Source organism: Paenibacillus sp. YSY-4.3, assembly GCF_054767475.1.
The window spans coordinates 574,804-632,474 of record NZ_BAABMC010000003.1; the positions used below are offsets into that span (position 1 = coordinate 574,804).

General features: G+C 50.6%; 54 protein-coding genes and 1 other annotated feature (2 of these 55 only partly in view). Of the genes, 4 read left to right on the top strand and 50 right to left on the bottom strand.

The genetic code is table 11. From position 1 onward, the window contains the following. The 8 genes from carB to lspA form a co-directional block, all read right to left on the bottom strand. Positions 1-178: the 5' portion of a carbamoyl-phosphate synthase large subunit gene (carB, locus tag ACYUJT_RS13470; protein ID WP_460322849.1), read on the bottom strand. The gene continues 3,035 nt to the left of window position 1, outside the view; 178 of the gene's 3,213 nt are visible here — the first part of the coding sequence; the start codon lies at positions 176-178; its stop codon lies off the left edge, out of view. Position 179: 1 nt separating this feature from the next. Further along, on the bottom strand, positions 180-1,316 hold the full coding sequence (carA, locus tag ACYUJT_RS13475; protein ID WP_460322852.1) for a glutamine-hydrolyzing carbamoyl-phosphate synthase small subunit: 1,137 nt from the start codon (positions 1,314-1,316) through the stop codon (positions 180-182). An 86-nt stretch (positions 1,317-1,402) separates the two neighbouring features. Further along, positions 1,403-2,686 (bottom strand): dihydroorotase, encoded by a 1,284-nt coding sequence (locus ACYUJT_RS13480; protein ID WP_460322854.1) that lies wholly within the window; start codon positions 2,684-2,686, stop codon positions 1,403-1,405. Positions 2,687-2,767: 81 nt separating this feature from the next. Then, complete coding sequence (locus ACYUJT_RS13485; RefSeq protein ID WP_460322856.1) at positions 2,768-3,682, bottom strand: aspartate carbamoyltransferase catalytic subunit; 915 nt, start codon at positions 3,680-3,682, stop codon at positions 2,768-2,770. A gap of 1 nt (position 3,683) precedes the next feature. Beyond that, positions 3,684-4,229, bottom strand: coding sequence for a bifunctional pyr operon transcriptional regulator/uracil phosphoribosyltransferase PyrR (pyrR, locus tag ACYUJT_RS13490; protein WP_460322858.1), 546 nt, complete (start codon positions 4,227-4,229; stop codon positions 3,684-3,686). A gap of 406 nt (positions 4,230-4,635) precedes the next feature. Beyond that, positions 4,636-5,904, bottom strand: coding sequence for an LL-diaminopimelate aminotransferase (locus tag ACYUJT_RS13495; protein WP_460322860.1), 1,269 nt, complete (start codon positions 5,902-5,904; stop codon positions 4,636-4,638). Between the two features lie 208 nt (positions 5,905-6,112). Continuing rightward, positions 6,113-7,018 carry an RluA family pseudouridine synthase gene (locus ACYUJT_RS13500; protein WP_460323317.1) on the bottom strand — a complete coding sequence of 302 codons (906 nt, stop codon included), beginning with the start codon at positions 7,016-7,018 and terminating at the stop codon, positions 6,113-6,115. 38 nt (positions 7,019-7,056) lie between these two features. Then, positions 7,057-7,554, bottom strand: a complete 498-nt coding sequence (lspA, locus tag ACYUJT_RS13505) for a signal peptidase II (protein ID WP_460322862.1) — start codon at positions 7,552-7,554, stop codon at positions 7,057-7,059. A gap of 209 nt (positions 7,555-7,763) precedes the next feature. Between lspA and ACYUJT_RS13510 the strand changes: the two genes are divergently transcribed. Continuing rightward, on the top strand, positions 7,764-8,501 hold the full coding sequence (locus tag ACYUJT_RS13510; RefSeq protein WP_460322864.1) for a TraR/DksA C4-type zinc finger protein: 738 nt from the start codon (positions 7,764-7,766) through the stop codon (positions 8,499-8,501). A gap of 17 nt (positions 8,502-8,518) precedes the next feature. On the opposite strand, the gene ACYUJT_RS13515 is transcribed toward ACYUJT_RS13510, so the two are convergent. From ACYUJT_RS13515 to ACYUJT_RS13700, 38 genes are all read right to left on the bottom strand, one after another. Next, a complete protein-coding gene (locus ACYUJT_RS13515; RefSeq protein WP_460323319.1) occupies positions 8,519-8,815 on the bottom strand; it encodes a DUF5665 domain-containing protein in 297 nt (98 codons plus the stop codon). 209 nt (positions 8,816-9,024) lie between these two features. Next, the gene (gene ileS, locus ACYUJT_RS13520) at positions 9,025-12,120 is read right to left on the bottom strand and encodes an isoleucine--tRNA ligase (protein WP_460322867.1); all 3,096 of its coding nucleotides are present in this window, start codon (positions 12,118-12,120) and stop codon (positions 9,025-9,027) included. A gap of 92 nt (positions 12,121-12,212) precedes the next feature. After that, positions 12,213-12,493 (bottom strand) — a binding site (T-box leader). Between the two features lie 66 nt (positions 12,494-12,559). Continuing rightward, positions 12,560-13,078 carry a DivIVA domain-containing protein gene (locus tag ACYUJT_RS13525; RefSeq protein ID WP_460322869.1) on the bottom strand — a complete coding sequence of 173 codons (519 nt, stop codon included), beginning with the start codon at positions 13,076-13,078 and terminating at the stop codon, positions 12,560-12,562. Between the two features lie 142 nt (positions 13,079-13,220). Next, positions 13,221-14,003: a YlmH family RNA-binding protein gene (locus ACYUJT_RS13530; protein ID WP_460322871.1), complete on the bottom strand. Its 783-nt coding sequence runs from the start codon at positions 14,001-14,003 to the stop codon at positions 13,221-13,223. Between the two features lie 9 nt (positions 14,004-14,012). After that, complete coding sequence (locus tag ACYUJT_RS13535) at positions 14,013-14,285, bottom strand: YggT family protein (protein ID WP_460322874.1); 273 nt, start codon at positions 14,283-14,285, stop codon at positions 14,013-14,015. A 7-nt stretch (positions 14,286-14,292) separates the two neighbouring features. After that, the gene (locus tag ACYUJT_RS13540; RefSeq protein ID WP_460322876.1) at positions 14,293-14,745 is read right to left on the bottom strand and encodes a cell division protein SepF; all 453 of its coding nucleotides are present in this window, start codon (positions 14,743-14,745) and stop codon (positions 14,293-14,295) included. Further along, positions 14,745-15,437, bottom strand: coding sequence for a YggS family pyridoxal phosphate-dependent enzyme (locus ACYUJT_RS13545; protein ID WP_460322878.1), 693 nt, complete (start codon positions 15,435-15,437; stop codon positions 14,745-14,747). The genes ACYUJT_RS13540 and ACYUJT_RS13545 overlap by 1 nt, the downstream gene beginning before the upstream one ends. A gap of 8 nt (positions 15,438-15,445) precedes the next feature. Further along, complete coding sequence (gene pgeF, locus ACYUJT_RS13550; protein WP_460322880.1) at positions 15,446-16,294, bottom strand: peptidoglycan editing factor PgeF; 849 nt, start codon at positions 16,292-16,294, stop codon at positions 15,446-15,448. 106 nt (positions 16,295-16,400) lie between these two features. After that, positions 16,401-16,709, bottom strand: coding sequence for a YlmC/YmxH family sporulation protein (locus tag ACYUJT_RS13555; protein WP_460322883.1), 309 nt, complete (start codon positions 16,707-16,709; stop codon positions 16,401-16,403). Positions 16,710-16,854: 145 nt separating this feature from the next. Beyond that, entirely contained in the window at positions 16,855-17,637 is a 783-nt protein-coding gene (sigG, locus tag ACYUJT_RS13560; RefSeq protein ID WP_460322885.1) for an RNA polymerase sporulation sigma factor SigG, read from the bottom strand. Between the two features lie 79 nt (positions 17,638-17,716). After that, complete coding sequence (gene sigE / locus ACYUJT_RS13565) at positions 17,717-18,439, bottom strand: RNA polymerase sporulation sigma factor SigE (RefSeq protein ID WP_460322887.1); 723 nt, start codon at positions 18,437-18,439, stop codon at positions 17,717-17,719. 16 nt (positions 18,440-18,455) lie between these two features. Next, the gene (spoIIGA, locus tag ACYUJT_RS13570) at positions 18,456-19,421 is read right to left on the bottom strand and encodes a sigma-E processing peptidase SpoIIGA (RefSeq protein WP_460322890.1); all 966 of its coding nucleotides are present in this window, start codon (positions 19,419-19,421) and stop codon (positions 18,456-18,458) included. A gap of 218 nt (positions 19,422-19,639) precedes the next feature. Next, complete coding sequence (ftsZ, locus tag ACYUJT_RS13575) at positions 19,640-20,752, bottom strand: cell division protein FtsZ (protein ID WP_460322892.1); 1,113 nt, start codon at positions 20,750-20,752, stop codon at positions 19,640-19,642. Positions 20,753-20,802: 50 nt separating this feature from the next. Beyond that, positions 20,803-22,056: a cell division protein FtsA gene (gene ftsA / locus ACYUJT_RS13580; RefSeq protein WP_460322894.1), complete on the bottom strand. Its 1,254-nt coding sequence runs from the start codon at positions 22,054-22,056 to the stop codon at positions 20,803-20,805. A 245-nt stretch (positions 22,057-22,301) separates the two neighbouring features. Then, a complete protein-coding gene (locus ACYUJT_RS13585; protein ID WP_460322897.1) occupies positions 22,302-23,057 on the bottom strand; it encodes a cell division protein FtsQ/DivIB in 756 nt (251 codons plus the stop codon). 72 nt (positions 23,058-23,129) lie between these two features. Continuing rightward, positions 23,130-24,410 (bottom strand): UDP-N-acetylglucosamine 1-carboxyvinyltransferase, encoded by a 1,281-nt coding sequence (gene murA / locus ACYUJT_RS13590; RefSeq protein WP_460322899.1) that lies wholly within the window; start codon positions 24,408-24,410, stop codon positions 23,130-23,132. A 16-nt stretch (positions 24,411-24,426) separates the two neighbouring features. After that, positions 24,427-25,332 carry a UDP-N-acetylmuramate dehydrogenase gene (gene murB, locus ACYUJT_RS13595; protein WP_460322901.1) on the bottom strand — a complete coding sequence of 302 codons (906 nt, stop codon included), beginning with the start codon at positions 25,330-25,332 and terminating at the stop codon, positions 24,427-24,429. A gap of 217 nt (positions 25,333-25,549) precedes the next feature. Next, positions 25,550-26,668, bottom strand: coding sequence for an undecaprenyldiphospho-muramoylpentapeptide beta-N-acetylglucosaminyltransferase (murG, locus tag ACYUJT_RS13600; RefSeq protein ID WP_460322904.1), 1,119 nt, complete (start codon positions 26,666-26,668; stop codon positions 25,550-25,552). 6 nt (positions 26,669-26,674) lie between these two features. Then, positions 26,675-27,772, bottom strand: a complete 1,098-nt coding sequence (gene spoVE / locus ACYUJT_RS13605; RefSeq protein WP_460322906.1) for a stage V sporulation protein E — start codon at positions 27,770-27,772, stop codon at positions 26,675-26,677. Positions 27,773-27,821: 49 nt separating this feature from the next. After that, positions 27,822-29,246 carry a UDP-N-acetylmuramoyl-L-alanine--D-glutamate ligase gene (murD, locus tag ACYUJT_RS13610; RefSeq protein ID WP_460322909.1) on the bottom strand — a complete coding sequence of 475 codons (1,425 nt, stop codon included), beginning with the start codon at positions 29,244-29,246 and terminating at the stop codon, positions 27,822-27,824. A gap of 4 nt (positions 29,247-29,250) precedes the next feature. Beyond that, complete coding sequence (gene mraY / locus ACYUJT_RS13615) at positions 29,251-30,216, bottom strand: phospho-N-acetylmuramoyl-pentapeptide-transferase (RefSeq protein WP_460322912.1); 966 nt, start codon at positions 30,214-30,216, stop codon at positions 29,251-29,253. 26 nt (positions 30,217-30,242) lie between these two features. Further along, positions 30,243-31,640, bottom strand: a complete 1,398-nt coding sequence (locus ACYUJT_RS13620) for a UDP-N-acetylmuramoyl-tripeptide--D-alanyl-D-alanine ligase (RefSeq protein ID WP_460323321.1) — start codon at positions 31,638-31,640, stop codon at positions 30,243-30,245. After that, positions 31,640-33,130, bottom strand: a complete 1,491-nt coding sequence (locus tag ACYUJT_RS13625) for a UDP-N-acetylmuramoyl-L-alanyl-D-glutamate--2,6-diaminopimelate ligase (protein WP_460323323.1) — start codon at positions 33,128-33,130, stop codon at positions 31,640-31,642. Before ACYUJT_RS13625 ends, ACYUJT_RS13620 begins: the two co-directional genes overlap by 1 nt. An 87-nt stretch (positions 33,131-33,217) precedes the next feature. Then, positions 33,218-35,167 (bottom strand): stage V sporulation protein D, encoded by a 1,950-nt coding sequence (locus ACYUJT_RS13630; RefSeq protein ID WP_460322915.1) that lies wholly within the window; start codon positions 35,165-35,167, stop codon positions 33,218-33,220. Between the two features lie 81 nt (positions 35,168-35,248). Beyond that, positions 35,249-37,495: a penicillin-binding transpeptidase domain-containing protein gene (locus ACYUJT_RS13635; protein WP_460322917.1), complete on the bottom strand. Its 2,247-nt coding sequence runs from the start codon at positions 37,493-37,495 to the stop codon at positions 35,249-35,251. Between the two features lie 21 nt (positions 37,496-37,516). Beyond that, the gene (locus ACYUJT_RS13640; protein ID WP_460322920.1) at positions 37,517-37,924 is read right to left on the bottom strand and encodes a hypothetical protein; all 408 of its coding nucleotides are present in this window, start codon (positions 37,922-37,924) and stop codon (positions 37,517-37,519) included. A gap of 43 nt (positions 37,925-37,967) precedes the next feature. Then, entirely contained in the window at positions 37,968-38,921 is a 954-nt protein-coding gene (gene rsmH / locus ACYUJT_RS13645; RefSeq protein WP_460322923.1) for a 16S rRNA (cytosine(1402)-N(4))-methyltransferase RsmH, read from the bottom strand. Between the two features lie 20 nt (positions 38,922-38,941). Continuing rightward, a complete protein-coding gene (gene mraZ / locus ACYUJT_RS13650; protein WP_460322925.1) occupies positions 38,942-39,379 on the bottom strand; it encodes a division/cell wall cluster transcriptional repressor MraZ in 438 nt (145 codons plus the stop codon). A gap of 301 nt (positions 39,380-39,680) precedes the next feature. Next, positions 39,681-40,949 (bottom strand): adenosylhomocysteinase, encoded by a 1,269-nt coding sequence (locus ACYUJT_RS13655; RefSeq protein ID WP_460322927.1) that lies wholly within the window; start codon positions 40,947-40,949, stop codon positions 39,681-39,683. A 53-nt stretch (positions 40,950-41,002) separates the two neighbouring features. Then, a complete protein-coding gene (gene bshC / locus ACYUJT_RS13660) occupies positions 41,003-42,640 on the bottom strand; it encodes a bacillithiol biosynthesis cysteine-adding enzyme BshC (RefSeq protein WP_460322930.1) in 1,638 nt (545 codons plus the stop codon). A gap of 148 nt (positions 42,641-42,788) precedes the next feature. After that, positions 42,789-43,724: an ABC transporter ATP-binding protein gene (locus tag ACYUJT_RS13665; RefSeq protein WP_460322932.1), complete on the bottom strand. Its 936-nt coding sequence runs from the start codon at positions 43,722-43,724 to the stop codon at positions 42,789-42,791. Further along, on the bottom strand, positions 43,721-44,716 hold the full coding sequence (locus tag ACYUJT_RS13670; protein WP_460322935.1) for an ABC transporter ATP-binding protein: 996 nt from the start codon (positions 44,714-44,716) through the stop codon (positions 43,721-43,723). The genes ACYUJT_RS13665 and ACYUJT_RS13670 overlap by 4 nt, the downstream gene beginning before the upstream one ends. An 11-nt stretch (positions 44,717-44,727) precedes the next feature. Further along, entirely contained in the window at positions 44,728-45,678 is a 951-nt protein-coding gene (locus ACYUJT_RS13675; protein WP_460322938.1) for an ABC transporter permease, read from the bottom strand. Positions 45,679-45,681: 3 nt separating this feature from the next. Further along, complete coding sequence (locus tag ACYUJT_RS13680) at positions 45,682-46,614, bottom strand: ABC transporter permease (protein WP_460322940.1); 933 nt, start codon at positions 46,612-46,614, stop codon at positions 45,682-45,684. A 179-nt stretch (positions 46,615-46,793) separates the two neighbouring features. Beyond that, positions 46,794-48,494, bottom strand: coding sequence for a peptide ABC transporter substrate-binding protein (locus tag ACYUJT_RS13685; RefSeq protein ID WP_460322942.1), 1,701 nt, complete (start codon positions 48,492-48,494; stop codon positions 46,794-46,796). A 229-nt stretch (positions 48,495-48,723) separates the two neighbouring features. After that, the gene (locus ACYUJT_RS13690) at positions 48,724-49,107 is read right to left on the bottom strand and encodes a DUF3397 domain-containing protein (protein WP_460322944.1); all 384 of its coding nucleotides are present in this window, start codon (positions 49,105-49,107) and stop codon (positions 48,724-48,726) included. 68 nt (positions 49,108-49,175) lie between these two features. Then, positions 49,176-50,132, bottom strand: a complete 957-nt coding sequence (locus ACYUJT_RS13695) for a ketopantoate reductase family protein (RefSeq protein ID WP_460322947.1) — start codon at positions 50,130-50,132, stop codon at positions 49,176-49,178. A 113-nt stretch (positions 50,133-50,245) separates the two neighbouring features. Continuing rightward, on the bottom strand, positions 50,246-50,899 hold the full coding sequence (locus ACYUJT_RS13700) for an RsfA family transcriptional regulator (RefSeq protein WP_460322949.1): 654 nt from the start codon (positions 50,897-50,899) through the stop codon (positions 50,246-50,248). A gap of 348 nt (positions 50,900-51,247) precedes the next feature. Between ACYUJT_RS13700 and ACYUJT_RS13705 the strand changes: the two genes are divergently transcribed. Both ACYUJT_RS13705 and ACYUJT_RS13710 read left to right on the top strand, forming a co-directional pair. Continuing rightward, the gene (locus tag ACYUJT_RS13705) at positions 51,248-51,484 is read left to right on the top strand and encodes a DUF2626 family protein (protein WP_110932156.1); all 237 of its coding nucleotides are present in this window, start codon (positions 51,248-51,250) and stop codon (positions 51,482-51,484) included. Positions 51,485-51,631: 147 nt separating this feature from the next. Further along, positions 51,632-52,723 (top strand): coiled-coil domain-containing protein, encoded by a 1,092-nt coding sequence (locus ACYUJT_RS13710; protein ID WP_460322951.1) that lies wholly within the window; start codon positions 51,632-51,634, stop codon positions 52,721-52,723. A gap of 18 nt (positions 52,724-52,741) precedes the next feature. On the opposite strand, the gene ACYUJT_RS13715 is transcribed toward ACYUJT_RS13710, so the two are convergent. Together ACYUJT_RS13715 and ACYUJT_RS13720 are read right to left on the bottom strand one after the other, a co-directional pair. Continuing rightward, positions 52,742-54,016: a sugar ABC transporter substrate-binding protein gene (locus tag ACYUJT_RS13715; RefSeq protein WP_460322954.1), complete on the bottom strand. Its 1,275-nt coding sequence runs from the start codon at positions 54,014-54,016 to the stop codon at positions 52,742-52,744. Positions 54,017-54,177: 161 nt separating this feature from the next. Further along, a complete protein-coding gene (locus ACYUJT_RS13720) occupies positions 54,178-55,509 on the bottom strand; it encodes a PhoH family protein (RefSeq protein WP_460322957.1) in 1,332 nt (443 codons plus the stop codon). A gap of 109 nt (positions 55,510-55,618) precedes the next feature. Here ACYUJT_RS13720 and ACYUJT_RS13725 point away from each other — a divergent pair, with 109 nt between their 5' ends. Beyond that, on the top strand, positions 55,619-56,275 hold the full coding sequence (locus ACYUJT_RS13725; protein ID WP_460322960.1) for a YhcN/YlaJ family sporulation lipoprotein: 657 nt from the start codon (positions 55,619-55,621) through the stop codon (positions 56,273-56,275). 55 nt (positions 56,276-56,330) lie between these two features. Here ACYUJT_RS13725 and ACYUJT_RS13730 read toward each other — a convergent pair whose 3' ends face one another. Beyond that, a complete protein-coding gene (locus ACYUJT_RS13730; RefSeq protein WP_460322962.1) occupies positions 56,331-56,783 on the bottom strand; it encodes a pyridoxamine 5'-phosphate oxidase family protein in 453 nt (150 codons plus the stop codon). Between the two features lie 70 nt (positions 56,784-56,853). Beyond that, positions 56,854-57,671, bottom strand: partial view of an LCP family protein gene (locus ACYUJT_RS13735; protein WP_460322964.1) — the 3' portion only. 271 nt of this gene lie beyond the right edge of the window; only the last 818 of its 1,089 coding nucleotides appear in the window; its start codon lies off the right edge, out of view; it ends in the stop codon at positions 56,854-56,856.

Consider the following 57,671-nt stretch of genomic DNA (forward strand, 5'->3'; position numbering starts at 1 on the left):
TATTCGTGTCGGTCATTATCGTCGCAGGGTTGCTGTTGATAAGGACAACTTCCACGCCTTCTTCCTTCAAGGCTTGGCATGCCTGGGTACCGGCGTAGTCGAATTCGGCCGCTTGACCGATTACGATTGGACCGGAGCCAATGACGAGAATCTTCTTGAGGTCTTTATTGATTGGCATATTAAAGCTCTCCCTTCGCAGCGGCCATAATTTCAGCCTGACGTGATTTTTGCGGATTATTCTGCTTGTGCTCTCTGATCATATCCAGGAACTGGTCAAACAAATAGTTGTTGTCCTGAGGACCTGGCGATGCTTCCGGGTGATATTGCACCGAGAATGCCGGATATTTCTTATGTCTGACGCCTTCGATTGTTTTGTCGTTGTTATTGATGTGCGTGATTTCCAGATCTGTACCGGCAATCGAGGATTCCTTCACCGCGTAGCCGTGGTTCTGAGAGGTAATGTAGCATCTTCCCGTAGCCAGCTCCTTAACCGGATGATTACCGCCGCGATGGCCGAATTTCAGCTTCTCCGTATCTGCCCCGCAGGCCAGGGACAGCAATTGATGCCCTAGGCAAATGCCGAAGATTGGATATTCGCCGAGCAGTTCAGCGATCATTTTCGCGGCATGAGGCACGTCCTTTGGATCGCCAGGGCCGTTGGACAGCTGAATGCCGTCCGGATTAAGCCGGCGAATCTCCTCCGCAGTCGTATCATGCGGCACGATGACCACATCACAGCCGCGCTTGTTCAACTGACGCAGGATTCCGTTCTTCGCCCCGAAATCGACGAGCACGATCCGCTCCTTCGTTCCTGGATTATGGTATAGGAACTTTGTCGATGTGCTGGCCACCTGATTGTGCAGCTCTTCCACGCTGACATCTGTCATCATAGCTTTCAGTTCCTCTACCGATTTGGCAGAAGTCGTGATGATTCCCTTCATTGTGCCGTTCTGGCGAATCTTTCTCGTCAGCATGCGTGTATCGATATCTGAAATTCCAGGAATGCCGTGCTCCTTTAGCAAGTCACCCAGACTGTATTCAGCGCGCCAATTGCTCGGAATCGGCTCGTAGCGGCGTACCACGAGTCCATGAATGGCAGGAACGAGCGATTCGAAATCGTCCCTGGAAATACCGTAGTTGCCGATAAGCGGATAAGTCATCGTCACGATTTGCCCGTAGTAAGAAGGATCGGATACAACTTCCTGATAACCTGTAACTCCCGTATTAAAAACGACCTCACCCGTGAATTCGCCCTCTGCACCAAATGACTTTCCGGTAAACAGCGTGCCGTCCTCCAATAACAATCTTGCCTGCATTTCCCCGCACTCCTTTATGCTCGACTTTGGTATCTATAAATAACTGTATCTATTAATAAATTCAGTATATATATCGTATTGATGAATTATTGCTCCTGCCAGACTACTTTGCCATTAACGATGGTCGTTACGGGCCAGCCTTTGAGCTTCCAACCGCCAAAAGGAGTATTGCGTCCCTTCGAAGCGAACGTCTCCGGATTAACTTCCTGTTCCTTATCGAGATCCACGATCGTCAAATCCGCAGGAGCTCCCTGGTCCAGTCTTCCGGCGGACAACCCAAATACCCGGGCCGGATCAGCCGTCATTCGCTGAACGAGCAGGGACAGATCCCATTTCCCGGTCAAGACGAACTTGGTATACAGAAGCGGAAAAGCCGTCTCGAAGCCGACGATGCCAAACGGCGCCAACTGCATTCCCTTGGCTTTCTCCTCTTCGCTGTGCGGGGCATGGTCCGTTACGATCATGTCGATCGTGCCGTCCTCCAGCGCTTGAATACAAGCTTCGACATCCCGCTGGGAACGAAGCGGCGGATTCATTTTCCAGTTGGCATCAAGGCCCGGAATATCCGTCTCCGCCAGCAGCAGGTGATGCGGACATACCTCCGCCGTCACGCGGATGCCGATCTCCTTCGCTTGTCTGATCAAGCGGATCGATTGCTCCGTACTGACATGGCACACATGGTAATGTACGCCCGTCGCTTCTGCAAGGAGAATGTCGCGTCCCACGTGTATCGCCTCGGACTCGTTCGGGATGCCTTTCAAGCCGTGACGCTTCGCGAACTCCCCTTCATTGACAGGAGCCCCTTCCACCAGCGAGTTATCCTCGCAATGGGCGATAATCGGCATGCCCAGCGACTGGGCGAGGGCCATGGCGTCCTTCATCATTTGCGCGCTTTGCACGCCGACCCCATCGTCCGTGAAGCCAATGGCTCCAGCAGCCTTCAGCGCCGCAAAGTCCGTCAGCTCGCGGCCAAGCTCGCTTTTCGTAATCGCCGCGTAAGGCAGGACGTTGACCAATCCCGCTTCCTCAGCTTTGCTCTTCACCAGCTCGATCGTTTCCGGGGTGTCGATGACCGGGCGCGTGTTCGGCATGCAAGCGATCGTCGTAAAGCCGCCTTTGGCTGCCGATCTAGAACCCGTTTCGATCGTTTCTTTATGTTCATACCCCGGCTCGCGCAAGTGAACGTGCATGTCGATGAAGCCCGGCGTTACCAGCTTGCCTCCCGCATCAATCGCCTGATCCGCGCTCCCTGATCCTTCGCTTCCCGCCTCCGTAAGCTTCTCAATCACTCCGTCGCGGATATATATATCCTTCAGCTGAAGCTGACCGTTTCCGTCCAGTACATTGGCATTCGTAATCTTGAGTAGCATAACTTACCTCCGCTCATTGAGTTGCTATATTCCGTGCTAGGTTATCTGTTCAAATTAAGCTTCTTCACCGTGCAAATGAGGTTAGTGCTTCATCGCCCGTTCCAAAACCGCCATCCGAATCGGGACCCCGTTCTCCATTTGCTTGAAAATGCGGGATTGGTGATGCTCCACGACAATGTCGTCGATCTCTACGTTCCGGTTCACTGGTGCAGGATGCATGATAATTGCGTGAGGGGAGAGGTTCCGTGCCCGCTCCTCCGTCATTCCGTAGTTCACCCGGTACTCTACCGCCGAGCTCATGAATCCTCCTTCATGGCGCTCCAACTGCACGCGAAGCATCATTACCACGTCACTGCTCATCGCCTCGTCGATAGACACGTAAGAAGCATGGCGTTCGAGGTCCGGCGCCTTCATGCTGTCCGGTGCGCAGAATTTCACCTGCGCTCCTAATTTCTGCAGCGCCCACAAATTCGAGCGGGCTACCCGACTGTGCTTGATATCGCCGATGATGGATACCTTGAGTCCTTTCAGTTCGCCAAAATGTTTTCTCATCGTATATACGTCGAGCAGCGCTTGGGTCGGATGCTCATTGTTGCCGTCCCCGGCATTGATGAGTGGAATCGATACTTTCTCGGCGATTTCCTCGAGAACCCCAATCGGCTTGAGACGGATAACTCCGGCATCGATGCCCATTGACTCCAGCGTACGAACTGTATCGTAAATCGATTCACCTTTCTCTACGCTAGATGACGCCGCCGTGAAATTCATTACTTCCGCGCCTAGGCGCTTCTCGGCCATTTCGAAGGAAAAACGCGTCCGGGTGCTGTTCTCAAAAAACATGTTGGAGATGAAACGATCCTTCAAAATCGGAACTACCTTCTCCTTTTGGCTGTCCCAGTGAGCGGCACGATCAAGAAGCCAGTTAATTTCGGCAGTGCTCAAATGCTTCAATCCCAGCAGGCTGCGCTCTTTCAATGCGGAAGCTGTCATCGCCATATCAATTCTCCTCCCGATGGTGCATAATCCGAACCATGTCGCTGCCGTCGATTTCTTGAAGCATAACTTCAATCTCTTCGGACTTGGAGGTTGGAACGTTCTTGCCGATGTAATCCGGCCGGATCGGAAGCTCCCGGTGCCCGCGGTCGGCAAGCACGGCAAGCTGAATGTTCTCCGGACGCCCGCAATCCATGATCGCGTCCATCGCTGCGCGGATCGTGCGTCCCGTGTAAAGAACATCATCGAACAAAATTACTTTCTTGCCATGAACCGGCAGACTGAAGGAATTGACGTTCGTTCCTTCCGCTGTCTTGTTCCGGTCATCCCGGTAGAAGGTCACATCCAACTCACCCCACGGGATGCTTGCCCCTTCGATTTCTTCCAGACGTTCGGCAAGCCGTTTCGCCAGAAAAACACCCCGCGTTTTGATGCCTGCAAGTACGCATCCCTCAATCCCTTTGTTTCGCTCCAATATTTCGTGCGCAATTCTGGTTAATGCCCGCCGAATCGCTGTCTCATCCATAATGACATGTGTCTCAATGCTCATGGGTATTGGCCTCCTAAGATGATAAATTCACCTGGTTCCGTGATAGCGCACAAAAAAACTCCTTGCCTGATACAGGCAAGGAGTCGTTAGCCACAGTAAATGACCATGACTATCATGCGGGTTAGTATTGTGAGATACCCGCACAAAAAAGCGCAGGTCTCCCCATACAACCCATTCACGTTACCTTGCCAGCCTCACGGGACTGAATTAAAGGTGCTATTGATTTAAGAGAATTATGACAGATAGCACCTTATCTTGTCAAGAAGGCAACCTAGGAAAAAATAGGATGAAAATTCTGGATCGGGAGGATTGATGGATGAATGGCCTTACAGAGCCCATAACCAAGAATGTTATTAATAATTATACATAATCATTAATAATTATACAACACTTTATACATTCGACTTTAAAATACGAAACGAATGCTTTCGAGACGCCGTTTGATTTCAGCGATGACTCTTTCCTCCTCCTCCACACCTTCAGCTGCAAACGTCACCGAGAAGCGCACAAAGGCACCAGCATCATCCCATGGTACTGTCGAAATCAACTTGCGGCGAATCAAATACTGCGAGAACTCCTCCGCTGATCCAAAAGCTTCTCCGCCTGCTATTCCCTTAGGTGCCTTTACGTATAGAAAAAAAGAACCCTGCGGCTTCCTCGCCTTAAAGCCGAGATCATTCAGCGCGCTCACGAGCAGTTCATGCCGCCTTAAATATTTAGCTGCGATTGCTTCCGTCAGTTCCGGCTTGGACAAAGCATAGGCCGCCGCCTTCTGAATCGCAATAAACTGTCCCGAATCGCAGTTGTCCTTCACGTCGCTGAACGCTTTGACGATCAGCGGATTCCCCGCGACGAAGCCGATGCGCCAGCCTGTCATATTATACGACTTGGATAAAGAGTGCAGCTCCACGCCGACGTCTTTGGCCCCCGGCACGGCTAGGAAGCTGAGCGGCTTCTGCCCGTCATACGTCAGTGCTGCATAGGGGGCATCATGAATGACGATGACGTTGTATTTTTTCGCCCAGCAGACAACTTCGGCAAAAAAATCGACACTCGCGCAAGCACCCGTCGGATTATTCGGATAATTCAAATAGAGCAGCTTCGCTTGCTGGGCAATCTTTTCAGGAATTGCCGCAAGATCGGGCAGGAAGCCATTCTCCTCTGTAAGCGATACGTTATATACTTCCCCGCCCAAATATTTTGTATGAGTTCCCAGCACCGGATACCCCGGAACCGTCATGATCGCCAAATCGCCCGGATTGATGAAGCAGTACGGAAGCATCGCCAGCGCCGGCTTGGAGCCTATCGAATGCACGATTTCCGCTGCCGGATCGATGTCCTGCACGCCGAATACGTCCCATAAATATCGCGCTGCGGCTTCCTTGAACTCGGCTATGCCATTATCGGCATACCCCCTGTTCTCCGGCTTCGCCGCCTCTGCCGCCAATCTCGCCACGATGGTTCCATCGGCCATCTCATCCGGTTCGCCTACGCCCAGATCAATCAGTTCCATATCGGGGAACTCTGCTCTGGCTGCGGCTTTGGCCCGTTTGATTTTCTCGAATTTATAGATCGCTGTATCCTTTCCGTAATCCGCACCGCCGATTCTTTCCGCGAACTGCCGCTGAATAAAAGTTTCTTTGCCCGGTTTCGAATTTATTGTTTTTACCGTCATAGTTATCCATCCCCTTCATCCGTCTGTCGTTATATGATGCTTGATACCCGCAGGCCATGGAATGGATAAATCAGGTTATCCTTTGCATTTTTCACCGGAACTGCAAACCAGAACGCAAAAAACACCTTCTGACTTATCGGTCACGCAAGCCCGATCTCTAGTCAGAAGGTGTTAACGTATTGATTATGTTCAGCCGCAAACAGCAAATTTAGCGGGTTCGCAGCGAATGAAGCAAATCTTCCATATCCGCAGGAAGCGGAGCCGTAAATTCCTTGTACTCGGCAGTGGAAGGATGTACAAAACCAAGAACCGCGGCATGCAGCGCTTGTCCGTTGAATTTTAAGCCTTTGCTTTTCCCGTACATCGGATCGCCTACCAGCGGATGACCGATAAACTTCATGTGCACACGGATTTGATGAGTCCTTCCGGTCTCCAGCTTCAACTCCATCAGCGTATAATCCCCGAACCGCTCCATCACGTGAAAATGGGTCACCGCATGCTTGCTGTTGCGATCGATGACGGTGTACATTTTGCGGTCGTGAGGGTCACGTCCAATCGGAGCGTCCACCGTCCCCTGATCATGGCTCAGATTGCCGTGAACCAGCGCCAAGTATCTCCGTGTCACCGAATGCTCCTTCAGTTGAGCTGCCAGCGAAGCATGGGACTTATCGTTCTTCGCTGCCATGATCAGCCCCGACGTGTCCTTGTCGATCCGATGGACAATCCCCGGACGCAGCTCGCCATTAATGCCCGACAAATCCTTGCAGTGCGCCATCAGCGCATTGACAAGCGTGCCGGAAGAATGCCCGGGAGCAGGATGGACGACCATGCCCCGTGGTTTATTGACCACAATGACATCGCTGTCCTCATAGTAAATATCCAGCGGAATTTCCTCTGGAACAATTTCCACGGACTCCGCCTCAGGGATGGTAAGCGTAATGCGGTCCCCAGAAGCTAGCTTATAGTTCGTTTTTACGGAAGCGCCGTTAACAAGCACGGCCCCGCCCTCAATCCAAATTTGGATTTGGGTCCGTGAGGTATTGTCGCCCAGCTGCTCCTTCACGAATTTATCGATCCGCGCCTTAGCCGCCGCTTCGTCTATATGCCATTCCATTTCGTTATCCTCTGCATTTTCGTATGATGTCAATTCATTCATGTCTTATCCTCTTGCTCGGTCACAACAGCCGTAGCCTGTTTCTCCCGCTTCATTTCCAGGAATGAGTCCAGCACGATCATCCCAAAGCCGATCACGATCGAGGAATCCGCCACGTTAAAAATTGGAAACGTATAACTGCCGAAATTGAACTGCAGGAAGTCGACGACTTCACCGGTCAGCAGCCGATCCAGGAAATTACCCAGCGTTCCGCCTAGGACGAGCGAAAGCGCGACAGGGAGCAGTTTGTTGGAGGAACGTTTCACTTTTTGTAAATACCAAATAACGCCTATAACGACGATGACCGTGAATATGATAAAGAACCAACGCTGATTCTCCAAAATTCCAAAAGCCGCGCCACGGTTGCGATGCGAAGTAATCAGAAAAAAGTCTCCAATAATGGGAATCTGCTCCCCTATGGCCATACGCGTAGCTATCAAATACTTCGTGCCCTGATCGACCAGGAAAACAATTAACGCTATCAAAAAATAAATCATGCGGCAAAGTCACCTCGTTTTTCATTTCCCCCGCATCAGCCGGCGGTAGGATTAACCACATGTAAGCACTGTATATTGTAGCACAGCAGGAATTAAGTCGTCCATGTAAGATAGTATTTTCCGTAGGTAAATCGTCGTGGTTTGACGCAAAATAAAGCTATGTTCAATGCCCATGCGACTACTCGGGCCGAAAGGAGACCTGACCTCATATGCCTCACCTAACCAAGCAGCTTCTTGCGGAGCTGGAAGCCCAGCTGCGCTCCGAGCAGCAGTCCATCGAAACCAAACTGTCCGCCAACGACCACTACGGCTTGAACGGAAGCATCCGCGACAATACAAGTGAGCTAAGCGCGATCGACAATCACCCTGGCGATATCGGGACAGAGGTGTTCGAACGCGGTAAAGACGTCGCTCTGATCAATCATGATGAATTGCGGTTAACCCGCGTAAAGGACGCATTGGATCGGATTGCTGCAGGAACCTACGGCCATTGCCAGACGTGCGACCAGCCGATCGATATTGAACGTCTTAAAGCCCTTCCCGAGACAGCTTACTGCAAAGAACATAGTCCACAGTCCAAAGTATCAAGGGACCGGCCTGTAGAAGAGCTAGTGCTGTACCCGCCGTTCGGCCGAACGAGCCTGGACGAGCGCGCCGACGAAACCGAGTTTGACGGTGAGGATGCCTGGCAGATCGTCGAAAGCTATGGTACCTCGAACTCCCCCGCCATGGCGGAAGAAGATGAAGTCGATGATTACAATGATATGGAAATTGAAGCCAGCAATGAATTGGACGGATTTGTCGAACCGTATGAAAGTTTTGTCGCTACAGATATTTACGGCCGTAACGTCGTTTTTTATCGCAACGGCCAATACCGCAAGCATATGAGTGCCACGGAACATCTGGAAAGCGAGGATTCGCTTGGCGACGGACCGAACATTTACTGAAGCTGCAGGAGCCTAGACTAAAACGTTTTGAGCTCCAGTTGGCGCTGAACGATTCGGACGATATCGGCGATATAGTCCCCGATGATCGGCAGATTGAGCGCCCCCAGAATTTGCAGTAAATAAATGATCGTGGCCGCAAAAAAAGTGAACCCGATCGCAATCCCGACCCCTCTTGCCGTACCAGCAAGAACGTTGCGCCAAATGAGGCTCCATGGATGGTACAGCAGCTCGGCATATTCAATGATCCGCGATTGCTCGAGCTGCTGCGCCAATTTTAGAGTCAAGTCATGCACGGCGTTCATTTTTTCTTCCATTGTATCAGATATATTATCATCGCCTTCCGGTCTTTGCTGAATCATGCGGGCTATCCCATCCTTTACTGAAGTCAGCGCTTAGAGGCCATTTATTGGTGAATTGAACACAAACGAGCCAGGCTCCCTTGAATCGTCAAGGGAAAAACCTGAGCTCGTTTGTGCTTGAGTTCTAAATATTATGACCTTCCACCCGGGCTGACATACAGTGATTAACCCTTGATTTGAATTCCGATCTTCTTCGTCCCGAGATCTGCGATTTCAGCTTCGCCGTCCGGCTTGCCGAACGTCACATCCGTGATCAGGACGTTATCACGCAGCACCTGCTCAAATGCCTCGATTGCCGCTTGTAGCTCATCGTCCACATCCAGGATCAGATGCACTCGTTTCTCGATCGGCAGATCCAACTTCTTGCGGGTATCCTGAACGGCGCGAACGACCTCGCGCACCCAGCCCTCCTGCTCAAGTTCCGGCGTAATATCGGTATTGAGCGCTACCGTAATGCCATAACCCGATGCAGAAGCAAATCCCGGCTTCGCCTGCTTGTCGATCAGCAGCTCATCCGCCGTGATCTGCAGTTCTTCCCCTTCCGGAGAAGTGACATTGATCGCTCCGCTTTCTACTGCTTGGCGGGTATCCTCCGGCGCCAGTCCTTTCAAGAAGCCCTGCAAGAATCCTACGTTTTTACCGTATTTCTTACCGGCCACCTTCAAATTCAGCTTCAGCGTAAAATCGACGAATCCGCTGTCGCTCGTCTCCAGCTCAATTTGCTTGACGTTGATCTCGTCCTTGATGATTCCCTCGTATTCGGCCACCGCAAAATCGTGATCCATCGAGACGATCAGGCTCGTCAGCGGCTGGCGGGTTTTGATTCCGGTCTCGTTCCGCACGTTGCGGGCCAGCTCGACGATCTGGCGCGCTGCCTCCATATCTTTCTCCAGCTTCTCGTCGATCAGCGCTTCGTCAGCCTTTGGATAATCATCCAAATGTACGCTCTCGCCGCCGCTAAGATTCGTATAAATATCTTCTGCCAGTAGCGGCGTATATGGCGCCATCAGCTTGGAGAGCGTCAGCAGCACGTGAATCAAGGTCTGATAAGCGGATACCTTATCCTCCCCAAGCCCGCTGCCCCAGAAACGGTCGCGCGAACGGCGGATATACCAGTTGCTCAGTTCATCGATAAAGCCTTCGATCGCTTTGGCCGGATTCAGGAAGTCGTTTACGGCGAGCCCCTTATCGACAACCTGGATCAGGCTGTTTAGTCGGGAGAGAATCCAACGGTCCAGCTTGCTCTCCGAAGGGCGGAATTCATGCTCCTCCGGCTTGAATCCGTCGATTGCCGCATACAGCGTCAGGAAAGAATGTGTATTCACCAGTGTATCTACGACTTTGGATTTCGCCTCGGCAACGATTCCCTTCGAGAAGCGTTTGCTGTTCCAAGGCGCGCTGTCGGACAGCAGGGCCCAGCGGAAAGCGTCCGCTCCGAATTCGTTGATAATATCCCAAGGATCAATGACATTCCCCTTGGATTTGGACATTTTCTGCCCGTTTTCGTCGAGAATATGCCCCGTCGAAATGACAGCCTTATAAGGAGCCTTGCCATTAAATAGCGTCGATACGGCAAGCAAGCTGTAGAACCAGCCACGCGTCTGATCGATTCCTTCGCAAATCATATCGGCCGGGTACTGCTCCTCGAATACCTTTTTATCGCCAAATGGGTAGTGATACTGAGCGAACGGCATCGAGCCGCTGTCGAACCAGACGTCGATCACCTCGGATGTACGCTCCATGACTCCGCCATCGCAATGTGGGCAATGCAGCTTCACCTCATCCACATACGGCTTGTGCAATTCAAGATCCTCGGCTATATGGCCAACGGCATGATCGCGCAAATCCTTATGGCTCGAAGGAGCGTACTCGCCTTTACAGGAGCTGCACACCCAGACATTCAGCGGCGTGCCCCAATAACGGTTGCGGCTGATGTTCCAATCGACGAGATCCTCGAGGAACTTGCCGAAACGGCCTTCGCGGATATGTCCCGGGTACCACTGCACGCTATTGTTGTTGGCGATCAATTGATCCTTCACCGCGGTCGTCTCAATGAACCAGCTCTCCATAGCATAGTAAAGCAGCGGTGATTTACAGCGCCAGCAGAAAGGATAGCTGTGCTCGTATTTCTCTTTGGAATACAGCAGGCCCCGCTCGGACAGCCATTTGACGATATCGAGATCGCAGTCTTTCACGAAGCGGCCGGCAAATTCCGTCACATCGTCCGTATAGCGTCCTTGCGTATTCACGACGCTGACGAACTCCACCTTATTCTCGCGGCATACTTTGTAGTCATCTTCACCATGAGCAGGAGCCATATGAACGATTCCTGTACCGCTCGCATCCGTTACGAAATTAGCGCCAAGAATCACGAGTCCGTTCTCCGGCGACACGTAGCTAAACGGCGGAGTATAAGACTTGCCGACAAGCTCGGCCCCTTTCAGCGTCGACAAAATCTCAAAATCGCCTTTGAGCACGTCATCCGCTAGGTTTTTGGCAACGATATAGACGCCGTCTTCCTGCTTCGCACGAACGTATTCCAATTCCGGATTCACGGCAAGGGCCACATGCGCAGGCAGCGTCCAAGGCGTCGTCGTCCAGGCAAGCACATATTCGCCGCTGTCCTTAAGCTTGAATTTCGCCGTAGCGCTCAAATCCTTTACATCTTCATAGCCTTGAGCGACTTCATGGGAGCTGAGTGTCGTTTGGCAGCATGGGCAGTACGGGCTGACGCGATGACCGCGGTACAGCAGCCCCTTCTGGTGAATCGTAGATAAAATGTTCCACACGCTTTCGATATACGAATTTTGCAAAGTGATGTACGGGTTATCGAGATCTGTCCAGTAAGCGATCCCTTCCGTCAATTCACGCCATTGCTTCTCGTATTCGAACACGCTATCCTTACACTTCTTCACGAACTTCTCGATGCCGTACTTTTCGATTTCCTGTTTTCCGGAAATGCCCAGCTGCTTCTCAACGCCGAGCTCGACCGGCAATCCGTGCGTATCCCAGCCGGCTTTGCGGACTACGCGATAACCGTTCATCGTCTGGTAACGGCCGATGAAGTCCTTGATTACACGGCCTAGAACGTGGCCGATATGCGGAGCGCCGTTCGCGGTAGGCGGGCCTTCATAGAATACATAGTTCGGCCGGCCTTCGCGGTTTTCCATACTGCGCTTGAAGGTACTCTCCTGCTTCCATTTGGCCAGGATGCGCTGATCGCGGGCTCGCGCTGGCTCTTTGACATCTACTTTTCTCATTTTGTAGCGACTTCCTTTCAATCCGTATTATTAACTTAAATTTTGAACTAACTTCAACAACCTCTATGGGCAACAAAAAAAGCCCCGCCCCCAAAAGGGACGAGACTCTGATCTCGCGTTACCACCCTTGTTCCACGCGCTTCCAGTCCGGAATACTCCGACTCAGACGGCATGGCACTTTGATCCCATACGCTTCATATGGGGCCGGTGTAACGGCCGGCAGCCGGATAAAGCTTACGCTTCCCATAACGGAAATCTCAGCTCATCTTCTCCGGGACGATATTCCGTCTGTGTCTTGAACGTTGACTCGCAGCAAATCGTCAACTCTCTGAGAACAAAATCACAGCGTACTGGTTCCCATCATCAAATCCATATACACGATTTAATATGTCTATAGTTATAACTTATGATGCCCCGCTCTGTCAATAAGGCGGACAACTTAGTAAATTTCCTTAATTTCACGGTCGCGTTCGCGATCGCGATCCTCAAGCCGATCCCGATCTTCAAGCGACTCCCAGCCATCATGGCTGAGCAGATCGAGCTGAGCCTCGACCAGCGTGCGAAAACGGGCCCGATAAATCGAGGCCTGCTTCTTCAGCTCCTCGACTTCCATAGCGATTTTGCGCGATTTCACCAGCGACTCATTAACGATTCGATCCGCGTTCTTCTCGGCTTCCTTTACGATGAGCTGCGCTTCCTTCTTCGCGTTGTTCCTCACTTCATCCGCCGCTTCCTGCGCCACGATGATCGTCTTGCTAAGCGTTTCTTCAATATTTGCAAAATGATCCAGCCGCTCCTGCACAGTCAACAGTTGACTCTGGAGCTCCTTATTCTCCCGGATCACGATCTCGTAATCTTTGATCACCTGATCGAGAAATTCATTGACTTCATCTTCATCGTAACCGCGAATACGTCTGGAAAATTCTTTGTTATGTATATCCAGCGGCGTTAATGGCATGTTGCGCACCTCCTAGAAAATTCGAAGCTTCTGTTAAGGTTGTTCAAAAACTCCCCCTTTGAACAAACATTAAACTCAGAAGCATTACAGCACAAGTGTTGTTGTTAAATTCGACAGGAATCCCCGAACTCCTGCAAAGCTTTCACACAAATTTACCGATTCGGACACGGTGTCTGCCCTTTTTCGTCATGCCGTCCGCCTCCAACACCTTGAATCTGCCGAATCCTTGGAGCGCTACTATATCGCCCGGTTTCAACGATTTGGACGGATCCTCCTCCGTCTTCCAGTTCACCCGGCAGCGTCCCGCCTTGATCGGCACGACGATTTTACTGCGGCTCAAACGGAACACGTCGCTAGCGATCCCGTCCAAACGTAAAGAAGCCACCGTAATATCCAGCGGCTCAAGCACAGCGTCTGCCGTTCTAAGCGCCTCGAGTCCCAGCACATCGGTCGCGACGCTTACCCGGTGCACCTGACGAAGATTCATATCCAGGAAGGCGGAGATTTCCTCGGCCACAATCACATGGCACCCGTCTTCGCGGACATGAATGTCGCCGATTTTATCCCTTTTGAGCCCGAGTCCCAGAATGGCTCCCAAATAATCGCCGTGCTGAAGCGAAGCCAGCTTCTGATCATCCGAAGTGATGCTGAGCACCTTCATGTTCATGGGTTCCGCCTCAATTTCCCGATAATCAGGTGCGATCAGCGCTCTCCTCCGCTCCGCTTCCGGAAAGCCTCCATCCAAACGGATGCTGACGTCGGCGTGACGGTTCGCGAGATTCTCCACGATATGGCATTGCCGTGGATCCAGGAAGTCGCTTAATTTCACCTCATGATAATCCCCTGCATTTACGACCCACTCCCAGGCCCGGTCAACGAACGGGCGCTCCTCCGGGAGAAAATGTTCATAGATGTTAGCCCGCATATGCTCCCGTTACCCCACCACGTAGCTAAGTACGCCAATCAAGCCGAAGACGGCCATCCGCAGCACGAAAATAGCGACGATCGGCGAAATGTCGATCATGCCCATAATCGGCGGAATAAAGCGTCTGAACGGGGACAAAAAGGGCTCGACCACCTTGCCCAGCAATTCTCCAATGAAGCTCTCACGGGCATTCGGTACCCACGACATCAAAATATAAATTAGAATCATGTAAAAATATATATCATGCAGCGTCCAAATTAAGCGATAAATATCAAATCCCAAGCTGCCTTCACCTCATTCTGTTATTGTATTCATGTTCTTCTGTCAGTATCTCCGTAATCGAGCCTTGTATTTCTACGGTATCCGGTGTACATAGAAATATGTTGCCGCCGATTTTGGAAATGCTGCCGCTCAGCGCATAGATAGTACCGCTAAGAAAATCAATAATACGCATCGCCTGATCGTTGCGAACCCTTTGCAGGTTCACGACGACGGACCGATGCGAGCGCAAATGATCCGCAATTTCCTGCGCCTCGTCATAAGAACGCGGCTCGTAGAGGATGACCTTCACGTTCTTCTGGGAATGGATACTGACTACATTGTTCATCTTCTGATTCCTCCGAGCCTCAAAGCTAGGAGGTTCAAGTTCGGCTTCCTCTTGTTCCTGCAGCCTCTCACGCTCCACGATTTCTTCTTCTTCCTGAAGGCCCAGAAAATTCATAAACCGATTCATAACTCCCATTACATCTCCTCCCCTTCCCCTACTAGTATTGTACCTAAGCGCACCCAAGTCGCTCCTTCCTCAATCGCTACTTCAAAATCCCCCGACATCCCCATCGACAGATCGGTTAACGGTTCCTTCGTAATTTTCTGGGCATTCAGCTGATCCCTTAGCTCCCGCAGGCCACGGAATACCGGTCGCGTCAGTTCTGGATCATCTTCGATTGGCGCCATCGTCATGAGTCCAATGATTCTTATGTGAGAATAAGAAGCGATTGCCTCAAGTAAACCAGCCGCCTCTTCAGGGCTAACTCCGTGCTTGGATGTTTCCCCAGATACGTTCACCTGCAGGAATGCGGATACGATAATCCCTTGAGCTGCTGCCCTCTTCTCCAGCTCCTTGGCTAAGGAAAGACGATCCAAGGAATGAATATATTGAAATTTGCCAATGACGTCCTTTACTTTATTGGTCTGCAGATGGCCAATGAAATGCCATATACCCCGCCCTTCAAGCGCCTCCCATTTAGGAACCGCATTCTGCGGACGATTCTCTCCGATATGAACGACGCCTTCATCCAGCAGCAAGCCTGTCGTCTCCAGGCCTACGTACTTCGTGACCGCGACGATGCTGACATCGTCACGCTGCCGGCCGCTTCGCTCGCAAGCCGCTTGGATGCGGCGTTCCACCTGCTGTATCCGATCTTTGAGTGACAAAGAAAGGATCACCTCTCTTTCATGCCAATCCAGCTCGCCATCCTTCCGGTAACCCCGTTTTGTTTGCGATAAGAGAAGAACTTATCGGGATGGCAGCTTGTACACCATGTTGTACATTCGATATGAGTCGGCAATATTCCTGCTTTTATCATAATGATTCGATTCAATTCTTTCAAGTTCAGCATGCATCGGCCCGGATTCGCGGACGGCGCTGTGAATGCAGCGGTCTCCTCGCCCGCCGGCAGCCCGGCTCTTACCTTGGACATAACCGCTTCATCAACCTCGTAGCAGCATTCCCCGATCGACGGCCCGATAGCCGCCCGGATGTCCTCTCTGCGGCTTCCATACTCCTTCTCCATCGTTTCTATGACCGCAGTCGCGATATGGCCTACCGTGCCTTTCCAGCCGGCATGAGCCAGGCCTACGGCTCCATGAACAGGATCAAGGAAGTAGAGCGGAACGCAATCGGCATAAAACGAGGCCAGCATAACTCCACGAACGTTTGTAACAAGACCATCCGTATTCTGAATGGCACTTTCCCGGTCCAAATAACCTTTGCCTGCATCGGCTTGGTTTACGACGGCTACGTTCGTTCCATGAACCTGCTCGCCACAAGTCCACTGCCTAGGCTCGAAGCCCAGAAATTCCGCTAGAATGCGGCGGTTACCCAGCGCATCCGCCTGGTTATCGCCAACATGGTAGGCTAGGTTCAGCGAATCGTATGGGGAACTGCTCACTCCGCCGTTACGGCCGCTAAAGCCAGCACTTAGTCCGGACAGCATTTCGCTCCAACTCTCCAGCATAAACATTTCGGTTTGCCCAGTCGTTTCAATAGCTTTCCATTTAAACGGTTCCATCATCCACCTCTTAAGCATTTCATCTCCTGAAATGGTACTGTAAACTCAAGTTTACCATAAGGCGAACTGCTTTTCGAAGAGGCAGCCCGCCAGCATTCCATGATTTTTAACCTCGGCGCTCTGCTCTTCCATCCCGATCGATATAGACAGTCGTCTCGAATTGCTGCACGGCGCTTTGGGCCAAGCCATCCATTTTGACCAGCACGACGTCCGAACCGATCTTCACAATGTTCTTCCAGGGAATGATTAGATCGCTGCCTCCCCCGAACAAGCCCATGAACTTCGTGTTGACTGGAACCACGATCGCTTCAATTACACCCTGCTGCAAGTCGAGCTCCAGATCGCTAATATGCCCCAGCCTTTTTCCGTCAACGACATTAATGACGTCCTTCGTTTGAAAATCTGATATTTTCATGCCAGCCTCCTCACCCCATCGTTCGATTTTAAAGTCTTCGGCTTCCGTTACAGCTCCATGTGTTTATGTATATGATGATCGTCCGCAAAACATTTAAATTATGCTTTCTTAGATCAAAAAAAAGGCTCCCGAAGGAACCTTTAGTTTAAGACTTAACGTGCTTCTGCATTTGTAAAATAGCGGATTTCTCAAGCCTCGATACTTGCGCTTGGGAGATGCCGATTTCATCCGCGACCTCCATTTGCGTCTTACCTTCGAAGAATCGCATCGACAGAATCATCTTCTCCCGGCGGTTGAGGCGCTGCATCGCCTCACGCAAGGCAATCTCCTCGATCCAGGATATATCCTTGTTCTTGTCGTCGCTAATTTGATCCATGACGTAAATCGGATCGCCGCCGTCATGATAAATCGGTTCAAACAAAGAGACCGGATCCTGGATGGCATCCAGAGCAAAGACAACATCCTCCTTCGGCAAGCCCAGCGCTTCGGAAATTTCAAAGATCGTCGGCTCCCGCGAATTCTGGTTGGTCAGACTGTCGCGCATTTGCAGCGCTTTATAGGCGATGTCGCGCAGGCTGCGGGATACCCGAATCGGGTTGTTATCCCTTAAATACCGCCTAATTTCCCCAATAATCATCGGTACGGCATAGGTCGAGAATTTTACGTTTTGCGATAAATCGAAATTATCGATGGCTTTCATGAGTCCAATGCAGCCGACCTGGAATAAATCGTCTACAAACTCCCCCCGATTGTTGAATCGCTGGATGACACTCAGCACTAGCCTAAGGTTGCCATTCACTAACTTTTCTCTGGCTGATCTTTCATTGTCCTGCTGCAGGGAGCGGAACAACTCGCGCATTTCCACATTGGTTAGAACGGGCAATTTTGCAGTATCTACACCGCAAATCTCGACTTTGTTTCGGGTCATCGTGTCTTTACCTCCCAAGGAGAAACTTAATGATCATTATCTCCCGGGACTGCATTTTTATTCCTTTGTTTATGGTCTCCTAGACCATCTTGTTGAACTCCTTGCGGAGACGTTTGATGATCCTTTTCTCCAGCCGGGAAATGTAAGATTGCGATATTCCCAGCAAATCAGCCACGTCCTTCTGCGTCTTCTCATCTCCATCAACGAGGCCGAAGCGCAGCTCCATAATCATTCGCTCCCGCTCGCTCAGTTTATCAAGCGCTTTATGCAGCAGCTTGCGGTCGACCTGCTCCTCAATGTTGCGGTAAATCGTATCATTCTCCGTGCCAAGCACGTCGGAGAGCAGCAGCTCATTGCCGTCCCAATCAATATTAAGCGGTTCGTCGAAAGATACTTCCGTGCGTATTTTGCTATTGCGCCGTAAATACATCAGTATTTCATTCTCGATGCAGCGGGAAGCATACGTTGCCAGCTTAATCTTCTTCTCCGGATCGAATGTATTGACGGCTTTGATCAGTCCGATGGCTCCAATCGACACGAGATCCTCAATGTTAATTCCCGTATTTTCGAATTTTCGGGCAATGTAAACGACTAGACGCAGATTTCGTTCGATGAGCATGGCTCGAATTGCAGAATCTCCCGTGGACAGCCGCTGCAGTAAATACTCCTCTTCTTCCCTCGTCAAAGGAGGAGGAAGCGCCTCGCTGCCCCCGATATAGTAGATTTCTTCACTCTTGAGCCCGAACAGGAACATCAGCCGATAATACTGCAGTTGCAACATCAACTTCCATCTAACACGCATTCCATTTCCTCCTATATCACGATCCTGATGTACTAACAAGATACTCCTCTTCCCGCCCTGCCATCCCCTCGAGCAGAACCGGATGAATGATTGCACGGTAAGCCGACTCCGTGGACAACCGTCCCCCATCCAATCCGATTAACACCTTGCTGGACGTTATCGTCCGCCCTTCTCGAATAATCGACACTTCATCCGGCTTCAGAGCGATCATAAACTGTGAGCCTTTGTTAATTCCCCGGTAAGGCACAAGCCGTAGGCGATCCCTCCACGGAAATAAATCTTCATCACTCCACTCCATGATGAGGTTGTCCGCTTGTTCCGCAGCTAGCCCTCTTAGAAAAGAATCCGGCAGCATCTGATCCCATAACGAAGCCTCCATGACCATAACCGGCCATCTCGTTAACGGATCCTTCAACTGATTGCCGGTATCGACAAGTCCCGTGCACCGTACCGTCGTTTCATCGATGCGTACCTGCACTTCAGCCAAACAGCTTTCTACACGCTCCACTGTACGCCTCGAGGAAACAACCGCCTTAAACCATAGAACTACTATAAAAAAAACAACGATCGTAAATATTGAACCTACTTCAAGCGAAAAGCCAAGTCCCCCGGAAGCAGAATACCAGATTCCACTCCACACTTCCCCAGAATTTTGCAGCAGATAATGAATGCCCAAAATGCCGCCGGCAGCTGCAAAATTCACCATGTAGAAGGCTCCCATATTCCGCAAATAGTTTTGCAGACTAGCATAGCCAAAGGCGATCCATAGCATGATGACGGAGAATAAAAACTTTACCAGGAAGGTAAATAGGAAAGTTAGCTCCGGGAGAAACATCATCAGGACATAAGCAGCTCCCACAGCCGCAGAGGCCGTGATCCGCCACGCCCTCACCCGCTGCTTCCTGATCCAGGCCGTCATTAGCAGCAAGCTCGCATCAATCAGCAGGTTCATGAGAAATATGAGATCGATATAGACGACCACTTCGTTTCACCTGCCTAGCCCCTCCCTAATCTTCTTCCTGTTATGCTAGAAAAGCTTTCCTTGAGCCACAGGAGTTGCTATCAGTATAAAGAGAAGCAGTCGTAAAGTCTGTCTAAAATTAGGTGAAGATAAGTACTAGTTTTGTCGAGCAATGCAAAAAACCTCCATCCCACGATTTGTGGAATGGAGGTTTAGATTTTGGGGAGATTTGGTCAAACTTATTCGTTATTGTGACGGGAACGGTTGCGGAGGAAGGTTGGGATGTCCAGTTGATCACCGCTCGACTGATTTCCAAAAGGTCTCAACGAAGATGCCGCTTGGCTATCTTGCGTTTCTGCTGTGCTTGCACCCGGTTTGCGAATCGGCGCTGCCGAAGACTTATGCTCGAATCCGGTCGCAATGACCGTTACCTTTATCTCTTCCTTCAAACTCTCATCGATAATTGCACCGAAGATCATATTAACTTCTGGATCAGAAGCAGAAATGACGATCTCAGCTGCCTCATTAACTTCGTATAGGGACAGGTTCGATCCACCTGTAATATTCATAATTACGCCTCGAGCGCCTTCAATTGAAGTCTCGAGCAGCGGACTCATGATCGCCTTGCGAGCGGCTTCTGCCGCACGATTCTCGCCTGTAGCTTCACCGATTCCCATTAGGGCGGATCCGCGTTCTGTCATAATCGTCTTCACGTCAGCAAAGTCAAGGTTGATCAGACCCGGGACGGCAATCAGGTCGGAAATACCCTGAACCGCTTGGCGCAGCACGTTATCTGCCTCGCGAAATGCCTCCAACATCGGCGTCTTCTTATCTACGATCTCAAGGAGACGATCGTTAGGAATAACGATAAGGGTATCTACCTTCTCCTTCAATGCTTCGATGCCAAGCTCGGCATGCGAAGAACGCTTGCGTCCCTCGAAGGTAAACGGCCGGGTCACTACGCCTACGGTCAGCGCTCCGCACTCTTTGGCGATTTCCGCAATGACCGGGGCAGCTCCCGTCCCCGTTCCGCCGCCCATACCGGCAGTTACAAACACCATGTCCGCACCCTTCAATGTGTTGGCAATCAAATCGCGGGATTCTTCTGCCGCTTTCTTGCCCACATCAGGGTTCGCGCCTGCTCCAAGTCCGCGGGTCAGTTTGTCCCCGATTTGCAGCTTATGCTCGGACTTGGCTAAATGAAGGGCTTGGGCATCTGTATTCACCGTAATGAATTCTACCCCTTGCACCCCGTTCTCGATCATTCTGTTCACAGCGTTGCTACCGCCACCGCCAACACCAATGACTTTTATTTGAGCCAAACTCTCCATTTCGAAATCAAATTCCAACATACTCTTCCATCTCCCCCTCATTGTGCATGGATGGCCCGTCCATCTTGAAGTTAAATGAATTCACTGAATAGACTCTTTAGACGTTCCATAATCCCTGGTTTGCTTACGCTCTCCTGGGTAGTTACCGGTTTATTCCGGTTGGTTGTCTTCTTTGCACCGTTCCCGGTATTCCGGACGCGGATATTTTTGATGACCTTGTATAATATGCCAACGCCTCCCGTGTATCCGGGATCACGGACACCAATATAGTCCGGTACAGCGACCCGTACGGAAGCGGCCAGTTCCTCCTGAGCAACCTTTAGAAGTCCAGGCATCGACACGGTTCCTCCCGTAAGTATATAACCTCCGGGCAACTCGTTGTAACCGAGTCGTCTGACTTCCTGCCGGATCATTTGAAATATTTCCTGAACGCGAGGCTCAGCAATCGCAGCCAAATCCTCCTGGGTAAATTCCTTGTCTACATTGCTCCCGATTCTCGTAACTTTGAAAGTTACGTCTGCCGCCGAATCCTCGATGGAGGCGCAGCCATACTTCAGCTTCACCTTCTCCGCTTGATCCGTTAACGTGCGAAGACCGTACGCAATGTCATTCGTTATAAATTCTCCCCCTATCGGAAGCGTAGATGTCGCTGTAATTGTACCATTTTCGAATACTGCAATCGTCGTGGATCCCGCACCAATATCTACCAGCACGGAGCCCATCGTCTTCTCGTCCTTGGACAATGCAAGTTGGCCTGCCCCAAGAGATAGCAATACCAGATCAGTTACCTTCAGCCCAGATTTCTCCACGCAACGAAGCAAATTATGTATTGCTGTCTTTGCGCCCGTAATAATCGTTGCTTCGACTTCCAGACGAACCCCGATCATACCCCGAGGGTCTTGAATCCCTTCTAAGCCGTCCACAACGTATTGCTTGGCGACCACATCGATAATTTCCCGCTCCGGAGGAAGCGCAATCACTTCCGCCGCTTTCAGCACGCGGTCGATGTCGTCTTCACCGATTTCACGGTCTTCATTCTGTACGGCTACTACCCCGTGGCTCGTCTGGAGTCCGATATGATTTCCCGAAATGCCGACGTATACTTCCGATATTTGAATACCTACCATCCGTTCCGCATGATCAACAGCGCTGCGGATCGATTGTACGGTTTGGTCAATATCTACAATCGCGCCTTTGCGAATTCCTTCCGAGTCGGCCGATCCAACTCCAATAATATTAAAGGTTCCATTACTAATTTCCCCAATAATAGCACGAACTTTGGATGTACCGATGTCCAAACTAACAATGATGTCATTGTTGCTCAAGCTCTGGCACCTCCTATTTCCAATTCAAAATTATTTTAGCCTTATAAAACACACACTCTACATATTCAACATCGTTTGACCTTTCCCTCTTTTTTCTACAATTTTTTTGAATTCCATCTTTTGCATAAAGTAGGATAAAGGTAACGATAGAATAGGTTCGCAGACCTCTATGTCCAATGTTATGAACTTAGACAAAAAGGATCTCTACAAAAACTAGCCCATAAAATGTATTTTACCATTGTTTCTTATTCATGAGTAGTATCATTTTGTTCGTCAGGTGGTTCGTAAGGGACATAAGAGTCCGCCTCCAGCATGGTAAGTATTCCGGGATCCTGGGACTCCAGAATAGAGTTCATGTACTCCAGCTTCTTCGGAAGGAGCGAAATCGCCGTCACCACCTCGAATTTGGAGCCGGTGTACAGCTTGATCCGATCCGGATATGACAAGGTAGGCGATGGCACGATTTCCGAAATGTCAGATACCTGGTCATCGGGGACTTGCGCCAGAACTTGGCAGAGCTTGGACAAATTCGGATCATCCGCCATCCATCCCGTCAAAATCGGCTTCTCCATCGGCATTGATCCGATACCCAGGCTGATCTTAGTCCCGTTGGCTAGAAAACCTTTCAAACCTTCATCCACAGTCAGTTCATACGCTGCCAGCGGATATTCCTTAATCCGGATCGTAATCCCTCCCGGAAAAGACTTGTCCACCTCAGCATCCTCAATGGACGGAATCTTCGTCATTCGCCTCGCTATCGTATCCGAGCTCGTCCCAAAGAATGGGGCACCGATCTTCAGTCCGCTGATTTCCAGTAAATCCTCATTTGACGTATATGAGCTTCCTTCAAACGAAATGCTGGAAATTTTACTTAAAGACGAACGAAAAAAAAGCACCGCGAGCAAAGACAAAAACAGAAGGATTAGGATCCCGGCTATTTTTTTGCTGCTTTTTCTTTTCGGTTTTGGTTGCTTCAACACCGGCATATTGGCTTTAGACATAACTTTTCTCCGATTTATTGTAATGTGCAAAGCCTTTATCCCCTCCGGCGGAGGGGATAATTCAAGGCATCATCAGGCCAAGTCCAACTGCTTGAGTACAGGAGTATCACGGCTCACGGCGCCGCCCAGCCGCTGAAACATCACTTCTATTCGATCATAACCACGGTCAATGTGGTATACTCGTTCCACGATCGTCTTGCCTTGCGCGGCTAATCCGGCAATCACGAGTGCGGCACCGGCTCTCAAATCCGTCGCCTCCACGGTAGCGCCGTACAGTCTAGGCACCCCGCGAATAATCGCTGCATTCATGTCAACGGAAATATCTGCACCCATTCGCACCAATTCATCCACATGCTTGAAACGACCTTCAAACACCGTTTCCTTCATTAAACTAACACCGTCAGCCAAAGATAACAGAACCATAACCTGGGACTGCAAATCCGTAGGAAAGGAAGGATAAGGCGAAGTTATGATACGTTCTACCGCTTTTAGGCGGCCTACGCTGCTTACAGTTATTATATCATTGCAGGTACTGATTTGAACACCAGCCCGGCGCAGTACATGAAGCAGTGAGACCAAATGGGAAGGATTACAGTGCGTCAGGGTTACCGTTCCTCTTGTGGCCGCTGCAGCAATGAGTGCTGTGCCCGCCACAATCCGATCAGGAATGATCTCGTAATCGCAAGGATGGAGCCTTGCTACGCCCTGGATCGTGATCGTGTCGGTACCGGCGCCCATAATGCTCGCGCCCATGCAATTAAGGAAGTTTTGCAGATCCTGAATTTCGGGCTCCCGTGCCGCATTCGTAATTACGGTTGTTCCTTCAGCCAGCGCCGCAGCCATCATAATGTTCTCCGTAGCGCCGACGCTCGGGTAATCAAGATGAACGTCACTGCCTACAAGTTTGTTCGCCCTGCACCAAATCTGATGATCATTCTCCTCGATCACGGCTCCAAGAGCCTGTAATCCCCGTAAATGCAAATCGATTTTCCGTTCGCCTATCGCGCAGCCGCCGGGCTGATATATGCATACTTCCTTAAACCTCGCCAGCAGCGGCCCCATCAAAAATATAGAGGAGCGCATTTGCTTCATCAAATCCTCCGGCACATGACTGGAATCGGCCCCGCTGGCATCGACCATGACCGTGTCGCCCTTATGCACCGTTTTACAGCCTAATCGGCTCAAAATGCCAAGCATAACATCAATATCGAGCAAACGAGGAACATTTCGAAGTTGCACCGCCCCCTCAGACAACAAGCTGGCAGCCAAGATAGGCAGCGCGGCATTTTTCGCTCCATGGATTTGAATGGTTCCTGATAGGGGTCTCCCGCCTTCAATCACCAATTTGTCCAATGTATCACCTCCGAGTTTACCGTTCACCCACGAAGTAAACCTCCGGCACCAAAGCGATATCATATTTTGAAGCTATGGTATCCTTGATTAGCTCCATGAGCGCGAGAACGTCCTCTGCTGTCGCTTGCCCCGTATTGACAATGAAATTGGCATGCAGCTCGGATATTTGCGCTCCGCCTATACTTCTCCCCTTAAGTCCTGCCGCTTCGATCAGCCTGGCCGCATGATCCTTTGGCGGATTGCGGAATACGCTTCCCGCGCAAGGCTGCTGCAGCGGCTGAGTTTTACGGCGGCGATCCTTGTAAGTAGCCATGGCAGCCGCAATCTCCAAACGGTCCCCCTCCTCCAGGGTGAAGATGGCATTTGCCACTACACCTCGGCTCCCATGCAAGATGGAATGGCGGTATGAGAAGTCCATATCCTGTGCATTGTAAGTTACCAACTCACCCGTCTCCAGAACAATTTCAGCGGATTTAAATATGCGTGACACATCAGACCCGTGAGCGCCGGCGTTCATATATACGGCTCCACCGACGGTTCCCGGAATACCCCCAGCAAATTCCAGACCGGTCATGCCTTCTTTACCCGCCATAATGCTCAGTCTTACGAACGAGGCACCTCCCCCCGCTTCGACCTCGGTTCCCCGAAATTGGATCTGCTCCATTTCTCTGCCCAGCTTAATTACCGCACCGCGAATGCCCTTATCGGATACGAGCATGTTGGAGCCCTTACCTACCATTAACCAAGGAATTTGCTCTTCATGTAGCTGGCGAATCAAATTTGCCAGCTGCCGCTTGTTCTCTGGGACGATCAGAGCGTCGGCCGGCCCTCCAATTTTCCATGTCGTATATTTCGACATTGGCTCGTTTGGCAAGACCATGCCTACTTCCTGTTCTGACAATTTCGATATCCACTGCTGCATCTGAAAATCCCTCCTTGACTAACATGCCGATTCCCGTCCGGTAGTCAGGCCGTACGATGATCGGTTCTATCCGTATACTTCCACCGGCTGCATGGGTTCGCAGAGACGACGCAGGATGACGACTTTCCTTCTGTCCCGCATCGATTGTCACGATTTATATGGTATATTATGCCCTCTGAACTAAGAGTGTGACAAAGGCCCAGCAACGATGAAACTTCTATCGTTTTCCTTGATTTCGGGCCAGCCGCCGCATTTCCTCCACGATCAAATGAGCCGATTCCGGCTTGCCAAGCTTCTTCGCTTCTGCCGACATCGTCCGGTGAAGAGAGGCCTCCGTCATAATTCGTTCAATCGCCGCAAACAATTCGCTGCCGCTTAATCGTGGCTCGAGAATCACCTCGGCTGCTCCGGATTTTTCAAGCGATCTTGCATTTTTCTCCTGATGATTGTTCGTGACGTTCGGCGACGGAATTAGGATCGATGGAATGCCTAGAGCCGTAATCTCGGCCAGAAACGAAGCCCCAGCCCGGTTCACGATCAACGAGGTGCAGGCCAGCACCTCCGGCATATTATGCACGTAAGGCAGCACCCGCATATTATCCGGAATCTCGCCTACTTTTGCTGCGATTGCCGACTTCGTAGTTTCATAGTAGCTTTCACCTGTAACGTAAACAAAATAAATATGCCCCAACTTAGAGACGGAAGATGCCATTTCAACCATCGCTTCATTAATCGCCTTCGCCCCGCGGCTTCCCCCGACAACGAGAACGATCTGGCTGTTCGGCGGAAGCCCGAGTGAAGCATAACCCTTGCTTTTATCCGCTTCAAATACCGTCGTAGCCCGCGGGTTCCCGGTATAGAGGATTTTCTGAGCTGCCGGGAAAGCCTCCCCAGAGCCTTCGAAGCTGACCGCTACGGTGGATACATATTTGCTCAGAAAACGATTTGTCAGTCCGGGTACCGCGTTCTGTTCATGGATGATGCTCGGAATACCTAGCTTGGCCGCCGCATACACGACTGGGCCGCAGACGTACCCTCCAGTTCCGATCACCACATCCGGTTTGAATTCGCGCAGAAGCCGTTTGGAAGTACGCACGCCTCTCATGAAACGCACAATCGTTTTGACGTTATCAAACGACAGCTTCCGGCGGAAGCCGGTAATATTAATAGCTTTAAAAGGTATATTCTCTTTGGGCACCAGGGAGCTCTCAAGCCCCCGTTCGCCGCCAATATATAAAAACTCGGAATCAGGGTATTCCGCACCGCATTGATTCGCAATGGCCAGAGCGGGATAAATATGTCCCCCCGTTCCGCCGCCGCTTAGCACGACGCGCATACTTGTTCACCTCGCATAACGGGATAAATTCAATAGAATACCAAGCGCCGTCAGCATCAGCGTAAGCGATGAGCCTCCGTAGCTGATCAGCGGCAGGGTGATGCCAGTGACAGGCATGAGACCGATGACGACGCCGATATTGATGACAACCTGTACAGCTACCATACCGACAATTCCGACGGCAAGCAAGCTTCCGAAGCTGTCTTCCACTGTCATCGCCACTCTCATGCCCCTCCACACTAATATGAGAAACAATAGCAGCACTAGTAATCCGCCGATAAAACCAAGTTCCTCCGCCAAAATAGAAAAGATGAAATCCGTCTGCGGCTCGGGAACATAGCTGTATTTCTGGCGGCTCATCCCCAGCCCGAGACCTGCTAATCCGCCAGGACCGATCGCATACAGCGATTGAATGATTTGATATCCGGCGCCAAGCGGGTCAGACCATGGATCGAGAAAGGCGGTAATCCGCTGCAAACGGTACGGCGCAGCCAACACGAGCCCGACGAATCCGATTGCGCCGATCGTAGCCAGTCCAGCCAAGTGCTTGATTCTTGCTCCAGCAGTAAATACAATCAGCAGGGATGCACCCATCATGACCGTACCAGTTCCTAAATCCGGCTGCAGCATGATGAGGCCAAACGCTAGTCCCATAATGCCAAGCGGCGGCAGCAGCCCCTTCGTAAATATCGTAATCTTGTAATCTTCCTTACTGAGCCAATAGGAAAGGAACAGAATCATTCCAAGCTTCATGAACTCGGATGGCTGAATGCCGAAGGAACTGATACCAAGCCAGCTTCGGGCACCGCCCCGTACGACACCTATGCCCGGAATAAGCACGATGACGAGCAGAGCAAAGCAGACCAGCAAACCGAGCTTCGCATATTTCCGCAAATGGCGAAAATCAAAATTCATCATGAAGAACATCGCCACAAGGCCAAGCACAGCGAACAGCAGCTGCCGCTTGACGAAATAAAAGGAATCGCCGTAATCATGAAAAGCGAGTACGGATCCCGCACTGTATACCATTATAATTCCTATAGCCAACAGTCCCAATATGCTGGACAGCAGCCAAAAATCCGGCGCCATGCGATTTTTGCCCATCGTGGAAGCCACCTCTTAACCGAAAGTAGGGGCTTTTCCACCCCCCTACTTAAAGGGTATGCACCGCCTCTTTAAAAATGCGTCCACGCTCCTCGTAAGAAGCAAACATGTCCCAGCTGGCGCAGGCAGGCGACAGTAAGACGATATCCCCCGGCTCCGCCAGACCGGCAGCCTTAAGGGTTGCGGTACGCAGCGTCTCGGCAGCACTGTCTCCAGTATCGACAACCAAAGCATCCGATAATCCGGCAAGCTCGGCGATATGAGCTATTTTCTCCTTCGTCTCCCCTAGCGCCACAACGGCTTTCACCTTGTCCCGGAATACAGTAAGCAGTTCCATGTAATCCGAGCCGCGGTCCAGCCCTCCGGCAATGAGCACAATCGGCGCGTCAAGCGCTTCAATCGCCATCGTCGTCGCCTTGGAATTCGTTGCTTTCGAATTGTTATAGTAAGTCACGCCCTCTTTTACAGCGACGTACTCCAGCCGGTGCTCTACGCCGCGGAATGTGCGCAGCGGCTCGACAAGCTGTTCGGGGTTTGCTCCTGCTACAAGGCATGCGGCGATTGCCGCCAGAGCGTTCTCCGTATTGAAGCGTCCCGGCAGGCCGACCTCGTCCACTCGAATAATATCGATGACAGCTCCCTCAGCATTCCTGTAAACGATCGTTCTTGGCTGTTGATCCGTACCGTGCGGCAAATACGGAGGATCGACATAAATTCCTTCCGTCTCCAGCCGCTCCGTCATAGAGAACGGGAAAAGTTTCGCTTTAATATACGGGACAAGGTCCCGGCAGACCGGATCATCCCAATTGATTACGGCGATGTCCGCTTTCGTCTGATTGGCGAAGAGCTTCGCTTTCGAGGCAACGTAGTCCTCCATCGTGGCGTGATAATCCAAATGAGTCTCGGCGACATTGAGCAGTACACCGACAGCGGGACGAAACTGCTGCGTCCCTTTCAGCTGGAAGCTGCTCAGCTCGACAACCATCCAGTTGTCCGCGCGGGCTTCTTCGGCTGCCTCGCAAAGAGGCGTTCCGATATTGCCAGCGACGACCGGATTAAGGCCAGCGCTTTGCAGCATGTTCCCGATCCAGGTTGTGGTCGTCGTCTTGCCGTTAGAGCCCGTAATAGCGATCATCGGCGCGGCGCATAAGCGATAGGCAACCTCGACTTCGGTCACGACGTCAATGCCTAGCTCGAGAGCTTTGACGACGGGAGGCGCGCTGTAGGGAATGCCTGGGTTTTTCACGACCAGCTCTATTCCCTGATGAATCAGGTCGTCCGGATGCCCCCCGCATAGAATAGAAATTCCCAAAGCCTCTAATTCAGAAGCTTCGGGACATTGTTCTCTGTCCTTTTTGTCGTTTACGGTTACGATCGCTCCTAGGCGATGCAGAGTTTTGGCAACTTGGACGCCGCTTCTTGCCAGGCCCAGGACGACAACCTGCCGTCCCCGGTAATGTTCTGGATGCTTCATGATTTTACAACCCCTTGTTTAAATAAAGTCCAATCCCAGCCAGCAGCAAGCCAACGGCCCAAAAAGTAACGACGACCCGCCACTCCGACCAGCCTGACAATTCGAAATGATGGTGAATCGGACTCATCTTAAAAATTCGTTTGCCGCGAGTTTTAAAAGAAATAACCTGCAGCACGACGGACAGCATCTCGATGACGAAGACCCCGCCAATTACGAGAAACAAAAGTTCGCTCTTGGTAATAATCGCAATGGCGGCAATGGCGCCCCCGATGCCAAGCGAACCGGTATCTCCCATGAACACTTTCGCCGGGTGTGCATTGAACACAAGAAAACCCAGCACCGCACCGATCATCGCTGCCGCGCATACCGCTGCCGGTATCGACGTCGCCTGCATCGCGATCACCGCGTATGCCCCGAAGGCAATGGCGCTCACGCCGGACAGCAATCCATCTAGTCCATCGGTAAAGTTCACCGCATTACTAATTGCAAGCATCATGAGGATAATGAAAGGATAGTAGAACCATGCTCCCCAATCAAAGGATATCGACGTCCCCGGAATGCCCAGCGCGGTGCTGTGTCCTTCGGAAATCAGCAGGGCGCAGACGATGCCGGCGAACAGCAGCTGTCCGAACAATTTCTGTTTGGGCGTCAGTCCCAAGGAACGTTTAAATACAATTTTAATATAATCATCCAGAAAGCCGACCAGTCCGAAACCAAGCGTCGCTACGAGCAGTACATAGAAATCCGTATTGATCACCGAGAATTTCAGGAATGCCAGTGTGAAAGCCAATACAATGACAATACCGCCCATCGTCGGCGTTCCCGCCTTCTTCCGGTGGCTCTGCGGTCCCTCGTCGCGAATCTGCTGTCCGAACTTCATCCGCCGCAAAAGCGGAATGAGCAGCGGAGCCGAAATGACGGCCAGTATGAAGGATACTCCTATCGTTAACAATATAAGTCCAAAATCCATGGGATCACCCCCTTATTAGCCGGTATTTATTGATGAAGATCACTATTCTTTACTGCCTCCACAACTTCCTCAAGCTTCATGCCCCGAGACGCCTTGACGAGCACTATATCCTCGGGATGGAGGACAGTCACTAGTCCCGCTATTAACTCAGCTTTATCAGTATATGCATGGATGCTCCTTTGGTCCAAATGCCCTGCGGCCCCTGCCGCGATTTTCGCGCCTAGAGTTCCATAGGTGAACAGCTGGTCCACTTTGCCGCCTTCCATAAAGGCACCGACCTCCCGGTGCAAAGCGTCCTCGGTCTCCCCAAGCTCCAGCATGTCGCCCAAAACGGCGATTTTGCGGCGATAGCCCTGCATATTTTCAAGTACGCCGATAGCCGCCTTCATGGCCGTGGGACTTGCGTTATATGCGTCATTCAATATCGTGATACCGCTGCGGCCCTTCACGATCTCGATCCGCATGCCCGTTAGTTTGACCTGGGTCAGTCCTTCCTTGATCGCGGCCTCCGTTACCCCAAAATAGCGTGCGACGGCGATGGCTGCCAGGCAGTTGATGACGTTATGCCGGCCAAGCAGCGGTAAATGAAGCGGTTCGCCGCCTCCAGCGCTGGATGTAAACTCCGTCCCGTCATCCATGAACGTCAAATCGATGGGGTAATCGTCGTTATACGGCTGCAAACCGAAGGTTACCGTATCGAAATGACCCGGTTTGAGCGTCGCCGATTCCGAGAGAACCTCTTGGATGAGCGGCTCGTCACCATCATAGACGAGCGTTCCTCCGGATTTCAACCCTGCCAATATTTCCAGCTTAGCCCGGGCAATTTCCAACCTGGACCCCAACTGCAGCAAATGTGCTTCACCGATGTTGGTGATGATCGCCACTTCCGGCTCAGCCAGCTTCGAGAGCAGCTCGATTTCATGCCGCCCGCTCATGCCCATCTCCAAAACGGCAATTTCCGTATCCTCCGGCATAGCAAGGATCGTTAACGGCAGCCCGATATGATTGTTGAAGTTCCCTTGCGTCTTATGCACGTTGTATGTGGTCGACAGCAAAGAGAATACAATATCCTTGGTCGTCGTCTTGCCGTTGCTTCCCGTAATTCCAACTACCCTTACTTCGCTCTCCTTGAGGTAGTTTTGCGCCAGCTGCTGAAGAGCCGCTAATGTGTCATCCACGATAACAGCCGATCCTGGGGGCTCGCCTTTGGCTTTCTCCCACAATACGGCGTCCGCACCCGCTGCGAGGCAGTCCCCGGCAAAATCATGACCGTCAAATTTCTCGCCCACTAGCGGAATGAACAGGCAGCCCGCTAATATGCTGCGGGAATCCGTCGTTACGCCTTGTATCATCAATTCGGCGTCCTCCGGGCTGCGGAGCTCGCCGCCGCACATCGCCGCTATTTCTCTCAATTTTCTCTTTATCACTTGTTCAAGCCCCTTATCGCTTCTTTGGCAACGATCCGATCGTCGAAGTCATGCACCGCCGTACCGATCAATTGATAGGTCTCATGACCTTTCCCCGCAATCAATACTACATCTTCACTGCTTGCCATTTCAATAGCCTTCCGGATCGCTTCCCGCCTGTCTATAATCAGCTCGTAGCGCTCCTCGTCGACGTTGTCCTCTGCAAGCCCGGCTGCAATATCGTTCAGAATCGCCGCAGGATCCTCCGTGCGCGGATTATCGGACGTGACGATGACATGCTGCGCATATTTGGCGGCTATTTTCCCCATGACAGGCCGCTTCGTCCGGTCGCGGTCCCCTCCGCAGCCGAATACACAAATTACTCGCCCTTCGGCGAATTCCTCAACTGTGCGCAGCACGTTCTCAAGCCCGTCCGGCGTATGGGCATAATCAACAATGACGGCGAATGGCTGGCCTTCATCCACAGCCTCGACCCGGCCGTCAACGCCTTTTACAGCTTCCAGGCTTTCTTTGATACGATTCAGCGAAACACCCTCCAACAGGGCTGCAGCTATCGCCGCAAGCGCGTTGTACACATTAAATTTGCCCACCATTCGCAGCGTAATATCGGTACTGCCCTGAAACGTATCAACATGAAAAGAAGTCCCCCGCGCCGTAATGGCGATGTCCGATGCCCGGATATCAGCCGCTTGCTCAACGCCGTAGGTGATGACTTCCACCGCCGTTTGCTTCGCGAAAAAAGCGGAAGCCGGATCGTCTGCATTCAGCACGGCATAGCTGCGAAGCCCTGGATCTTCCTCAAATGTATTCCCTAGCCGCGAGAAGAACAGCCCTTTAGCGGCGCGATACTCTTCCATCGTATGATGATAATCCAAATGATCCTGCGTCAAATTCGTAAATACAGCGGTACGGAACCGCGTCCCTTTTACTCTTCCCTGCTCAAGCGCATGCGAGGATACCTCCATGACACAATAATCCACGTTGCTTTGTGCCATTTCATCCAAATAATGCTGCAGATCCAGCGATTCTGGCGTCGTTCTCGGCATCGGGAAGGCCTGCCCCCCATATTTCCGTTCAATGGTGCCGATCAGCCCTGTATTACTGCCTTGGTCCGCAAGGATGCGTTCAATAAGATAAGTCGTTGTCGTCTTGCCGTTCGTCCCTGTCACACCGATAACTTTCAGGCGCGAGCTCGGCGTATGATAAAATACGTTGCCTAATATCGCCATGGCCAGCCTGCTATCCCTCACCTGAAGCTGCGGCAGATCGACATGCTCCAAATACCGCTCCACAACCAGCGCAGCAGCTCCACGCCGAGCGGCCTCCGGGGCGAAATCATGCCCATCTACCGTATGGCCCGGCAGGCAGATGAACAAATCGCCAGCGTTAACCTGCCTTGAATCGATGGCAACACCCCGGCATGTCGCCTCTTTGTCACCGTGTATTCTGGATGCTATTAAATATGTAGCCAGCTCTGTCAGCAGCATGTAAGACCCCTCCGTCAAATTGTTGCTCGATTTCCTTTTCAATACACTCACTTATATTATCACCAAGAGTATGGTTTTTCAGGAATATTATTCACTATGATCATGCTCAATCCCAGCTTCGGATTCTTGACCCATGTAAATCCGGATGGTCGAACCGCTCTCCACCCGCGTTCCCGGCTTCGGCGCCTGATTAATCACGATATTGCCAACCCCCGATTTAGCCAGGGAGAAGTTCATGTTCAAATCCTCGTAGATTTCCTGCACGCTATGCCCGATCAAATCGGGGACGGTCACGATCTTCGTTTCCCCGTATTTGTATTTCTTTCCCATTTGGTCCTTGCGGGGAGGGACTTCCATGTACTCCAAGGCATCGGTCAAAATATTGCGGACGATTGGCGCAGCGACAACGCCCCCGAATTGAATGCCCTGAGGATTATCCACAGCCGTGTAAACGACGATTTTCGGATCGTCTGCGGGAGCAAAACCGATAAACGAAACGATATGCTCGCTTGTCGAATATCGGCCATTTACGACCTTCTGCGCCGTTCCCGTCTTGCCGCCGACCCGGTAACCGTCGATAAAAGCGTTACCCCCAGTTCCGTTGGCCACAACGCTCTCCAGCGCGCTTCTTACTTGCTTTGAAGTTGCCTCGGAAATGACCTGCCGGACAACAGTCGGCTCTACCTCGTCGACAATCTGTCCGGTATCGGAATTAGTCCACGACTTCGTCACATGGGGCTTATAGAGCTTGCCGCCATTAATGGCGGCCGACACGGCCGTAATCTGCTGGATCGGGGTTACCGAAACCCCTTGCCCGAAGGACGTTGTCGCCAGCTCTACGGGGCCAACCTGAGAGAGCTTGAATAAAATACCGTTCTCTTCCCCGCTCAAATCGATCCCTGTCTTGCTGCCAAAGCCGAAATCCTTAATGTACTTAAACAAGGTCTCTTTACCGAGCCGTTGTCCAAGCGTCACAAAGCCCGGGTTGCAGGAATTCTCCACGACCTGCAGGAAGGTCTGGCTTCCATGGCCGCCTCTCTTCCAGCAACGAAGCGAAGCCCCTGCTACTTTAATAAAGCCGGGATCAAAAAAACCTTCGTTAAGATTTACTTTCTTCTCTTCCAAAGCTGCGGCAAGGGTAATGATCTTAAATGTTGACCCCGGCTCATAGGTCATCCAGATCGGCAGATTTCGGTTGTACACCTCGGCGGCGTATTCCTGATAATTTCCCGGGTCATATCCTGGACGAGCGGCCATCGCCAATATTTCTCCACTATTGGGATCCATCGCGATGGAAATCGCCGAGTTCGCCTGCAATCTGGCCATCGCCTGATCGAGCTCCCGCTCCATGATGCTCTGAATCGTCTTGTCAATCGTAAGCTGCAAATTAAGCCCATCCTTCGGCTCGACGTATTTCTCCGACGAGCCCGGCATCAGCCTGCCGCCCGCATCGGACAAATACGAGATGCTGCCGCTCATTCCGTTCAGCTGGCTGTCGTATTTCTTCTCGACGCCAGTCAGCCCCTGATTGTAACTGCCGGTAAAACCGAGAATATGAGCAGCCAGTCCTCCATAAGGATAATACCTTTTGTTGTCCTCAGCAACAACAATACCCGGGAGAGCTAAATCACGAATTTGCTGTCCTTTTTCCATCGTAATTTTGCGTCCGCCGGGCTGCAGCCTGACTATCGATTGTCGCTTCGTGATCGTCTTGAGAATCTGTTCCTCGCTCATGCCGAGCAGAGGCGCCAAGCTTCGTGCCGTAGCCTCAGGTTCCTTGATCTGTACAGGTATCGCCATGACCGTTGGCGTCGTTATATTATAGGCGAGAGTAACACCGTTACGGTCGCTGATTTCCCCCCGTTTAGCCGAGAAAGGGATGTTGCGCCGCCAGGATTCCTCCGCTTTTGCCGACAATTCCGCGCCTTGGCCTATCTGAACGTAAGCGAGCCGTATAACCAGGGCCGCAAAAAGCATAACCAGCAGCAGCAGCAGCAATAGCAGTCTTCGCCTGATAGTTATCTTGGATACTTTCATAGTTTGCCCCCCTGTTCGTTCCTCAAAGACATGATCGTACTGCTATCATGACTATTCAGGACAAACAGGGGTTAGAACAAGCTATGGGGATGAGACACCGGATTCCTCAGCGTCCGGCGCGTTCTCGTCGTCGCCGTCTTGCTCTTGATCTGAAGCGTCTTGATCCGCTTCCTCCTCGGTCTCATCCTTGCTAAACGGCTCCAGCACAAGCGTAACCTGCCTTTGGCCTTGAATCTCCGTTACCTGCTGATCAACAACATAGCCTTCGCCTACGGTTCTTACGGCCACCTGGAGCACGGACAACAGCTCCATGGCATCACGCAAAGATTGTCCCTTCACGTTAGGGATATTCAGATGCTGGCCTTCTTCCGTGAGAATGTACATATGCTGGCCTAGCTTCATATGGGTTCCGGCTTTCGGAAATTGGGAGACGACCTTGCCGCCACTTCCCAGCGTCGCATAGGAAATCCCCTTGCCTGCAAGTAAATCTTTGGCTTCCTGAACCGCCAAACCGTTAAGCTCAGGCGCCTTCGCGCCGGTTGCAGTTGAAGAAGAGTTTGTTACCTTCTCTAACTGCTTCGGTACTCCCATATATTGCAGAACCTGATTCAGAATCTTTTTGACGATTGGCCCTGCCGCCGTACCGCCGCCAAGCTCGGAATTGCTCGGTTCATCAATCAATACAAGAATAACGATTTTCGGATTATCGACAGGTGCATAGCCAACGTAGGAAACAACCTGCTTTGTGTAATCGTACCCGCCCTTAACGGCCTTTACCGCGGTACCTGTCTTGCCGGCAATGCGATAGCCATCAATATAGGCATGACGGCCGGTTCCAATCTTTTGATCAGAGACGACCTGCTCCAAATATCCGCTAACTTCCTTCGCCTTCTCCGGCGACATGATTTGGCGGATGACTTTCGGCTGCGTAGTCACAACCTCCCCGGTATGAGGATCCGTAATGGATTTGACGATATGCGGCTCCATCAATTTACCGCCATTGGCCACCGCGGCTACCGCGGCTACCTGCTGGATCGGGGTCACTAGCAGCTTGCCGTGCCCGTAAGACATGGCAGCATAGTCTGCCTGGTAAACGGGACTAACCGTCCCCTTCGCTTCTCCGGGAAGCTCGATCCCTGTCTTTTGACCGAAGCCAAAATTGTCGACGTATTCCTTCAGCAGATCAGGACCCAGTTTCTCGTAACCAAGCTTAACAAATGCAACGTTACTTGAGCGCTTGACTCCTTCCAAATACGATATCGCTCCCCAGCCTGACCGTTTCACGTCGTGAATCGTCTGGCCGGGTACGCGAATGCTTCCGGACATGAAGCTCTCATTCGGATTGAACATTCCCTCCTGCACGGCTCCAGCCAGCGTCACAATCTTAAATGTAGAACCTGGCTCATAGACTGATTTAATCGCATGGTTGTAGAAATTCTTCTGGTCGACGTTCTTCCAGTATTCATTGGGATTGTAGGTCGGCATATTCGCCATGCCCAGAATCTCCATCGTATTCGGATCCGCCGCGATCACCGTCATGCTGATCGGCTTCAGTTCGGCATAAGCTTCCTTCATCGCCTCTTCGATATAATACTGGATTGTATAGTCGATCGTCAGCTGTAAATCCTTGCCATTTTTGGCCGGCGTAAAAATTTCGCTCGCCTTTGGGATCTCAATTCCGCGGCCGTCGCTCTTGTATTCAAGCGATCCGTCCTGGCCTCTCAGCTCCTCATCGTATAACGCTTCGATGCCCGTCCCCTGTACGGCCTCGCCTTCACGATTGACATAACCGAGCACATGCGCCGCCAGGTTGAACTTCGGATAATAACGCTTTTTATCCTTGATGAGAATGATGCCAACATCTTCAAGTTCATGCTCTTTCATCAGGTCATCTCTTAACTTCTCAACCTGTTCCTTTACCTCCTGATCGACCTTCCAGCCCTCTCTGCGCACTTCTCTTTGCCTATAGTACTCGCCGTTATCATTCTTGGCATTCACGAGTTCGCGCAGCTCATCCTCTTTCTTGCCGAGTATGTCATGGAGTCCCTTCACGATATCTTCCTGGATTCCTGCCTCATGAATTAGCTTCGGATTGATGGCCACGGTGTAGGCGGGAGCTTCCATCGCCAATATGTCGCCATTACGATCGATGATTTTTCCGCGGCTGGCCGGGATCGTCTTCTTCTTAGACCATACCTGTTCCGCATAGTCTTGCCAGAAATCCGCCTCTACGACCTGAATCCAAAACACTTTCCCCATCAATACAGCAAAAAAGAGGGTAATAACTCCCCCTATAAGCAGTGTCCGCAGTTTGATTCTCTTGATCATGGCTCGAACCTCTTTAATTCTTTATTTCCGGGCGATCTTGGCAGCTTCTCCCGAATTCGCAGTTTTACTGCCAGAGTCCGTCGAAATTTGTACGTGAAACCCTTCTTCGTTCGATTCCGTGTAACCGAGCTTGGCGGCTTCCTGAGGAATTTGTTCCTCAAGCTTCTCTTTCTGAATCGTCAGCTCGTTCATCTCGGAATTGAGCTTCTGCATGTCGGTATTCATGTTATACATTTCCCGTTTCATGTTATAAAGATTAGCATTTTGCCACAGCAAACCACCCATCACGGCTACGCAGAACACGATCGTGAACATATACAACAGCTTCTCCCGGACAGGAAGGGCAGCTCTGCGGGTGACGACCTTTGTCGTTTCACGGTAGCGCTGCGACTGATAGCCGCGTTCTTGATTCTTTTCTTTTACTGCCAAATTACCCCGTGTATAGGCCATTTCTCGATTCCTCCGCTACAGATTACAATTTTTCCGCCACGCGTAATTTTGCTGAACGCGCCCGGGGATTATCGGTTAGTTCCTCCTCGGAAGGGAGCACCGGCTTCCGGTTAATCAGCTTAAGCTCACCTTCCCCCCCGCAAACACACAACGGGAAATCCGGAGGGCAAGTACATCTCTCGACGAATTTCGCGAAAATTTGCTTGCAAATCCGGTCTTCTAGCGAATGAAATGTAATTACCGAAATTCTACCGCCCGGCGCGACGCATCGAATTGCGGCATGCAATCCGTCCTCGAAGGCGCCCAGTTCATCATTAACCGCGATCCGCAAGGCCTGAAAACTTCGTTTCGCTGGATGTCCGCCAGTCCGCCGCGCCGCAGCCGGAATTCCTTCTTTAATGAGTTCAACCAGTTGACCCGTCGTCTCGATTGGATGCTCAGCACGTTTCTCGGCGATGACTTTAGCGATCCGCCTCGAAAATTTCTCTTCACCGTACTGATATAAAATTCGTGCGATTTCGCTCTCCGGCCATTCATTCACGATTTCTCTAGCGGTCAGACCGGCCGTCTGATCCATTCTCATGTCCAGCTGGGCATCCGCATTGTAGCTGAAGCCCCGATCGCCTTCATCGAATTGTGGAGAAGACACGCCCAGATCAAACAAAATGCCATCAACCTGTGGCACTCCGTCCTTCTTAGGAACCCAATCGATCTCGGATAGTTTTTCCTGCAAATATCTAAAATTGCTTCGCACCAAGGTTAGCTGTTCCCCATAAGGAGACAATTTGGCTTTGGCATTGTCATGCGCCCAATCGTCCTGATCAAAGGCGATGAGCCTGCCCTCCGCTCCGAGCTTGGACAAAATTACCGAGCTATGCCCTCCGCCTCCCAAGGTACAATCTACATAAATACCACTCGGCTTGATGCGCAGCCCTTCTGTCGCTTCTTCTTTAAGCACTGTGATGTGATGAAACAAGCTGCAGCCCTCCAGACCGTCTACAAATCAAAATTAAAATCAACCAATTTTTCAGCAATATCATTAAAGGTGTCCTCCGATTGCTGGAAATATTGCTCCCATGTGTCTCTACTCCAAATTTCAACCCGGTTCGACACACCGAGAACGACGCAATCTTTCTCCAGCTTAGCGTACTGTCTCAGATTGCCCGGTAAATTTACCCTTCCCTGTTTGTCCCACTCGCATTCTGTCGCTCCCGAGAAAAAAAAGCGCGTGAACGCACGAGCATCAGACTTCATCAAGGGGAGAGCCTTGAGCTTCTGTTCCAGCACTTGCCATTCCTGCATCGGGTACACAAAGAGGCACTGGTCCAATCCGCGGGTAACAACGAAAGAAGCTCCAAGAAGATCACGAAACTTAGCCGGTATAATAATCCGGCCTTTGTCATCAATGCTATGTTGGAATTCCCCCATAAACATTGAACCGTCACCCCTTACCTCTTTCCCCCACTTTGCACCACTTTCCACCACTCATGACACTAGTTATTCTGCATTCTAGCGTAAAATCCTCCTACAATGCAAATAATTTTTCGTTTAAAACGCATATTTTTACGAATCTTTGAATACTGCCAGGTTTTACATAAAATAGTTAGGAACAAAGCACATTGACAAAAGGACTAAAGTCCTAGTTAGCGTTTTCAACCACATCAAAAAGACAGCCGGAAATTATATTCCGGCTGCCTCTGTATAAAGCAAGAAAATATGAGTTTAAGTTGTGTGCTTAGTGCTCCTGCCAGCTATCCAAATAAGCGCGTTGCTCTTCCGTCAGCCGGTCGATGCCGAAACCAAGACTTTCCAGTTTGTAACGGGCAACCTGCTCATCCAGTTCATACGGCACGTTAACAACAGTTGCACCGACGTCATTATAGCGCTCATTTACGTATTTCAAGGACAAGGCTTGCAGAGCAAAGGTCATATCCATAATTTCTGCGGGGTGGCCGTCGCCTGCCGCAAGGTTCACCAGACGGCCTTCGGCCAGAATATACATTTTGCGTCCGTCTTTAAGCTGATACTCCTCGATGTTTCGTCTCACGGTGCGCACGGAAACAGAACGCTCCGCAAGCTCCGGCTTGTTGACCTCAACATCGAAATGCCCTGCATTGGACAGAATCGCTCCGTCCTTCATCACATCGTAATGCTCGCCGCGAATAACATCGCGGTTGCCTGTGACCGTCACGAAGAAATCGCCTACCTTGGCCGCTTCCAGCATCGGCATCACATGGAATCCGTCCATGTAAGCTTCGACCGCTTTGATCGCGTCGATCTCTGTTACGATAACGTTGGCCCCAAGTCCCTTGGCACGCATGGCAACCCCTTTGCCGCACCAGCCATAGCCGACGACAACTACCGTTTTACCCGCAACGACAAGGTTCGTCGTCCGATTAATGCCATCCCATACCGATTGGCCTGTTCCGTAACGGTTGTCAAACAAGTATTTGCAGTATGCATCATTGACCGCTACCATCGGGAACTTCAGTTGCCCTTCCTTATCCATAGCTTTAAGGCGCAAAATGCCGGTTGTCGTCTCCTCGGCACCGCCGCGAACGTTCTCCAGCAGGTCAGGACGCTCGGAATGAAGAATGCTGACCAGGTCGCCTCCATCGTCAATGATAAGATCCGGCTTGTTCTCAAGGGCTCGGATCATCAGCTCTTTATATTCCTTCGGATCAGGATTGTATTTCGCGAACACCGTTACGCCGTCCTCGACAAGCGCTGCGCACACATCATCTTGAGTGGATAGCGGGTTGCTGCCAGTAATGGTAACCTCTGCTCCGCCCGCTTGCACCACTTTCGCCAAATAGGCGGTTTTGGCCTCCAAGTGCAAGGATATGGATACCTTCAAGCCTTTAAAAGGCTGCTCCTGTTCGAATTGCTTGCGAATGCGGCTAAGCACAGGCATATGAGCTTCAACCCAATCGATTTTCAAATGGCCCTCCGGAGCCAGCTTCAAATCCGTAATTACGCTATTCTGAATCGCTTTTGTCGTCAATGCGGTAACCTCCCAAATAATAATCTGCGTTCTATTTTTGTTGCAAATTGCCTCTACATATAGATCATTCTATGCTGCCCCATCATTTCATATGGAACTTCCATCAGACGGTCAATCCAATCGAACCCATAGCGATTTAAATAGGCAAAAATATTATAGGCCCGCTCCTGTGGCTTTTGCTGTGGGAATAGGGACAATTCAATACGGTCAAAATGATGCAAGCCCGCTTCATTGCTTCTCTCGAGCGCATCCTTGACTCGCGCCTGCATAAACTCCATTTGTTCAATAATTTTGGCTTTGTTCGCACCACCCAGCTTGATCAGACCTTTTTCCACGCTGCCAAGCTGCTCTATTAATGGATCGTACATACCGGCGAAGGCCCGCTTCATTTCCTCGAACTGGTCATCCAGGCGCAGATGGTCCTGCCGTGCCAGCCAATCCGCTTTGATTCTACCAAATACAGAATGATCTATTACATCTTCCCATGCCAGCCCATATTTGTCCATATGCTGCTGCAGCTTATCTTCCATAACCGTGAACGACATCCGAGGCAGCAGAATCGGCATTCGCAACTGGAGCAGCTCAAACGCCTTGCCCGTCAGGGCCCAATATGCGATTTCCCCGTTGCCCAGCACGGAGCCGAGCACGGGAAGTAAATAATCCTGCATCACCGGCCGGGTCAGCACGTTGTTGCTAAAGCGCTCGGGATGACTGTGCAATTCGTCGAGCAGTTCGCCGGGAGTAAAGGAAACCATGCCCTTTCGGTCGACAAACCGGCCGTCACGCTTAAACAATAGCAACCGCTCTCCCTCGAAGACGTAGAATAAATTCGCCCCTCCCTCTGCCACCTCTGCCTGCGGATGGTAGCCTTGAGCGGCAATCTCTCGGGACGCCGCTTGGTACGCGGATTGCAGCTCATCATTACTCCGGATCATCGCCTCGAACATCGGTACTTCCAGCCGACGCAACGCCGGATCCGCGGAATCCAGCAGTACAAGACCATACTTCCCAAACCAGGAGCCGAGCAGTCTTGCAAAGGCTTCTGTCATTGAGGTGGATACAGCCAAGGTATCCCTCAATTGCTGCAGCAAATCAGCTTTGAATTCGCTATCCGGGAGCAGTTTCTCCAGTTCTCTAGCGGCGTTGCCCCATTCTTCCTCACTAACCGGGGTATAGCTGACCGGTCCCCTGCGGCCTTCCTCACGCGGAATGCGGATACGGCTAACTTCAAGACTCGGCGAAAGTACGTATGTATGATTCACCTCATCCCAGTCATGATCCTCCCCGGCGATCCAGAATACGGGAACGACGTCCCGCTTCAGCAGAGAAGCTGCCCGCTCAGCCGCTTTAATAATCGTTGCGGCTTTATATATGACAAGCAAAGGCCCCGTGAACAAGCCGCTTTGCTGCCCTCCAGCAATAACGACGGTTCCCGGCTGTTCCAGCTTATTCAACGAACTCATCACGGCAGGCGCCGGGTTGAACCGTTCATTATATTGACGAAGCCGGTCAGCAAGTTCCTTCCGCCCGACCCGTAAATGCTCCGTCTGATCCAGCCACTGTAGTCTAGCCGTCCAGCTCCGGTCGTCTGCCGGATGCCCGCCATATAAATGCTCCACCGCATAATAGTCCGATATGTAGGACTCTGCCAGCGGTTGACCAGATTGTAAAGGCTCTTGAACAACGTTCATCAGGTTCATATCCTCCTGTTCTTATCGGAAACCTCCATTCGATTGTACCGAATGTGCTCCTTTCTCGTCAAAGCGAATCTTTTCAATTTCAGCAAATAAGCTCTCCCAGGCGGCGCAAAGCGACGCTGAGAGAGCTTATGGGTTCTTGTTATTTTTTCGGCATCGATACCCAATGTCCCTTGGTTACCTCAACCAGCTCGGAATTTTCCAAATCAAACGCACCGCCGTTAGAACCGCCTTTTGCCGATTGGATCGGACCATTGGCGTCGTCCTCTAGCAAAATGCGCTTCTTGTTGGCCTCGATCTCCGGATCCGGAATCGGAATAGCGGACAGAAGCGTCTTCGTATACGGATGCATCGGATTAGCATACAGCTCCTCGCTCTCCGCAAGCTCGACGATGCGGCCCAGATACATTACGGCCACTCTGTCGCTTATATGCTTGACCATGGAAAGGTCATGCGCGATGAACAAGTAAGTCAATCCAAGGCGCTCCTGCAAATCTTTGAGCAGGTTAACGACCTGAGCCTGAATCGATACATCCAGCGCGGAAATCGGTTCGTCGCAAATGATGAATTTCGGATTGACGGCAAGCGCGCGGGCAATCCCGATCCGCTGGCGCTGACCGCCGGAGAATTCATGCGGATAGCGTGTGGCGTGGTCCGGATTGAGACCGACCATATCGAGAAGCTCCTCGACCCGTTTCTTCCGCTCCGCCCGGCTACCGGCCATATTGTGGATGTCCAGTGCCTCGCCGATAATATCGGTGACGGTAAATCTCGGATTCAACGAAGCATACGGATCTTGGAAAATCATCTGCATATCGCGGCGCATCGCCTTCATTTGCTTCGAAGGAAGCTTGCTGATGTCTACCCCGTTGAACTTGACGCTGCCCCCGGTAGGCTCGTATAAACGGAGAATCGTACGTCCTGCCGTCGATTTGCCACAGCCGGATTCGCCAACCAGTCCTAGCGTCTCCCCTTCCGCAATGGAAAAGCTGATATCGTTGACGGCCTTTAGTACGTTGCCACCGCCGACATTAAAATATTTCTTGAGGCCTTCGACCTCGATCAAATTTTTACTCAAGACGACTGCGCCTCCTTCGCCATCGGATGCAGATCCCAGCACCGCGCTGTGTGCGTGTCGCTAAACACGGTCGCTTCCGGATCGATCCGCTCACAAATCTTCATTGCCTGATCACAGCGTGCCGCAAACGGGCAGCCTAGCGGCGGCTTAATCAAATCGGGCGGAGTCCCGATAATCGGAATAAGCGGCTCGCTCTTCTTCTGATCGAGGCGCGGCATGGAACGAAGCAGTCCCTTGGTATAAGGATGCTGAGGGTTTTTGAAAATCTCCCATTTAGTTCCGGTTTCCACTACTTCTCCAGCATACATGACGATAACCCGATCGCACATGCCGGCTACGACGCCGAGATCGTGCGTGATCAGAATGATCGATGTTCCGAGACGCTCCTGCATGTCTTTCATAACATCCATAATTTGTGCCTGTATCGTCACGTCTAGGGCGGTCGTCGGCTCATCGGCGATCAACAGGGCAGGCCGACAAGCCAGCGCAATCGCGATCATTACACGTTGACGCATCCCTCCGGAAAATTCATGAGGATATTGATTAAAGCGGGCTTCAGCATTTTTGATACCGACAAGCTTCAGCATTTCGATCGCTTGGTTCTTTGCTTCCGCCGCTGACATATTCTGATGTTTGATTAGCACTTCGGTAATTTGCTTGCCGACTTTAATCGTCGGATTCAAGGAGGTCATTGGGTCTTGAAAGATCATGCCAATGTCTTTACCGCGAATAGCTTCCATTTCTTTAATACTTTTCTTGAGCAAATCCTGTCCTTGGAACAGGATCTCACCTTGCTTAATGATCGATGGAGGGGACGGGATCAGGCGCATGACTGTTTGGGCCGTAACGCTCTTACCACTGCCCGATTCACCGACGATAGCAACCGTTTCCCCTTTACCTATTTCAAAGTTCATGCCACGAACGGCTTTTACTTCTCCGCCTTTGACCTGGAAAGATACATGCAGATCCTTAACTTGTAAAATCGGTTCCATCATTCCACCTCCTATTTCTTCAGTTTAGGATCCAGCGCGTCGCGAAGACCGTCGCCGAATATGTTAAACGATAGCATAGTTAAGCTAATCAAAACGGCTGGGAACAGCATACGCCATGGATAGTACAGCCAGCCGGTAAGCGCATCGTTGATCATCGACCCGAGAGAGGCGATTGGCGCTTGCACGCCAAGTCCCAGGAAGCTAAGAAACGCTTCGGCGAAAATCGCATTCGGAACAGAGAGCGTAACGGTAACGATAATTGGTCCCACAGCGTTCGGGAGCAAGTGACGGAATAACAGGCGTCCCGACCCTGCGCCCATGGAACGGGAAGCAAGTACAAATTCGCGGTTTTTGAGCTGCATAATTTCACCGCGCACAATCCAAGACATGTTGATCCATCCGGTAATCGTCAGAGCCAAAATAATCGTGCCCAGGCTCGGTTCCATGACGACAAGAAGCAGAATCGTTACCAGAAGGTAAGGGATGGAATACAGAATTTCGGAAAACTTATTCATAATTTCATCCACACGGCCGCCGAAATAACCCATAATGCCGCCATATATAACACCGATCAGCAAGTCGATGCAGGCAGCGGCCAAGCCAACGATCAGGGAAATTCTCGCCCCCATCCAGGTACGAACGAACATGTCGCGCCCGAGGTCATCGGTTCCGAACCAGTGTTCCGCCGATGGCTTCGCATTCGTATTCAGCAAATCGTTGGAATAATAATTGTATTCAGAAATCATCGGGCCTACAATGGCCGCAATTACGATTAATACCAGCACTCCAAGAGCCGTCATCGCCAGCTTGTTGCTGCGAAGTCTATACCAGGCGTCTTTCCACGCGGAAATGCTTTCCCGCTGGATAATTTCCGCTTCCTTCTCATCGGTACCGATTTTGCGGAAATCCTCCGGCTTCAGGTCAGCAGGGGCCGGCATTACTTTCATCGGTTTTAGATCCATCCGTTACCCCTCCTTTCCTTTGTTCAGTTTAATACGGGGATCTACGAACACATATGCAATATCCGTTAAGAACCGAGCCAGCATGAGAAGTACTCCATAGAAAATAGTAATTCCCATAATGATCGGATAATCGCGGACGCTTATCGCCTCAACGAACTGCTTACCAATACCGCCGATTCCGAAAATCTGCTCGATGACGACGGAACCCGTCACGATATTCGCAGTCATTGGTCCTAAATAAGTGACAACCGGCATTATTCCGTTCCGGATGACGTGACGGAACAGGATAGCCATCCAACCCAAGCCCTTTGCCTTAGCCGTTTTAATATAATCAGCATGCAATACTTCCAGCATGCTTGAACGAGTCAGGCGGGCAATGAACGCGATCGGCTGAGCCGTCAACGCTGCCACCGGCATAATGTAATACAGTGGTCCGTTAAAGCCCATCGTCGGCAGCCAGTGGAGCTTGGAGGCGAATAAGTATTGAAGCAAGGTAGCCACAACGAAGCTGGGTACAGCAATTCCAAGCACCGCTAGCACCATCGCCACGTTATCGATCAGCTTGCGATGATATAGCGCTGCCAGCATTCCGAGCAGTACACCAACGATAACCGCAACAACAATCGCTACTAGTCCTAGCTTCAAAGAAGCGGAGAACGTCTGTCCGATAATGTCAGATACGTCTTGGTTGATCTTCTTCATCGAAATACCGAAGTCCCCTTGAACTATATCTCCCAAATATTTAAAATACTGCTGATAAACGGGCTTATCTAAACCATATTGCTCATACAGACGCTGCTGAATCGCAGGCGGAACCTTTTTCTCCGAGGTAAAAGGATCCCCTGGAATTGCTTTCATCAGAAAGAAGGTGGCCGAGATCAGTATGAACAGCGAAACCAACATATAGAAAAACTTATTGGCAATATAACGAACCATGCCCGTTAGCACCTCCTTTGATAAATTTCGACATAAATCGATTTTAGGATAATTCATTCACAATGTCTATTCAATATAATTGCCATAAGTGCGTAAAGGCTGGAAGTTTCCTGACCGCATACAAAAAAACGGGATATATATGGAATACCCACATATATATCCCGGTGCAGCTATTCGAACTACTTACGCGCGTCTGTAATGTAAGCGCGAGTATAATCGATCGCGCCGCTGAAATCGAGCACTACGTTCTTCAGCCATGGTTTTTCTACCGCTACGTTCGAGTAGTAGTAAACTGGCATAATAGCCATGTTGTCCTTGACGAGGATTTCTTCGGCTTTTTTGAAGTTTTCGTTACGTTTTTCGTTATCTTCTGTGGCTTTCGCTTCAGCAACAAGCTTATCGTACTCTTCGTTCTTGAAGCCGATATCGTTGTTACCGCTGTTGGAAGTCCACATGTCGATAAATGTCATCGGATCGTTATAGTCTGCGCTCCAGCCTGCACGTGCAATTTGATAGTTCAGGTTTTGACGGTTCTCGATAAATACGCCCCACTCTTGGTTTTCCGTTTTCACGTCAACACCAAGGTTTTGTTTCCACATATCAGCAACAGCCAGAGCAATTTTCTTGTGGCCTTCGCTGGAGTTGTAAGTCAAAGTGATTTCAGGCAATTTTGTGTAGCCTTCTTCTTGCATACCTTCTTCAAGAAGCTTCTTCGCTTCCTCTACATTTTCAGTGAAGAAATCATCTTTATTCTCTGCACGGAATTCGTCGTTAATCCCTTTGATACCTGGAGGAACGAAACCGAATGCCGGAATTTGTCCGCCAAGCGTTACTTTATCGACGATGATTTGACGATCGATCGCCATTGCGAATGCTTTACGGATTTTTGCGTTGTCAAACGGCTTAGCCGTCAAGTTGAATTGGTAGTAGTACGTACTTGCGATACCTTTAACTTTGTATTCGTCTTTCAGTTCTTTTTGAACAATTGGAATTTGGTCGGTAGGAATTTCACCGTTCGGATGTCCTGCACGATCCAATTCATTGTTTCTGTAGCTTGTAAGCTCAGTTGCTCCGCTATTTACAAGGGACATCGTAATTTTGTTCAGCGTGATGCTGTCTTTATCCCAATAATTTTCGTTCTTAGATACTTCGATTGTTTGACCTTTTATCCAGCTCGTCAATGTGAACGGGCCGTTAACGATCATTTTGCTTGCATCTACTGCCCATTTTGCATCGTCCTTAACGGATTGATGAACAGGGTAGTAAGTATAGAAAGAAGTCAAACCAAGGAAGTAAGGAGTTGGTGCAACCAATTCAACTTCCAGCGTGTATTCATCGACTGCTTTTACGCCGACTTGGCTAAAATCAGTAATTTTGCCTTCATTGTATTCTTGACCGTTCTTTAGGTAGTACAATTGGTAAGCATAAGGTGCAGCAGGTTGTGTATTCGGGCTAAGTACGCGCTCCCATGCGAACACGAAGTCATTAGCCGTTACAGGGTCGCCGTTGCTCCACTTTGCGTCTTGACGCAGATGGAACGTATATTTCGTGCCATCTACATCCCATTTTTCCGCCGCAGCAGGAATAGGCTGTCCGTGCTCATCCATGCGAGCCAGACCTTCGTACATCGTTTTGAGGACAGTGTTAGCTTGGCTATCTTGCGCTTGCGCTGGATCGAATGTTGGAGGCTCAGCACTCAAATTGACTCTAAGCGTTTGATCCGCAGCCAACTTCTCCTCACCGCTGCTTGCATTCTCGGCAGGTGCATTGTTCTTGCCGCCTTCAGAGGCACCTTTGTCATTGGAACCGCAAGCAGCAAGCAAAGTGCTGAGTGCTAAAACCAACGTCAAAAGAAGCAAGAGACTCTTATTCTTCTTCATCTAGCAAACATCCCCCTTAAAAATTTGTGGTATATGTTTTTAGATTATACAACCAGCGGTCAAAAAATCCAATACAAAATTTCAGAAATTGAACTATTGTTAATAAAATCCTTTGCTTTTTCTTAACAAAATAGTCCTTTCTACATTATTGGCTTCATCATATGCTCGATTTTTGCCGCCAAAAAGTGTGCAACTTGTGAAAATATTTCTTCGCAGGTATTTATGTTAGTCATGCTGTCCAAATATATGTAATAAAGCTGATCAGAAACAACAGCACGTAAGCTACGCCCGTTCCGGCGAACGCGAGACGCCATACTGCCCGCAGCATCCGCTTGATATCAACTTTCCCTTTTAGGCGATTTTGCGCACCGCCGATCAGTCCGGCAGCGATGAGCAGAATCAGCACGATGAGGTAGAGTCCGAAGCCGGATTTGAACACGTTGTTGAACAAGGCCGCAGCCGCTAGAATGAAAAATAGCGTCGACACGTCCATCGCAAGCAGCAGCGCCGCTTTCTTATCTCTTTTCAAATAGAAATGAATGAAGTAAACAAGCAAAAAAGGAACGATTGGCACGATAGCGAGAATGGTCAAGGTATTACTTAACAGACTCATGATTCCACCTCCTGCAAATATTTCAAAACAACAATGAATTTCGGGTTCATATTCCGTAATTTGGAACACTACTTCTGTAATCCGCGAACTAGCCTCCACACCATTTCGTGGCCTGAAGCCGAAGCGCCGGCCAGATTAGCCATCTCTACGAGGCGGCCATTAATATAATCGATTTCCGTCGGCGTTCCTTGCAGAATGTCCTTCAGCATCGAGGAAGTATTGCTCGCCGTCAAGCGGCATACCTCTGCTACTACATCATAAGCATCCCCTTCGAAAGGAATGCCCAGGGCGGCGTAAACCGCTGCCGCCTCATTGCAAAGCTGCCTCAGCAGTGCCCTGCGCTCCTCAGAGTCCAGCAGCTCCCCATTCGGGATCCGCCAAATCGCAGTAAGCGGATTAATCACAGCATTAATGAGCAGTTTTCTATAAATTTCCCTATCGATGTGTTTCGACAGAAGAGCGTAAAATCCTGCCATATCAAGGGCACCAATTAATTTTTCCACGGCATTTTTTGAGTATAAATCTGCCGATTCGCCGCGCTGTTCTGCCATGCCGATCGTGGTTGTCCCTTGCCCGGAACGAATAACATGCCGAGAGGAGGGCCGCTTCGCCCCTTCGGTCGTTATGGCCGCATAAATCGGCGTACCTGGAAAGACTTCCGACAAGTACTCCAAATGTCCGATTCCATTTTGAAAACACAAGATATGCGTTTCAGGACCCAGCAATGGCTGAAGCGTGCTAATCAGGACGCTGTCAATATGTCTCTGCTTCGTTGCCAGCAGGACCCAATCGGCATGTCGATCCGTCTGCGGCAAGGTAGCGGCCTCCTGGAGCGGATAGGCTGCAGGACCAGCAATGACGACCGGGGCGCCTTCTTCTCCTTCCTGCAAAGCGATCCCCTTCCAAACCAGTAGCTCGGCCTGCTCCGCGGTTTTTGTCCAAAACCGGACCTCCTGTCCGGAAGCAGCCAGCTTGCTCCCATAGAGCAAACCGAGCGCGCCCGCGCCAATGATCTCGAATTTCATCTTCTCCACCCTTTTCTCATTTCTGTTAATTCCTTTATACCAGACCTTGTCCCGGCAACACAAAGAAATTCCGGCATTCATGCACCGGAATTTCTCATTCTACTTGGATTGGCCTATTCGATTCGCTCCAGGTTGCCGTTCGCATCCATTTTAAATCTTGTCTTCAGCTCTTCATCTTCTTCATTCAGAAATGCAAGCCGCCGCGCCCGATCCATAATTTGAATCAGCGCTTTGTAATCATCGTTCACGACCCTGTAATCAGTCTGCACCTCGTTGACCTGATCAGACAAACGCTCTTTTTCTTCACGCAGCAAAGCCAGCTCTTCGTCCTTCTCCCGAAGCTCCTTCTCAAGCTGCTTCACATATCTGTTCGTTTCCTGAACCGTATTCTTCCACCCCCGCAAAAACCGGATGACCGCATCGATGGAAATCGTCTCTTCCGTAACCCCTTCACTTTTATAGAGTCCTTCTTCCAGATCTACAGAAGCCAAGGAAACGATCGAAGATTGGCTTGTGATCGATCCCTGCTTTTTCATATAGTTCCGTTTCTGCCGTTGCGCCTTGGCGATGCCGATAGCCGCTTCATACTTTTTACGGACACAGCTGTTCCAGCGGAATCCACAAGCTGCTGCCGTTCTCCCTATTCGTTCTCCCACCTCTTCAAACGCAGTCAGTTGGGTACTCCCTTCGCGGATATGGCGCAAGGTTACCTCGGCCAGGATCAAGTCGTCCTCCGCGCTCCATGCATCTTGTCTCACAGCTGTCATGCTATAAAAACCTCCTAACGACATCCTAATATAACCGTCTTCCGGGCACGATTCCGGGCCGGTGTAATCGGTAAAAAAGCTTCATATTCCATCCTATGCCTCTCATAGAGTTCATAGAATCTATTTGATACTATTTTGTATGTCCAAAATAAAGGGCTGTCATACCTCGTCCGATAAAAAGCAAAATATTCTTAATTCACTCAAAACAACGGTTCCATAACATTAATCACTTACCCGTGAATCAATCGTTAATCTTTGAGACTTTTCGTTTACAGTTGTTAGGGTTATGGGTATAATGAGGTATAGTAAATTGGGTGTCGCCGATACATACGAAAGGGGGACTTATTTGTGGCACGCATGTACCGCGTCCTTGGCTTCTTCACGTTAACGATTGGACTTATGGCATTTGCCGGTAACCATATCGAAATGGCCCTGCTATTTTTCCTGCAAACGGCTTTTTTCGTCATCTTCGGTTACTTGAAATTTACGGAGAGAACGTATATCCTGCTGTTCTGGGGATACATGATCGTCGCCTTTACAGGCTTCAGTTACTGGACGATCTTCCAGATGGGGCTTCCTCTCTAAAACCATAAGTATGCTGAACGAGTAGGATTAGCTCACTCTTTCAATCAAGGGCGATTCGGCCAAGGCCGGAGCGCCCTTTTTCGTTAAGACTATTTCTTGTCCTGATATCATATATATTTATAGATCAACCCAAGGAGAGGAACGCTCTTGAACAGACGTCTCAAATCCTTCTGCTCCTCCTGCATATTGGCAGTTTCGTTATTCGCAGCCCTTATCTTCCCTGTACACATAGCCTACGCATTCCCGTTATCGGAAGAGGAACAGGAAATTTTGGAGAAGAGCTTGTCCATCGTGGAAATTGACCGGGAAATTGCCCGAGTCGAAATGAAGCAGCAAGATACCGAACAGTCTATGCTCAATCTTTCCAAAGAGCTGGCCGTCAAGGAAGAAAAATTGCTGATCACTCAGGAACGTGCCGGTGCCCGGATCAGAGCCTATTACATGGGGGAACGCGAGGATTTGCTTGCGGCACTTCTGTCCGTAAACAGCTGGAAAGACTTCTTTACGGTACTGGATTACTACCAATTGATTATGGAGCGGGATCGCGATGTGCTAACGGGCTACAGAAACGAACTCGCCAAGCTGAACAAATCGCGGAAACAGCTGGCGGCGCTGGCCGATGATCTGACGCGGATGAAAGACAATTTGATGAAGCAGCGTGCACGCGTGATAGAGCTGCAGCGCAGCGTGGATGGAAAACTTGGAGCAAGCGCGGATCCAGAGCACTTAAGAGCGATGATCGAAGAACTTACGACCTATTGGGAAAATGTCGGATTGCACGAGGTGCGCCGTTACTTTAAGGCCCTCGCTTCGGCCATGATGGATTTCCAAGACTTTCTAAAGGATCATCAAGACAGCCTAGTCTCGGAAAACGGAGGTTACGTTCTCGTTATTCGCGAAGAGGATTTAAATGCCTTCCTTCGCGGCAAAAATGACTTGCTCAGCAATATGGCATTCCTCTTCGAAGAGGATAAAATTGTTGCTACGGGAAGCCGGGAAGGCCTCAATCTTCGGGTAGAAGGCCATTATACCGTAGAGAACGTACCGCAGAATGCCATCGTTTTTCACGTGGACCGCCTCGTGTTTAACGGTTTAGAGCTGCCGGACACAACGCGCCTGGAGCTGGAGAAGGACTTTGATCTCGGATTTTATCCACAAAAAATAGTTCCCTTCGTGAAGGCTGACGAAGCAGTCATTCAGAAGGGAACCTTGACCGTCAAGCTGAAGCTCTCTCTTTAGAGGGCTTCTTGCTTGTGTTTATTTATTTCTCACGCCGATTTGCGCAATTTCTTTGCTAAACTGCTCAGGGGCGATCTGGCCGTTTATGAAATCCAGCGTCAGGCGGCCCAACTGCTCCATTTGCTCGGGAAGGAGGCTGTTGACGGGCAAAGCATCCGGCTTGCTTCCCACCAATGATGCCGGAACCCATGCCGGTATTTTATTTCTTTCAAAATCGAAGTACAGCGACTTAAGGACAGGTAAATGGCCTGTAATCTCATGCCACTCCCGCTGCCTGCTGGCTGCAGTCATTTCTTCGATCCATGCCCCTGCTGCTTCGGCATTTGGACTCTTGGAGGAGACAACGAAGCTTCGCCCGTAATTCCACATCGTTTTGCCCGTACTTCCCGGTTCGGGTATAAATGCCTCCATTCGCGTATGCTGCCCGTCTTTAATCTGTGACGCGCGGGTAAGGCAAATTGCCACTTCTCCGTCATAAATACGCTTCCAAACGTTTGCTGCAGGCTGCGCTTCCGTATCATAATGAAGCAAATAAGGACGAATCTCCTCCAGATATCGAATGGCTTGCTGCATTCCCTCTGTCATTTCAAAAGTAGACGGGTTTCCTGCCTCCGCATTCCCGCCAAATTGCCAGAGCAAGGATAATACCGCATATGGCTCGCTAATATCCACAGCTAGAAAACTCGGTATCCGGCTCTGCTTCTTGAATGAGGATAAGAGCTTCTCCCAGTCGTCCGCCGATTGTGGAGGATGATCCAGCCCCAATTCCTTGATCAAGCCGGGATTATATGCAAATACATAAGGATCAGTATCAAAGGGGACTCCCCATAAGTATCCATTCCATTCATTCTGGCCCAACGATACGCTAAGTACCTCTCCCGCCAAAGGACTCGAGTAATAGCGCTCGGCAGGCAGAAGATATCCGCTGGACGCGAATTTCCGTATCCAGTCATTGTCCAGCAGCAGGACATCCGGCGATTCCCCCAGCTCGAACTGCTGCAGCAAATCGCGGTACAATGCCTCGGAAGGCAAATTCACCAGCTCTATCTGATCTCCATGCTGATTCATATATTCATAGTTCAATTGCTGCAAACGCAAAAATTCTCCTTCATTCATCTGCACAGCGACCCGGAAATGCCCCGGCTCCTGCACCTCTTTTTGGCTCGGAAGTGATACGGGCTCCGGAATAATGCCTTCCTCGTTGCGAATAAGGGTCGACTGCTTACTTGGAGACAAGTTAATTAAAGCAAGTAAAAGGATAGCAAAAAGCACCCAATGATTTCTACGCTTCACACCTGTTCTTCCTCTCTGGCGTTCCGATCGCCGTCCGACATCCAATCAACCCTTATTGTAACAAATTACCTCATACTTTGTCCCCTACAAAACATGGCAAAAACCGCCGAAACTAAGTCCGGCGGCTCATTCAGGCATTTAATTTCAAGTCTTCCGCGAGGTTACAGCAAATCTGCGGCCGCCTGGGCCAATTTGGAGCGCTCGCCTTTCTCCAAGGTGATATGGCCGCTCAAGCCCTGTTCCTTGAAGCGTTCTACCAGATAAGACAGACCATTGCTGGCGGAATCCAGATATGGATGGTCGATTTGCTCAGGGTCCCCGAGCAGGACAATTTTACTACCCTCGCCGACCCGCGACACAATGGTCTTCACTTCATGGCGCGTCAAATTTTGGGCTTCGTCCACAATAATGAATTGTCCCGGGATGGATCGTCCCCGTATATAAGTCAACGCCTCAACCTGTATGCTGCCGAGTCCCATGAGAATTTTATCGATATCCCCTGATTTTTTCGTATCAAACAAATACTCCAGGTTATCATAAATAGGCTGCATCCACGGCCGAAGCTTCTCCTCCTTCTCTCCAGGCAGATATCCGATGTCTTTCCCCATCGGAACGACAGGACGGGCAATCAGCAGTTTCTTATATTTATGCTCATCCTCTACTTTCAGTAATCCGGCGGCCAGAGCAAGCAAGGTCTTCCCGGTACCGGCTTTACCTGTAATAGTTACAAGCGGGATTTCGTCATTTAACAACAGCTCAAGGGCCATCCGCTGCTGGGCATTGCGCGCGCTGATTCCCCACACGGGTTCATTGCTGAGAAATAGGGGAGCAAGTTTCAGACTATCATCGCTAACCTTGAGCAGAGCTGATTTTCCACTGCCCATTTCATCCTTCAAGATGACAAATTCGTGAGGATAAAGCGGATAGGTTAATCCCAGCGGCTTGATGGGCAGGGAACGATAGGAATAGAACTCGTCAATAACGCCAGGATGTACTTTGACGGTGGAGTGTCCAGCATACAGCTCACTTGGGCCTGCGGTACGGTCGGAGAGGTAATCCTGCGTCGTTAGACCAAGCACATCAGCCTTAATGCGGACTAGAACATCTTTGCTTACAAGCACGACCGTTTTGGGCGAACCGAGTGCGCCTTCCTCCAGGTGGTAGTTCAGCGCAACAGCCAAAATGCGGTTATCGTTCGATATATCCCCGAACATCTCCTGTACTTTGGCAAAGCTGCGATGATTCAGCTCCACCTTTACCGTTCCGCCATTGTCCAGATTTACTCCATCATGAAGATGTCCGGTTTCGCGAAGTCCGTCAAGCAGCCTGGAGACTCCCCGTGCATTTCGGCCCAGTTCGTCAGCATTCCTCTTCTTGGAGTCGATCTCCTCCAGGACGATGGCCGGAATGACGACCTCATGTTCTGCGAAGGCAAAAATCGCATTGGGATCGTGCAGCAGTACATTCGTATCCAATACAAATATCTTTTTCACAGTTATCCCCTCCACCGCTTGTCATTGCAGCCTATTTCATTTACATACATATTTCTTCCCTCTGGCGGGAAGCTTAAAGACAGACATTATTCCCGAAAGGACGATTAACATGCGAATATGGCTGTGTTTATTACTGACGGCTATTCTTCTTACAGGCTGTAAAACAGCTTCACAAAAGGCATCACCCTCTCCACAAGGTCAACCAAACAATAACCCGCGGGCTCAAAGCACCGTACCAGGCAAGAAACCGGTAGCTTACAACGCGAGCAACCAAAATCAGCTCAATAAGCAAGCCCATCTGGAGCAGCTCGTTAAGCGGGTGCCCGGTGTTAAGGGAGCCCACTGCGTTGTTTTGGGCAATACGGCCGTAGTCGGCATCGATGTCGATGGCAAGCTGGAAAGAGCCCGTGTGGGAAATATCAAGTACACCGTAGCTGAAGCGCTGCGTAAGGATCCGCATGGCGCCGGGGCAATCGTTACCGCAGATGTCGATTTGAACCACCGCATTTCGGAGATCGGCACCAAAATCCGGCAAGGGCACCCCGTCTCCGGATTTGCTACAGAATTAGCCGATATTATCGGACGAATTATGCCGCAAATGCCGAGAGATACGGTACCAAGAACCGAAAATGACATCCAGGGACGCAAACCGGGCGCATCTGTAAACCAGCCTTCCACGCAAAGTCATACCTACAAGTCGAAGTCACAGCATAATAAACAGCAAAGAAACAACAACATGCATATGGCTCCACAGGGACATAAGTAATTACTATGTCAGCGAAAATATGTCAATGAAAAAAAGCCCAGCGAAAAACAATTCGCTAGGCTTTTTTCATGGCTTCAAACACTTGCGCGTCCAGCATGTCCGCTGCACGGCGATCATAAACTTTATTGTACACAGGAGCAGAAACAAGCTGTGCTCCATAGAACAAGGCGTTGCGAACCGCCTCGATATACACGTCGAAGCAGCACATCTTGAAAGGAACTCCCTCTAGCGGATCCTGGGCAACGGACGCTCTGCCATTAATGGCGTAGATTGTCCCCTCGCCGAAAACCGTAATCGTTACCTTCGGGTGAGCCTTAATATTGCCGACCAGCCGCGAACGGTGGTCAAGGGCAAGGCGAAGCGTAGAATGATCCAGCGCATAGACCCAGGAAATCGCGCTTGAAGTCGGTCCGCCGGATTCGGCATCTACGGTGCTTAATAACACAAACATCTCGGACTGGAAAGCGGTGTATAAAGGTTCGGATAACTGCGTAACGATATCGGACATGAACCAGCCCTCCTATACAATCCTTCTATATGATTGTATTATAGCATGCTGCAAAACTTGCCTTCAATCATCAGTTGCCTGCTTTTGCACCCTCGGCATCCGCGGATTCATCGGCTTTAGGCTTGTTGCCTGCCAGTTCATCCTTCAGCGCCTGCTTGGCCTTTTCAAACTCATCCGCGTTCAAGTAGACGTATGGGCTCTTCCATTGACCAGTGACCGGCATGAACGCCACATTTTCCTTGGATATATTCCAATAAGCCGAAATGATGTTTTTCATTTGCTGGGATTCCAGATCCGTCTCCATATTCTTGCCGACCGACTGAATCACTTTCCCGGCGCCGAGCACGCCGTCAAGCGATTTGGCTTGATCGATGAGCGCATGCAGCACTTCATTCTGGCGGCGGTTGCGGTCGAAGTCATCGGAAGCCTTCGTTCGCGGACTGCAATTGGATTTACGGTAACGGACATAACCTAGCGCATCCTCTCCCGATAAATGCTGCTGTCCCTTCTTCAGGTTGATGTTCGTATTATCCGCACGGTCGCGGTAGCACATGTCCGCATCGACATTGATATCGACGCCGCCAAGCGCATCCACAACATCGCGGAAGCCCTGGAAATTCAATACGGTGACGTAATCGATGTCCAGATCGAAATATTTGCTCATCATCGTCTTCATCTCATATGTGGCCGTAATTCCCGTTTTCTTCTCCTGGACAAGGAAATTCGGATAATATGCGTTCAGTTTGTCGGGCCTATATCCCTTAAGCTCCAACAGTGTATCGCGCGGCAGCGACACGACGGTAGCCGACTTCGTCTCGGGATTCATAGCGATGACCATCATCACGTCGGTAAGATGCGTCTTCGTCTCCGGGCGATAGTCCGTCCCCA

Excerpts from the sequence above, each read along its gene's own strand:
- ACYUJT_RS13525 (WP_460322869.1), bottom strand. The coding sequence starts at position 13,078 with ATGCCATTAACGCCGCTGGATATACATAACAAAGAATTTTCCAGACGT.
- carA (WP_460322852.1), bottom strand. The coding sequence starts at position 1,316 with ATGCAGGCAAGATTGTTATTGGAGGACGGCACGCTGTTTACCGGAAAG.
- ACYUJT_RS13540 (WP_460322876.1), bottom strand. The coding sequence starts at position 14,745 with ATGGGAGTTATGAATCGGTTTATGAATTTTCTGGGCCTTCAGGAAGAA.
- ACYUJT_RS13530 (WP_460322871.1), bottom strand. The coding sequence starts at position 14,003 with ATGCGGGCTAACATCTATGAACATTTTCTCCCGGAGGAGCGCCCGTTC.
- mraZ (WP_460322925.1), bottom strand. The coding sequence starts at position 39,379 with ATGTTTATGGGGGAATTCCAACATAGCATTGATGACAAAGGCCGGATT.
- ACYUJT_RS13670 (WP_460322935.1), bottom strand. The coding sequence starts at position 44,716 with ATGGAACCGATTTTACAAGTTAAGGATCTGCATGTATCTTTCCAGGTC.
- ACYUJT_RS13685 (WP_460322942.1), bottom strand. The coding sequence starts at position 48,494 with ATGAAGAAGAATAAGAGTCTCTTGCTTCTTTTGACGTTGGTTTTAGCA.
- ACYUJT_RS13500 (WP_460323317.1), bottom strand. The coding sequence starts at position 7,018 with ATGGAATGGCATATAGACGAAGCGGCGGCTAAGGCGCGGATCGATAAA.
- sigG (WP_460322885.1), bottom strand. The coding sequence starts at position 17,637 with ATGACCCGAAACAAAGTCGAGATTTGCGGTGTAGATACTGCAAAATTG.
- ileS (WP_460322867.1), bottom strand. The coding sequence starts at position 12,120 with ATGAGAAAAGTAGATGTCAAAGAGCCAGCGCGAGCCCGCGATCAGCGC.
- ACYUJT_RS13725 (WP_460322960.1), top strand. The coding sequence starts at position 55,619 with ATGCGAATATGGCTGTGTTTATTACTGACGGCTATTCTTCTTACAGGC.
- sigE (WP_460322887.1), bottom strand. The coding sequence starts at position 18,439 with ATGCGTGTTAGATGGAAGTTGATGTTGCAACTGCAGTATTATCGGCTG.
- murB (WP_460322901.1), bottom strand. The coding sequence starts at position 25,332 with ATGCAGCAGTGGATATCGAAATTGTCAGAACAGGAAGTAGGCATGGTC.
- ACYUJT_RS13695 (WP_460322947.1), bottom strand. The coding sequence starts at position 50,132 with ATGAAATTCGAGATCATTGGCGCGGGCGCGCTCGGTTTGCTCTATGGG.
- ACYUJT_RS13730 (WP_460322962.1), bottom strand. The coding sequence starts at position 56,783 with ATGTCCGATATCGTTACGCAGTTATCCGAACCTTTATACACCGCTTTC.
- murG (WP_460322904.1), bottom strand. The coding sequence starts at position 26,668 with ATGCGCGTCGTGCTAAGCGGCGGCGGAACGGGGGGACATATTTATCCC.
- ACYUJT_RS13690 (WP_460322944.1), bottom strand. The coding sequence starts at position 49,107 with ATGAGTCTGTTAAGTAATACCTTGACCATTCTCGCTATCGTGCCAATC.
- murD (WP_460322909.1), bottom strand. The coding sequence starts at position 29,246 with ATGAAGCATCCAGAACATTACCGGGGACGGCAGGTTGTCGTCCTGGGC.
- ACYUJT_RS13495 (WP_460322860.1), bottom strand. The coding sequence starts at position 5,904 with ATGACGGTAAAAACAATAAATTCGAAACCGGGCAAAGAAACTTTTATT.
- ACYUJT_RS13700 (WP_460322949.1), bottom strand. The coding sequence starts at position 50,899 with ATGACAGCTGTGAGACAAGATGCATGGAGCGCGGAGGACGACTTGATC.
- ftsZ (WP_460322892.1), bottom strand. The coding sequence starts at position 20,752 with ATGTTGGAATTTGATTTCGAAATGGAGAGTTTGGCTCAAATAAAAGTC.
- ACYUJT_RS13585 (WP_460322897.1), bottom strand. The coding sequence starts at position 23,057 with ATGTCTAAAGCCAATATGCCGGTGTTGAAGCAACCAAAACCGAAAAGA.
- ACYUJT_RS13510 (WP_460322864.1), top strand. The coding sequence starts at position 7,764 with ATGCCTCACCTAACCAAGCAGCTTCTTGCGGAGCTGGAAGCCCAGCTG.
- mraY (WP_460322912.1), bottom strand. The coding sequence starts at position 30,216 with ATGGATTTTGGACTTATATTGTTAACGATAGGAGTATCCTTCATACTG.
- pgeF (WP_460322880.1), bottom strand. The coding sequence starts at position 16,294 with ATGGAACCGTTTAAATGGAAAGCTATTGAAACGACTGGGCAAACCGAA.
- ACYUJT_RS13480 (WP_460322854.1), bottom strand. The coding sequence starts at position 2,686 with ATGCTACTCAAGATTACGAATGCCAATGTACTGGACGGAAACGGTCAG.
- bshC (WP_460322930.1), bottom strand. The coding sequence starts at position 42,640 with ATGAACGTTGTTCAAGAGCCTTTACAATCTGGTCAACCGCTGGCAGAG.
- spoVE (WP_460322906.1), bottom strand. The coding sequence starts at position 27,772 with ATGGGCAAAAATCGCATGGCGCCGGATTTTTGGCTGCTGTCCAGCATA.
- ACYUJT_RS13485 (WP_460322856.1), bottom strand. The coding sequence starts at position 3,682 with ATGGCGATGACAGCTTCCGCATTGAAAGAGCGCAGCCTGCTGGGATTG.
- pyrR (WP_460322858.1), bottom strand. The coding sequence starts at position 4,229 with ATGAGCATTGAGACACATGTCATTATGGATGAGACAGCGATTCGGCGG.
- ACYUJT_RS13680 (WP_460322940.1), bottom strand. The coding sequence starts at position 46,614 with ATGGTTCGTTATATTGCCAATAAGTTTTTCTATATGTTGGTTTCGCTG.
- ACYUJT_RS13630 (WP_460322915.1), bottom strand. The coding sequence starts at position 35,167 with ATGAAAGTATCCAAGATAACTATCAGGCGAAGACTGCTATTGCTGCTG.
- ACYUJT_RS13635 (WP_460322917.1), bottom strand. The coding sequence starts at position 37,495 with ATGATCAAGAGAATCAAACTGCGGACACTGCTTATAGGGGGAGTTATT.
- ACYUJT_RS13625 (WP_460323323.1), bottom strand. The coding sequence starts at position 33,130 with ATGCTGCTGACAGAGCTGGCTACATATTTAATAGCATCCAGAATACAC.
- ACYUJT_RS13555 (WP_460322883.1), bottom strand. The coding sequence starts at position 16,709 with ATGAAAATATCAGATTTTCAAACGAAGGACGTCATTAATGTCGTTGAC.
- ACYUJT_RS13515 (WP_460323319.1), bottom strand. The coding sequence starts at position 8,815 with ATGGAAGAAAAAATGAACGCCGTGCATGACTTGACTCTAAAATTGGCG.
- ACYUJT_RS13675 (WP_460322938.1), bottom strand. The coding sequence starts at position 45,678 with ATGGATCTAAAACCGATGAAAGTAATGCCGGCCCCTGCTGACCTGAAG.
- lspA (WP_460322862.1), bottom strand. The coding sequence starts at position 7,554 with ATGATTTATTTTTTGATAGCGTTAATTGTTTTCCTGGTCGATCAGGGC.